This is a genomic window from Deinococcus alpinitundrae, assembly GCF_009982895.1.
Taxonomy (GTDB): domain Bacteria; phylum Deinococcota; class Deinococci; order Deinococcales; family Deinococcaceae; genus Deinococcus; species Deinococcus alpinitundrae.
Genome location: NZ_WXZL01000004.1, coordinates 54,042 through 109,545 on the forward strand (window position 1 = coordinate 54,042; position 55,504 = coordinate 109,545).

57 protein-coding genes and 2 tRNA genes (2 of these 59 only partly in view) are annotated in these 55,504 nt (G+C 65.2%); 33 read left to right on the plus strand and 26 right to left on the minus strand.

Annotated features, from left to right (window positions below; all coding sequences use genetic code 11):
- Both msrA and GUI70_RS04655 read right to left on the minus strand, forming a co-directional pair.
- On the minus strand, positions 1–34 hold the beginning of the coding sequence (gene msrA / locus GUI70_RS04650) for a peptide-methionine (S)-S-oxide reductase MsrA (RefSeq protein WP_161881143.1). It extends 515 nt beyond the left edge of the window; 34 of the gene's 549 nt are visible here — the first part of the coding sequence; its start codon is at positions 32–34; its stop codon lies off the left edge, out of view.
- 108 nt (positions 35–142) lie between these two features.
- On the minus strand, positions 143–892 hold the full coding sequence (locus GUI70_RS04655) for a TSUP family transporter (protein ID WP_161881144.1): 750 nt from the start codon (positions 890–892) through the stop codon (positions 143–145).
- 136 nt (positions 893–1,028) lie between these two features.
- Between GUI70_RS04655 and GUI70_RS04660 the strand changes: the two genes are divergently transcribed.
- Positions 1,029–1,574 (plus strand): YceI family protein, encoded by a 546-nt coding sequence (locus GUI70_RS04660; protein ID WP_161881145.1) that lies wholly within the window; start codon positions 1,029–1,031, stop codon positions 1,572–1,574.
- A gap of 161 nt (positions 1,575–1,735) precedes the next feature.
- Here GUI70_RS04660 and GUI70_RS04665 read toward each other — a convergent pair whose 3' ends face one another.
- The 6 genes from GUI70_RS04665 to GUI70_RS04690 all read right to left on the minus strand — a co-directional run bounded on the left by GUI70_RS04665 (position 1,736) and on the right by GUI70_RS04690 (position 9,076).
- Complete coding sequence (locus GUI70_RS04665) at positions 1,736–2,539, minus strand: amino acid ABC transporter permease (protein ID WP_237724700.1); 804 nt, start codon at positions 2,537–2,539, stop codon at positions 1,736–1,738.
- A gap of 156 nt (positions 2,540–2,695) precedes the next feature.
- Positions 2,696–3,451, minus strand: a complete 756-nt coding sequence (locus GUI70_RS04670; protein WP_161881146.1) for an ABC transporter substrate-binding protein — start codon at positions 3,449–3,451, stop codon at positions 2,696–2,698.
- A 217-nt stretch (positions 3,452–3,668) separates the two neighbouring features.
- On the minus strand, positions 3,669–4,874 hold the full coding sequence (locus GUI70_RS04675) for an ABC transporter ATP-binding protein (protein WP_161881147.1): 1,206 nt from the start codon (positions 4,872–4,874) through the stop codon (positions 3,669–3,671).
- Positions 4,875–5,116: 242 nt separating this feature from the next.
- The gene (secA, locus tag GUI70_RS04680; protein ID WP_161881148.1) at positions 5,117–7,717 is read right to left on the minus strand and encodes a preprotein translocase subunit SecA; all 2,601 of its coding nucleotides are present in this window, start codon (positions 7,715–7,717) and stop codon (positions 5,117–5,119) included.
- Positions 7,718–7,819: 102 nt separating this feature from the next.
- Positions 7,820–8,836, minus strand: a complete 1,017-nt coding sequence (tsaD, locus tag GUI70_RS04685) for a tRNA (adenosine(37)-N6)-threonylcarbamoyltransferase complex transferase subunit TsaD (RefSeq protein WP_161881149.1) — start codon at positions 8,834–8,836, stop codon at positions 7,820–7,822.
- 150 nt (positions 8,837–8,986) lie between these two features.
- Positions 8,987–9,076: transfer RNA gene (locus GUI70_RS04690), tRNA-Ser, on the minus strand.
- A 203-nt stretch (positions 9,077–9,279) separates the two neighbouring features.
- On the opposite strand from GUI70_RS04690, the gene murJ reads away from it, so the two are divergent.
- The 4 genes from murJ (at position 9,280) to tatA (ending at position 13,762) form a co-directional block, all read left to right on the plus strand.
- Positions 9,280–10,878, plus strand: coding sequence for a murein biosynthesis integral membrane protein MurJ (gene murJ / locus GUI70_RS04695; RefSeq protein ID WP_161881150.1), 1,599 nt, complete (start codon positions 9,280–9,282; stop codon positions 10,876–10,878).
- Positions 10,879–11,080: 202 nt separating this feature from the next.
- On the plus strand, positions 11,081–11,302 hold the full coding sequence (locus GUI70_RS04700; RefSeq protein WP_161881151.1) for a transcriptional regulator: 222 nt from the start codon (positions 11,081–11,083) through the stop codon (positions 11,300–11,302).
- A 72-nt stretch (positions 11,303–11,374) separates the two neighbouring features.
- Positions 11,375–13,291, plus strand: coding sequence for a protein kinase domain-containing protein (locus tag GUI70_RS04705; RefSeq protein ID WP_161881152.1), 1,917 nt, complete (start codon positions 11,375–11,377; stop codon positions 13,289–13,291).
- A gap of 153 nt (positions 13,292–13,444) precedes the next feature.
- Positions 13,445–13,762 carry a twin-arginine translocase TatA/TatE family subunit gene (tatA, locus tag GUI70_RS04710; RefSeq protein WP_161881153.1) on the plus strand — a complete coding sequence of 106 codons (318 nt, stop codon included), beginning with the start codon at positions 13,445–13,447 and terminating at the stop codon, positions 13,760–13,762.
- 76 nt (positions 13,763–13,838) lie between these two features.
- Here tatA and GUI70_RS04715 read toward each other — a convergent pair whose 3' ends face one another.
- On the minus strand, positions 13,839–16,106 hold the full coding sequence (locus GUI70_RS04715; RefSeq protein ID WP_161881154.1) for a VWA domain-containing protein: 2,268 nt from the start codon (positions 16,104–16,106) through the stop codon (positions 13,839–13,841).
- Between the two features lie 131 nt (positions 16,107–16,237).
- Here GUI70_RS04715 and GUI70_RS04720 point away from each other — a divergent pair, with 131 nt between their 5' ends.
- The 3 genes from GUI70_RS04720 to GUI70_RS04730 all read left to right on the plus strand — a co-directional run bounded on the left by GUI70_RS04720 (position 16,238) and on the right by GUI70_RS04730 (position 21,477).
- Entirely contained in the window at positions 16,238–19,330 is a 3,093-nt protein-coding gene (locus GUI70_RS04720) for a DEAD/DEAH box helicase (protein WP_161881155.1), read from the plus strand.
- Positions 19,331–19,411: 81 nt separating this feature from the next.
- Positions 19,412–20,188 (plus strand): nitroreductase family protein, encoded by a 777-nt coding sequence (locus GUI70_RS04725; RefSeq protein WP_161881156.1) that lies wholly within the window; start codon positions 19,412–19,414, stop codon positions 20,186–20,188.
- 116 nt (positions 20,189–20,304) lie between these two features.
- Positions 20,305–21,477 (plus strand): trans-sulfuration enzyme family protein, encoded by a 1,173-nt coding sequence (locus tag GUI70_RS04730; protein ID WP_161881157.1) that lies wholly within the window; start codon positions 20,305–20,307, stop codon positions 21,475–21,477.
- A gap of 31 nt (positions 21,478–21,508) precedes the next feature.
- Here the strand turns inward: GUI70_RS04730 and GUI70_RS04735 are convergent, their stop codons facing one another.
- The 3 genes from GUI70_RS04735 to GUI70_RS04745 all read right to left on the minus strand — a co-directional run bounded on the left by GUI70_RS04735 (position 21,509) and on the right by GUI70_RS04745 (position 24,013).
- Positions 21,509–22,795 (minus strand): sensor histidine kinase, encoded by a 1,287-nt coding sequence (locus GUI70_RS04735; RefSeq protein WP_161881158.1) that lies wholly within the window; start codon positions 22,793–22,795, stop codon positions 21,509–21,511.
- Positions 22,795–23,466 (minus strand): response regulator transcription factor, encoded by a 672-nt coding sequence (locus GUI70_RS04740; RefSeq protein WP_161881159.1) that lies wholly within the window; start codon positions 23,464–23,466, stop codon positions 22,795–22,797. Before GUI70_RS04740 ends, GUI70_RS04735 begins: the two co-directional genes overlap by 1 nt.
- A 76-nt stretch (positions 23,467–23,542) precedes the next feature.
- A complete protein-coding gene (locus GUI70_RS04745) occupies positions 23,543–24,013 on the minus strand; it encodes an SHOCT domain-containing protein (RefSeq protein ID WP_161881160.1) in 471 nt (156 codons plus the stop codon).
- A 442-nt stretch (positions 24,014–24,455) separates the two neighbouring features.
- On the opposite strand from GUI70_RS04745, the gene GUI70_RS04750 reads away from it, so the two are divergent.
- From GUI70_RS04750 to GUI70_RS04795, 10 genes are all read left to right on the plus strand, one after another.
- The gene (locus tag GUI70_RS04750; RefSeq protein ID WP_161881161.1) at positions 24,456–25,106 is read left to right on the plus strand and encodes a hypothetical protein; all 651 of its coding nucleotides are present in this window, start codon (positions 24,456–24,458) and stop codon (positions 25,104–25,106) included.
- Between the two features lie 433 nt (positions 25,107–25,539).
- Positions 25,540–26,496 carry a hypothetical protein gene (locus GUI70_RS04755; RefSeq protein WP_161881162.1) on the plus strand — a complete coding sequence of 319 codons (957 nt, stop codon included), beginning with the start codon at positions 25,540–25,542 and terminating at the stop codon, positions 26,494–26,496.
- Complete coding sequence (locus GUI70_RS04760) at positions 26,486–26,701, plus strand: helix-turn-helix domain-containing protein (protein WP_161881163.1); 216 nt, start codon at positions 26,486–26,488, stop codon at positions 26,699–26,701. Before GUI70_RS04755 ends, GUI70_RS04760 begins: the two co-directional genes overlap by 11 nt.
- 57 nt (positions 26,702–26,758) lie before the next feature.
- Positions 26,759–26,932 (plus strand): hypothetical protein, encoded by a 174-nt coding sequence (locus GUI70_RS04765; protein WP_161881164.1) that lies wholly within the window; start codon positions 26,759–26,761, stop codon positions 26,930–26,932.
- On the plus strand, positions 26,929–27,564 hold the full coding sequence (locus tag GUI70_RS04770; RefSeq protein ID WP_161881165.1) for a hypothetical protein: 636 nt from the start codon (positions 26,929–26,931) through the stop codon (positions 27,562–27,564). Before GUI70_RS04765 ends, GUI70_RS04770 begins: the two co-directional genes overlap by 4 nt.
- On the plus strand, positions 27,557–27,835 hold the full coding sequence (locus tag GUI70_RS04775; RefSeq protein WP_161881166.1) for a hypothetical protein: 279 nt from the start codon (positions 27,557–27,559) through the stop codon (positions 27,833–27,835). The genes GUI70_RS04770 and GUI70_RS04775 overlap by 8 nt, the downstream gene beginning before the upstream one ends.
- Complete coding sequence (locus GUI70_RS04780; RefSeq protein ID WP_161881167.1) at positions 27,832–28,032, plus strand: hypothetical protein; 201 nt, start codon at positions 27,832–27,834, stop codon at positions 28,030–28,032. The genes GUI70_RS04775 and GUI70_RS04780 overlap by 4 nt, the downstream gene beginning before the upstream one ends.
- Positions 28,029–28,472, plus strand: coding sequence for a hypothetical protein (locus tag GUI70_RS04785; protein WP_161881168.1), 444 nt, complete (start codon positions 28,029–28,031; stop codon positions 28,470–28,472). Before GUI70_RS04780 ends, GUI70_RS04785 begins: the two co-directional genes overlap by 4 nt.
- 61 nt (positions 28,473–28,533) lie before the next feature.
- Entirely contained in the window at positions 28,534–28,761 is a 228-nt protein-coding gene (locus GUI70_RS04790) for a helix-turn-helix domain-containing protein (RefSeq protein WP_161881169.1), read from the plus strand.
- Positions 28,762–28,763: 2 nt separating this feature from the next.
- Complete coding sequence (locus GUI70_RS04795) at positions 28,764–30,098, plus strand: tyrosine-type recombinase/integrase (RefSeq protein ID WP_237724701.1); 1,335 nt, start codon at positions 28,764–28,766, stop codon at positions 30,096–30,098.
- 75 nt (positions 30,099–30,173) lie between these two features.
- Here the strand turns inward: GUI70_RS04795 and GUI70_RS04800 are convergent.
- Together GUI70_RS04800 and GUI70_RS04805 are read right to left on the minus strand one after the other, a co-directional pair.
- Positions 30,174–30,250: transfer RNA gene (locus GUI70_RS04800), tRNA-Arg, on the minus strand.
- Between the two features lie 408 nt (positions 30,251–30,658).
- Positions 30,659–30,940: a hypothetical protein gene (locus GUI70_RS04805; protein ID WP_161881171.1), complete on the minus strand. Its 282-nt coding sequence runs from the start codon at positions 30,938–30,940 to the stop codon at positions 30,659–30,661.
- A 104-nt stretch (positions 30,941–31,044) separates the two neighbouring features.
- On the opposite strand from GUI70_RS04805, the gene GUI70_RS04810 reads away from it, so the two are divergent.
- Together GUI70_RS04810 and GUI70_RS04815 are read left to right on the plus strand one after the other, a co-directional pair.
- Complete coding sequence (locus tag GUI70_RS04810) at positions 31,045–31,788, plus strand: hypothetical protein (RefSeq protein WP_161881172.1); 744 nt, start codon at positions 31,045–31,047, stop codon at positions 31,786–31,788.
- A gap of 438 nt (positions 31,789–32,226) precedes the next feature.
- A complete protein-coding gene (locus tag GUI70_RS04815; RefSeq protein ID WP_161881173.1) occupies positions 32,227–32,958 on the plus strand; it encodes a tail fiber domain-containing protein in 732 nt (243 codons plus the stop codon).
- Between the two features lie 193 nt (positions 32,959–33,151).
- Here the strand turns inward: GUI70_RS04815 and GUI70_RS04820 are convergent, their stop codons facing one another.
- The 5 genes from GUI70_RS04820 to GUI70_RS04840 all read right to left on the minus strand — a co-directional run bounded on the left by GUI70_RS04820 (position 33,152) and on the right by GUI70_RS04840 (position 37,251).
- Positions 33,152–33,547, minus strand: a complete 396-nt coding sequence (locus tag GUI70_RS04820; protein ID WP_161881174.1) for a RidA family protein — start codon at positions 33,545–33,547, stop codon at positions 33,152–33,154.
- Positions 33,544–34,548 (minus strand): threo-3-hydroxy-L-aspartate ammonia-lyase, encoded by a 1,005-nt coding sequence (locus GUI70_RS04825; RefSeq protein WP_161881175.1) that lies wholly within the window; start codon positions 34,546–34,548, stop codon positions 33,544–33,546. Before GUI70_RS04825 ends, GUI70_RS04820 begins: the two co-directional genes overlap by 4 nt.
- Positions 34,549–34,842: 294 nt before the next feature.
- A complete protein-coding gene (gene typA / locus GUI70_RS04830; RefSeq protein ID WP_161881176.1) occupies positions 34,843–36,624 on the minus strand; it encodes a translational GTPase TypA in 1,782 nt (593 codons plus the stop codon).
- Between the two features lie 141 nt (positions 36,625–36,765).
- Positions 36,766–36,936, minus strand: coding sequence for a helix-turn-helix domain-containing protein (locus GUI70_RS25200; protein ID WP_161881177.1), 171 nt, complete (start codon positions 36,934–36,936; stop codon positions 36,766–36,768).
- A gap of 114 nt (positions 36,937–37,050) precedes the next feature.
- On the minus strand, positions 37,051–37,251 hold the full coding sequence (locus tag GUI70_RS04840) for a hypothetical protein (protein ID WP_161881178.1): 201 nt from the start codon (positions 37,249–37,251) through the stop codon (positions 37,051–37,053).
- A 90-nt stretch (positions 37,252–37,341) separates the two neighbouring features.
- Here GUI70_RS04840 and GUI70_RS04845 point away from each other — a divergent pair, with 90 nt between their 5' ends.
- The 7 genes from GUI70_RS04845 (at position 37,342) to GUI70_RS04870 (ending at position 42,461) form a co-directional block, all read left to right on the plus strand.
- The gene (locus GUI70_RS04845; protein WP_161881179.1) at positions 37,342–37,755 is read left to right on the plus strand and encodes a DUF2000 domain-containing protein; all 414 of its coding nucleotides are present in this window, start codon (positions 37,342–37,344) and stop codon (positions 37,753–37,755) included.
- Between the two features lie 169 nt (positions 37,756–37,924).
- Entirely contained in the window at positions 37,925–38,509 is a 585-nt protein-coding gene (locus GUI70_RS04850; protein ID WP_202630404.1) for an NAD(P)-dependent oxidoreductase, read from the plus strand.
- A complete protein-coding gene (locus GUI70_RS24930) occupies positions 38,506–38,637 on the plus strand; it encodes a hypothetical protein (RefSeq protein WP_272952816.1) in 132 nt (43 codons plus the stop codon). The genes GUI70_RS04850 and GUI70_RS24930 overlap by 4 nt, the downstream gene beginning before the upstream one ends.
- A 107-nt stretch (positions 38,638–38,744) precedes the next feature.
- Complete coding sequence (gene ruvA / locus GUI70_RS04855) at positions 38,745–39,338, plus strand: Holliday junction branch migration protein RuvA (protein ID WP_161881180.1); 594 nt, start codon at positions 38,745–38,747, stop codon at positions 39,336–39,338.
- A complete protein-coding gene (locus GUI70_RS04860) occupies positions 39,335–40,621 on the plus strand; it encodes a low temperature requirement protein A (protein WP_161881181.1) in 1,287 nt (428 codons plus the stop codon). Before ruvA ends, GUI70_RS04860 begins: the two co-directional genes overlap by 4 nt.
- Before the next feature lie 110 nt (positions 40,622–40,731).
- Positions 40,732–41,760, plus strand: coding sequence for an MDR family oxidoreductase (locus GUI70_RS04865; protein ID WP_161881182.1), 1,029 nt, complete (start codon positions 40,732–40,734; stop codon positions 41,758–41,760).
- A gap of 77 nt (positions 41,761–41,837) precedes the next feature.
- On the plus strand, positions 41,838–42,461 hold the full coding sequence (locus GUI70_RS04870; protein ID WP_161881183.1) for an SDR family NAD(P)-dependent oxidoreductase: 624 nt from the start codon (positions 41,838–41,840) through the stop codon (positions 42,459–42,461).
- 7 nt (positions 42,462–42,468) lie between these two features.
- Here the strand turns inward: GUI70_RS04870 and GUI70_RS04875 are convergent, their stop codons facing one another.
- Both GUI70_RS04875 and GUI70_RS04880 read right to left on the minus strand, forming a co-directional pair.
- Entirely contained in the window at positions 42,469–42,816 is a 348-nt protein-coding gene (locus tag GUI70_RS04875) for a DMT family transporter (protein ID WP_237724702.1), read from the minus strand.
- Positions 42,813–43,127, minus strand: a complete 315-nt coding sequence (locus GUI70_RS04880) for a DMT family transporter (protein WP_161881184.1) — start codon at positions 43,125–43,127, stop codon at positions 42,813–42,815. Before GUI70_RS04880 ends, GUI70_RS04875 begins: the two co-directional genes overlap by 4 nt.
- 72 nt (positions 43,128–43,199) lie before the next feature.
- Here GUI70_RS04880 and GUI70_RS04885 point away from each other — a divergent pair, with 72 nt between their 5' ends.
- Positions 43,200–43,793: a TetR/AcrR family transcriptional regulator gene (locus tag GUI70_RS04885; protein ID WP_161881185.1), complete on the plus strand. Its 594-nt coding sequence runs from the start codon at positions 43,200–43,202 to the stop codon at positions 43,791–43,793.
- A gap of 3 nt (positions 43,794–43,796) precedes the next feature.
- On the opposite strand, the gene GUI70_RS04890 is transcribed toward GUI70_RS04885, so the two are convergent.
- Both GUI70_RS04890 and purU read right to left on the minus strand, forming a co-directional pair.
- Positions 43,797–44,678, minus strand: a complete 882-nt coding sequence (locus tag GUI70_RS04890; protein WP_161881186.1) for a DMT family transporter — start codon at positions 44,676–44,678, stop codon at positions 43,797–43,799.
- A gap of 40 nt (positions 44,679–44,718) precedes the next feature.
- The gene (purU, locus tag GUI70_RS04895; RefSeq protein ID WP_161881187.1) at positions 44,719–45,594 is read right to left on the minus strand and encodes a formyltetrahydrofolate deformylase; all 876 of its coding nucleotides are present in this window, start codon (positions 45,592–45,594) and stop codon (positions 44,719–44,721) included.
- Positions 45,595–45,810: 216 nt separating this feature from the next.
- On the opposite strand from purU, the gene GUI70_RS04900 reads away from it, so the two are divergent.
- The 4 genes from GUI70_RS04900 to GUI70_RS04915 all read left to right on the plus strand — a co-directional run bounded on the left by GUI70_RS04900 (position 45,811) and on the right by GUI70_RS04915 (position 50,598).
- Complete coding sequence (locus tag GUI70_RS04900) at positions 45,811–47,241, plus strand: ROK family transcriptional regulator (protein WP_237724703.1); 1,431 nt, start codon at positions 45,811–45,813, stop codon at positions 47,239–47,241.
- Complete coding sequence (locus tag GUI70_RS04905) at positions 47,238–48,485, plus strand: ABC transporter substrate-binding protein (RefSeq protein WP_161881188.1); 1,248 nt, start codon at positions 47,238–47,240, stop codon at positions 48,483–48,485. Before GUI70_RS04900 ends, GUI70_RS04905 begins: the two co-directional genes overlap by 4 nt.
- Before the next feature lie 131 nt (positions 48,486–48,616).
- Positions 48,617–49,732, plus strand: a complete 1,116-nt coding sequence (locus tag GUI70_RS04910) for a carbohydrate ABC transporter permease (protein ID WP_237724704.1) — start codon at positions 48,617–48,619, stop codon at positions 49,730–49,732.
- 74 nt (positions 49,733–49,806) lie between these two features.
- Positions 49,807–50,598 carry a carbohydrate ABC transporter permease gene (locus tag GUI70_RS04915; protein WP_438503453.1) on the plus strand — a complete coding sequence of 264 codons (792 nt, stop codon included), beginning with the start codon at positions 49,807–49,809 and terminating at the stop codon, positions 50,596–50,598.
- A gap of 67 nt (positions 50,599–50,665) precedes the next feature.
- Here GUI70_RS04915 and GUI70_RS04920 read toward each other — a convergent pair whose 3' ends face one another.
- The 3 genes from GUI70_RS04920 to GUI70_RS04930 are packed head-to-tail and all read right to left on the minus strand — an operon-like array spanning position 50,666 to position 54,350.
- Positions 50,666–51,826 (minus strand): VWA domain-containing protein, encoded by a 1,161-nt coding sequence (locus tag GUI70_RS04920; protein WP_161881190.1) that lies wholly within the window; start codon positions 51,824–51,826, stop codon positions 50,666–50,668.
- A gap of 4 nt (positions 51,827–51,830) precedes the next feature.
- Positions 51,831–52,454, minus strand: coding sequence for a DsbA family oxidoreductase (locus GUI70_RS04925; protein ID WP_161881191.1), 624 nt, complete (start codon positions 52,452–52,454; stop codon positions 51,831–51,833).
- A 45-nt stretch (positions 52,455–52,499) separates the two neighbouring features.
- Positions 52,500–54,350: an ABC transporter ATP-binding protein gene (locus GUI70_RS04930; RefSeq protein WP_161881192.1), complete on the minus strand. Its 1,851-nt coding sequence runs from the start codon at positions 54,348–54,350 to the stop codon at positions 52,500–52,502.
- Between the two features lie 211 nt (positions 54,351–54,561).
- On the opposite strand from GUI70_RS04930, the gene GUI70_RS04935 reads away from it, so the two are divergent.
- A protein-coding gene (locus GUI70_RS04935; RefSeq protein ID WP_161881193.1) for a GGDEF domain-containing protein crosses the window boundary here: on the plus strand, positions 54,562–55,504 show its 5' portion. The gene runs 176 nt beyond the window's last position; only the first 943 of its 1,119 coding nucleotides appear in the window; it begins with the start codon at positions 54,562–54,564; its stop codon lies off the right edge, out of view.

Below are 55,504 nucleotides of genomic sequence, written 5' to 3' on the forward strand. Positions count from 1 at the left end.
GAATCGCGGTTTGAAGTTTGGGTGAATCCGTCATGGTCACAGTCTGCCGCGCCGCGCCGGACGACAAGGCAGGAGTCGGCACCTTTGAAGCTTGAGGAAACTTTGGTCAATCTGGCTGGGTGGGTGATCCCAGTGAACAGACTCAGTGAATCAGCAGCCGCGCCGAAACCAGCAGCACGATCAAAGCGTAAATGACCTTGATGAAGGCCGAGCCGCGCAGCATCGCCATGCGCGCGCCCACATACGCGCCCAGCGCATTGGCCGCGCCCATCGGCAATCCGATCCAGAAGACCATCTTGCCGCCCAGCAAAAAGAAGATGAACGCGCCCACGTTGGTGGCGAAGTTGATGGCCTTGGCGTTGCCTGACGACCGCACCAGATTGAAGCCCGCCAGGGTAAACAGGAACATCAGGAACGTGCCGGTGCCGGGGCCGATGAAGCCGTCGTAGAGGCCGACGATCAGCGTGCCGGGCAAGGTCAGGGCCAGCATCCTGCCGCTCAGACCGGGATAGCGGTCTTCCAGACCGAACTTCTTGTTGACGATGACCAGCACGCCCACGCCCAGAATGACCACCGCCACCAGATTCTTGAACACATTGGGATCGACGAAATGCACCAGATACGCGCCCAGGGCGCTGCCGATCAGGGCCAGCGGAATGAGCCGCGCCATCAGCAGCCACTCGATATGCCCGGCCCGTCCGTACTGCATAGTGGCGCTGCCGGAGCCGAAAATCGCCAGCAACTTGTTGGTCGCCACCGCCTGCGCAGGTGACAGGCCCATGAAAAATAGTGTGGGCAGCGTGATGGTGCCGCCGCCACCCGCCACCGCGTCGATAAAGCCCGCCAGGAAGGCCAGCGGTAGGCCGTAGAGAAGAACCGTCCACTCGGGCATCGCAGCAGAGTATAGGGACACAGCCTGCGGCGGGGCCAAGCCGGGGCACCTGCCGACTGCGCCGGGCAGTGTATGCAGGGACAGCATTGAGCATGCAGGGGCATCTTCCTCTCACGCCGGGCCGCGACACTGGGCCATGAACCGATTGCGCCGGAGCCTGCTGCTGGGTGTGGGAACGCTGAGCACCCTGGGATTCGCCGCGCCCTACCAGGCCAGCAGCGGCCAGGCGATTTTCGATTACCGGGTCGTTCTTTTGCCGGTGGAGGGCAAGACAGCCCAGGTCAGCGCAGCGCTCGACTTCAACCCCGACGACCTCGCCAGCGTCAGCGGGACGGTCAGGGTCAACGTGGCCTCGCTCAAGACCGGCAACAGCCTGCGCGACGATCACATGGCCGGGGCGCTGGGCGCGGCCCAGTTCAAGGACGCCGTATTCACGCTCTCAGGAGTGCAGGGGCTGGGGCGTTTGCCCGAGGGCCAAGCGGTGAGCACCACCGTCAACGGACAGCTGAGTCTCAAGGGGGTCAGCAAGCCGCTGAGCGCGCCGGTCAAGCTGATGCGCCAGGGCAGCAGCGTGGCGGTGGCAACCCAGTTCAAGTTCAACCCGCACGACTTCGGCGTCAATTATCCCGGCGGCGCGAGCAGCATCGCAGTGAATGTCAGTTTCAAGGTGCAAACACCTTGAGTAAGGGGGGGCGGCCAGCCGTCAGGGTGCTGTCAGAGGTAACCAGCTAGGCTTCCCCCACGCCAACCTCCGGTCGCGTCAGGCCCCCGCCCCGCCTGTGAAAGAGGGCGTTTTTTCTTGCTCGCTTCCAAAATGCACAGGCCACCACCCACGACCCTTGCTCACCGGCTGGCGATCTTGATGCGCCGCTCGAGCTGATCAGTAAACAGGGTCATGACGGTAGTCAGGGCCAGGTACACGGCGGCCACAGCGCTCAGCACCGGAATCGGCTGAAAGGTCTCGCTGCTGACCCGCTGCCCAGCCAGCGTCAGTTCGACCAGCGCGATGGCCGAGGCCAGCGAGGAGTCCTTGAGCAGCGCCACTAGGTTATTGACCAGCGGGGGCACGACCACCCGCAGCGCCTGCGGCAAGATGATGCTGGTCATGGTCTGCGCGCCGCTGAGGCCCAGGCTGCGCGACGCCTCGCTCTGGCCCCTGGGAATCGCCTGAATGCCCGCCCGGATCACCTCGGCGTTGTAGGCCCCCACATTGAGCGAGAGCGCCACCACGGCCGACCAGAACTCGTTGAGCTGCACGTTGATCCCGATCTTTTGCAGCAGCGGCGGCAGGGCGTTGTAGACGAACAGAATCTGGACCAGCAGCGGCGTGCCGCGCACCAGCCAGATGAAGATGCCCGCCGGAGCGCGGACCAGGGCACTGCCACTCGTACGCATCAGGCCTGCCAGCAGCCCCACCGCCAGCCCGATTAAGCCCGAGACCACCGTCAACAGCAGGGTGATGCGCGCGCCGTCCACGAACAGACTGGCCCGTGAGCCGATCGGTTCGGGCATGACGCGCAGCACCACGCTGATCAGCAAGAACAGCAGGTAAAAGGCGACGCCCGCACCGAGCAGCCACAGCAGCAGCGTCCAGCCGCCCAGCGGCCTCGCTCTCGGCACGGCGGGTTGGGGAGCCGGAGCGCTCAAGGCCGCCTCCAGCCGCTCGAATCCAATCTGGTCTGGTCCTGACGCCCGCAGTCGTTGTGCATTCGGGCTACTATCTCACAATTTGGTGCGTGCCATGAACGATGCCCGCCGTCCTGAAGCAGGCGGCGGGCATCGCAACAGGCCGGGAACTTCAGTTCAGCGGCAGCGGATGTCCTGGCTGAAGTACTGGTTACTCAGCTTGGCGTAGCTGCCATTGTTCTCGAGCTTGGCGAGGCTGGCATTGAGTTCCTTGAGCAAGCTCTCGTTGCCCTTCTTGACAGCCATGGCGATTTTTTCCTGAAACAGCAGGTCGCCCTGCACCAGCTTGCCCGGCATCGACTTGATGGCGTCCAGACCCAGGAACTTGTCGCTGACCCAGGCGTCGGCGCGGCCCGCCATCAGTGCGGCCTCGGCGTCGGTGTCTTTGGGGAAGGTCTTGACATCCTTGACGCCCTTGACCTTCTTGACATTGTCGAGGTAGGTGGTGCCGACCTGCACCGCCACCGTCTTGCCCATCAGATCGGCCGCCGTCTTGGGGCCGCCGGGCTTGCTGACAATCGCTCCGCCGGTGCAGTAGTGCGGGTCGGAGAAGTCCACGGCCTTGGCGCGCTCAGGAGTGATGCCGTGCGAGGCGATCACAAAGTCGTAGCGGTCCTGGCCCAGCCCGATCAGCAGGTTGTCGAACGGCTGGGTGATCCACTCGACCTTGACACCGAGCTGCTTGGCGACGGCCGTGCCCAGATCGACCTCGAAGCCGGTCAGCTTCTTGCCCTCGAAGTAGTTGAACGGCTTGAACGCGCCCTCGGTGGCGATCTTGATGGTGCCTGCCGCCTTGATCTGGTCCCAGGTGCGCGCCTGGGCGGCGGAGGCAAGAAGCGTCAGGGCGGTCAGGGCGAGGATGGTTCGGTTCATAGTGGGCCTCCTGAACAAGACCCCAGCGGCTCGGCGGCGCGCCGGGTCAGACGTGGGAATGACGGCAATTTAGCGCATGGCGGTGAGGCGCGGGCACACCTGGGCGTCAGCGCTGCGTCAGGTGGAGGCCAGGGCAGGGGCCACGGCCGCAGCAGACCACAAAAAAGCCGACCCCGATGAAGGGGCCAGCTCTTCGGCACTCAACAGCTGTCAGGACTCAGTCGTCCGACGCGACAACGACGGTTGACTTGGCCATGTTGACCTGGTTCCCGGCGCGGCCCGCAACACCCTCGTTGCTGTCGGCCTGACCACGGGTGCCCATCGGCGTGCCCCGGTCAATCGCCAGTTCGGTGGCGGTATCGAAGGCGTGCAGGCGGGCGTTGTCCACCAGGATGTCCACCACATCGCCGGGCTTGATGTGGGCGTGTCCCTCGACCTTGGCGACCATCGTCTGGCCGTTGATCTCGAGCATGAAGTCGGTCTGCGCGCCCAGCGGCTCGACGACCAGCACCTTGCCCTGCAAGAAATTCTCGCCCTCGGGGATGTTGCTCATGCCGCGCACGCCGATGTGCTCGGGGCGAATGCCCATGAACACTTCCTTGCCCTCGTAGGCCTTGAGGCTGCTCGCCAGCGGGCCGCGCGGAGCCACCTTGGAGTTACCCACCACAAACTGGCCGCCCTGCACACGGGCCGTCAGGAAGTTCATCGAGGGGCTGCCGATAAAGCCCGCCACGAACTTGTTCTGGGGGTAGTCGTAGAGGTTGAGCGGCGTGTCGACCTGCTGCATCACGCCGTCTTTCATAACCACGATGCGGTTGCCGAGCGTCATGGCCTCGACCTGATCGTGCGTCACGTAGATGATGGTGGTGCCCAGGCGCTGGTGAATCTGCGAAATCTGCGAGCGCACTTCCACGCGCAGCTTGGCGTCGAGGTTGGAGAGCGGCTCGTCCATCAGGAAGACTTTCGGCTCGCGCACGATGGCGCGTCCCATCGCCACGCGCTGACGCTGACCGCCGGAGAGCTCCTTGGGCTTGCGGCCCAGCAGGTGCTCGATCTGCAGGATCTTGGCCGCGTCGCGCACGCGCTTGTCGATTTCTTCTTTGGGGGTCTTGCGCAGTTTCAGGCCGAAGGCCATGTTCTCGTAGACGTTCATGTGCGGGTAGAGCGCGTAGTTTTGAAACACCATGGCGATGTCGCGGTCTTTGGGCGGCACGTCATTGACCACCCGGTCGCCGATCTTCAAGACGCCGTCCGAGATGTCTTCCAGGCCCGCGATCATGCGCAGGGTGGTGGACTTGCCGCAGCCCGACGGCCCGACGAAGACCATGAACTCGCCGTCCGTGACGTGAAGGTTGAAGTCCGCCACCGCGATGTTCTTGGCGGTGTAGCGCTTGTAAACGTGTTCCAGAACGACTTCTGCCATGATTGCGCCTACCTTTCGCCCCGTCTCTTCGCCGTGAGCGTCCTCAGCGAATTGGGGTACATGAAGAGAATGCCTATTGCTTCTGCTTGGGCCAGCCGGACCTTGCGAGTATACGGCGGGGTCAAGCGTTGTGACAAGGGTGTGACAGACGACTTCGGGTTGCCGGACCTGTCCAAGGCAACGCCCCGACCCTGTTTGGGGGGTCGGGGCGCGTGGCCTGCCGAAGCAGTCGGGCGCTGGTCTCAGCCCGCCTGCATCCGGAAGATGAACTTGCTGACCTCGGCCTTGAGGGTATCGACCATCTCGTTGAACATGTTGGTGGCCTCGAACTTGTACTCGGTAAAGGGATCGCGCTGGCCGTAGCCGCGCAGGCCGATGCCCTGCCTGAGCACGTCCATGCCGTGTAGGTGCTCTTTCCAGTGCTGATCGACGACTTGCAGCAGCACGTAGCGCGAGAGCTGGTTGAGCGTGCCCGCACCCATCTCGGCCTTGCGGGCGTCGAAGGCGTCGGCGGTGGCTTCCAGCAAAGCGCGGTGGGCCTCTTCGGGTGGGCGCTGCTGCATGCTGGCAAAGTCGAAGCCCTCGAGCTGCGGAATGGCGTCGAGCAGGGCAGCCTGGAGGCCTTCCACATCCCAGTCATCGTGGTCGGATTCCAGCGGCGCGAACTCGGCCAGCTTCATTTCCACGAAGTCGGCGATCATGCCCTCGACGCTTTCCTCGACGTCCTCGTCCGGCCCCAGCAGCACTTCGCGGCGTTGCGAGTACACCGTCTCGCGCTGCTTACTCATCACGTTGTCGAATTCGAGCAGCTGCTTACGGGTGCTGAAGTTGCGGTCCTCGACCCGGGCCTGGGCCTTCTCGATGGCCCCAGTGACCATCTTGGCTTCAATCGGCTGGGTATCGTCCATGCCCAGGCGGTCCATCATGCCGACCACCCGGTCGTTGGCGAACAGCCGCATCAGTTCGTCCTCGAACGACACGAAGAAGCGGCTGGACCCGGGGTCACCCTGCCGCCCGGCACGCCCGCGCAACTGGTTGTCGATGCGGCGCGATTCGTGGCGCTCGGTGCCGATGATGTGCAGGCCGCCGAGCTGCTGCACCTTGGCGTGATCGGCCTCGATGTCGTCCTGAAGTTGCTGGGCCTGCTGCACGAAGGCGTCGGTCACGCCGGGAATGGCCCGGCCGAGCTCGAGCACCTGCGGGTCCTTGCGGACCACTGCCGTGATGAAGTTCTCGGCTTCCGGTGCGAAACGGCTCACCCCGAAGTTCTGCTCGAGCGCCTCGCCCAGCAGGAATTCGGCGTTGCCGCCCAGCTTGATGTCGGTGCCGCGCCCGGCCATGTTGGTGGCGATGGTGACCTGCTTGCTGCGCCCGGCCTGCGCCACGATGCTGGCTTCCTGCGCTTCGTATTTGGCATTGAGGACGTTGTGCGGAATCCCGGCTTCCGTGAGCATCCGGGACAGCAGTTCGGAGGTGTCGATGCTCACGGTGCCGATCAAAATGGGGCGCTCGGTCTGGTACAGCTCCTTGACCTCGTTGACCACGTTGACGAACTTGCCGTGCCGGGTGCGGTAGATCAGGTCGTCCGCATCGGTGCGGATAACCGGGCGGTTGGTCGGCACCACCAGCACGTCGGAGCCGTAGATGTCGAGAAATTCCTTTTCCTCGGTCTTGGCGGTGCCGGTCATACCCGCGAACTTGGTGTAGAGCCGGAAGAAGTTCTGGTAGGTGATGGTCGCCAGCGTCTGGTTCTCGTTTTCGATCTTGACGTTTTCCTTGGCCTCGATCGCCTGGTGCAGCCCCTCGCCGTAGCGGCGGCCCGCCATGCTGCGCCCGGTGAACTCGTCGATGATCACCACCTCACCCTCGGCGTTGACGATGTAGTCGGTGTCTTTCTGGTACATGTCCTTGGCCCGCAGCGCCTGGGTGATCATGTGAGCTTTGTCCATCTGCTCGGGGCTGTAGAGGTCATCGATCGACAGCAAGCGCTCCAGCTTGGAGATGCCGCCCTCGGTGAGGTGTACGCCCTTGCTCTTCTCGTCCACGGTGTAGTCGCCGGTCGGCTCAGTGCGCTTGCCGGGCTCGGCGGGTTCGCCCTTGACCAGGCGCTTGACCAGTTTGGCCATCACGTAGTACTGGTCGGTGGCCTTCTCGGCGGCTCCCGAGATGATCAGCGGGGTGCGCGCCTCGTCCACCAGAATGCTGTCGACCTCGTCGACGATGGCGTAGTGCAGCGGCGTGTCGGCGCGCAAGACCAGTTGCTCGCGGCTCTGCGACATGTTGTCGCGCAGGTAATCGAAGCCCAGTTCCGAGTTGGTGACGTAGGTGATGTCGCAGGCGTAGGCGGCCTGGCGTTGGGTAGGCGTCATGTCGCGCTGAATGACCCCCACGGTCAGGCCCAGGGCGCGGTACAGCAGGGCCATTTCCTCAGCCCCGACCCGCACCAGGTAATCGTTCACGGTGACCAGGTGCGCGCCCTTGCCGTCCAGAGCGTTGAAGGCCAGCGCCAGGGTCGCCACCAGGGTCTTGCCCTCGCCGGTGCGCATCTCGGCAATGCGGCCCTGGTGCAGCGCCGCGCCGCCGATAAGCTGCACGTCGTAGTGGCGCTTGCCGATGGCGCGGCGGCTGGCCTCGCGGATCAGGGCGAAGGCGGGCACCAGCACGTCGTCGAGGCTCTCGCCGCCCTCGATGACGCGGGTTCTGAGGGCCATGAAGGCCTCGGCCAGATTCTCGATCTTCTGGGTTTCTTCCTCCAGCGCATTGACCGGCTGCACCACCGTCTTGATGAGCCGCGCCACATCGCGCTGGTTGTTATCGAACATTTTGTTGAGGACACGAAACATGACCTCAGAGTATAGCCTGACGGCGCGGCGCGAGTGAAACGGATATTAGCGGCATGGGTATAGGCGATCTGAGCGCCTCAGACTCAAGAGACCTGGGCAGGGTCAGACGTTCGCCAGCGGTGCATACGCCGCCGCCCCGTCGTCCAGCCCACCCGGCTCTCTTCCCGATCTGATGGCCGCCGCACCCGCCAGCGCGATCATGGCCCCGTTGTCGGTGTTGAGGCCCTGGCCTGGAAAGACAGCCCGCAGACCGGACGCGCCGAAGGCTTCACGCAGCGCTCGGTTGGCCGCCACCCCCCCCGACACCACCACCGTCCGGCGGTCCAGATCGTGGGCCGCCCGCAGGGTCACTTTCAGTAGGTGCTTGACCGCTACCGCCTGAAAACTGGCCGCCAGGTCTTCCCCACTGGCCCCGGCCCGGTGCGCCAGCAGGGCCGCCGTCTTGAGGCCGCTGAACGAAAAGTCGTAGCTGCTCTGGCCGGTCATCGGCTCCTTGAAGGTGACGCCCCTGGGGTTGCCGCGCTGAGCCGCCTCGGCGATGGCCGGGCCGCCGGGATAGCCCAGGTCCGCCAGCCGGGCGATCTTGTCGAACGCCTCGCCCGCCGCGTCGTCGCGGGTCGCCCCGATCAAGCGGTACTCGCCCACCTGGGCCACGTCGAACAGATGGGTGTGGCCACCCGACACCACCAGCGCCAGATACGGCGCTTGCAACTCGGCCTCACTGGCCGCCGCGAAGATGTGACCCTCCAGGTGATGCGCGGCGTAGAACGGCACGCCGAGCCCCTGCGCCAGGCCCTTGCCGTACATCAGCCCCACCAGCAGCGCTCCCACCAGACCGGGGCCGGAAGTGGCCGTCACCGCGCCGAGATCAGCCACTTTGACACCCGCTTCCTTCAGGGCGTCTTCCATCACCGCGTCGATACGCTCCACGTGTTCGCGGCTGGCGAGTTCCGGCATCACCCCGCCGTAGGACGCGTGAACCGTCTGGCTCCAGATGCGGTTGGCCCGCACCTCCACCCGCCCGCCGGGGTACAGCGCCACCACGCCCACGCCAGTATCGTCGCAGGAGGTGTCGATGCCCAGAATGAGCAGGGGGTCGTTCAGCGGCTGGGGCGTCATGGACGGCAATCTAGCAGAGGTGCCCGCGCACCATGCTGCTCAGAAACCTTGTTGTTAAAGAGCCATGTTGCTCAGGAACCTTGTTGCCAAACAAACGGGGCCGCACCCTGAACACTGGTACGGCCCCGTTTGTTTATCTGACTCTTTTTGTGGCGGAGAGGGTGGGATTCGAACCCACGGTACAGTTGCCCATACTTCAGTTTTCGAGACTGACCCATTCAACCGCTCTGGCACCTCTCCAGCGCCATCTGAAACCCACTTTGCCCAGACGTGAGCGAGGCGAAGTGTAGCACGCGCCCACAGCGCCTTCAAGAGTCAGCTCCAGCGGCACTGCCCACCTGCTGCTCCCCCATTCATCGGGGTCAAAGTCGGCGGCGCTACAGTACACGGATGCTCCGCTTCCTTTCGCTGCTGGCCCGCTTCGCTGATTCTCAGCGGCGGCCATGACGACGCCCGAAACTGCCGACACGCCCGCTTCTGAGGCCACCCTACCGCCCGCCCCAGTGCCGCGCTCGGCCACCCGCAACACCTTAATTGTGATGGCCGGGACACTCGGCTCGCGCTTATCGGGGGTGGTGAGGCAGCAGCTCATCAACGGCTTTGGCAACGAACTGCTCGACGCCTTCACCATCGCCTCGCGGGTGCCCAATCTGTTTCGTGAGCTGCTGGCCGAGGGCGCACTGGTCAACTCGTTCATCCCGGTCTACAAATCGCTCTCTTCCGGCGAGAAGAGTCAGCTGGCCCGCGCTTTCTCTGGCGCCCTCATCGGCATCAACCTGATTCTGATGGTGCTGGGCATTCTGGCCGCGCCCTGGATCGTCAGCTTGCTGGTCGCCAGCAACGCCAACGTGGACACCGGACTGGCCGTTTACATGACCCGCCTGGTGATGCCGTTCCTGACCCTGATCAGCCTGGCCTCGATCGCCATGGGCCTTCTCAACGCCGACGAGCATTTCCGCGAGTCGAGCTTCGCGCCGATTGCCTTCAATGCCGTATCCATCGTCATCTTGCTGATCGCCACGGTGCTGTTTCCGCACTCGGCGACCTGGCTGGCGCTCAGCTGGCTGCTGGGCGGACTGGCGCAACTGCTCATTCAGCTTCCGGCGCTGCAACGCTACGGCCTGCTGCCCACCCCGCAGCTGATGACCCACCCGGCGCTGGGGCGGGTGCTGGTGCAGATGGCTCCCTTTACCCTGACCACCGGGGCGCGCCAGATTCTCAACATCTATGTGCAGCGGCTGCTGACCAACGCGGCCCACTTTCCGCCGGGCACCGCCTTCGCCTACAGCAACGCCGAGACGCTGTTCACGATGGTCAACGGGCTGTTCGTGGTGAGTCCGGCGCTGGCCCTCTTTCCGCGCTTCTCGCAGCTGGCCGCCGATGCCGACTGGAGCGCCTTCAAGGAACTGACCTACAGCACCCTCAGAACCGTGACCTTTCTGGCGGCCCCAGCAAGCGCCCTGCTGGTGGCGCTGGCGGGCTACGCCATCGGCATTTTCGACTTGCGCGGCAACATGCCGCTCGACCGCTTCACCTCCGGCACCCTGATCCTGACCGGGTGGGCTGTGGCCCTGGTCCCCTGGGCCATCAACACCGTGCTGCTGCGCACTTTCTATGCCCGGCAGCGCACCCGCGAGGCGGTGGTGGTCAGCGCGGTGGGATTCCTGCTGGAAGTGCTGCTCTACAACCTCGTGGTCCCCAGATGGGGATTGATCGGCTTCGGCATCTCCACGACCATCTCGGGCCTGGGGGTCGGCGTGGCGCTGATCTATCTCTACGGACGGCAGCTCAGCTTCTCGGTGCCGCCGCTGGCCACCTACCTCGCCCGTGTGGTGGGGCTGGCCGTCATCGCCGGGCTGATCGCCAGACTGGTGTCGCTGCCGTTTCCCGCGCCCGGCCCCGGACAGTTGCCGCTGAGCGTGCTGGTGCTGGCGCTGGCGGGCAGCGCAGGGCTGGCAAGTTACCTGGGACTGGCGGCCGCACTCAACGTGGGGCAGGCCAGGGACTTGATCGGCAGCGTCCGGCGGCGTATGGGGCGCTGAGGGCGCGGGCCGCTTCACTCAGCTGCACTCGGCAAGGGCCGACCTGCCACATCTGACTCAGGGTTGCCAACCCGAAACGTGCAACGGTACTCACCTGTAGGCTTTTGTGCATATTGAGCATCTGAGCAAGATCATGGTAGGCTCAACGCGACTGGTGTGGGCGACCCTGCCCCTGACGACCCGGCTCTGCCTCAGGAGAGAGATGCCCAAGAAGGAACGCAAGCGGCTGCAAGTGGTGATCAGCGAGGAGCAAGACGCGCTGCTGACCAAGACCGCCTATGAACTCTCCAGCCCCGAGCGCCTCATCTCGAAAAGCGAAGTGGTGCGCCTGGCCATCGAAAAGATCGCCAAGGAACTCGGCGACGGCGAGCAATTCGACGAGTACCGCGCCCTGCTCGACGCCGACGATCTGCGCGACGACTGATCGGCTGGGCTGAGTTGTTCAGCTGGGCAGGCAAGCTGACCCCTGCCGCCCGGCAAGCTACACTCAGCTTCTATGCCGCTGACCGGAGGCCGGACCCTGAGCGGGCGCTACCTGCTGCACGAACCCATCGGCGAGGGCGGCAGCGCACAGGTGTTCCGGGCCACCGATCTTCACCTGGGGCGCGACGTGGCCCTCAAGGCGCTGCACGAACACGTGCATTTCCTCGACCGCGAACGCTTTTTGCGCGAGGTCCGCATTCTGGCGCGGCTCTCACATCCCGGCGTGGTGGCGATTCACGACCTGGGCCAGGACGACGGGCGCGACTTTTTTACCATGCCGCTGCTGACCGGTGGGCCCATCAGTTCGCTGGGGCCGCTGGAAGACGCGCCGCAGAGCCTGGAGCGCTTTCTCGACGCCGCCGCCTTCGTGTCGGGGGCGCTGGGTCACATCCACAAGGAGGGGCTGATTCACCGTGATCTGACGCCCGGCAACGTGCTGCTGGGCGAGGACGGCCTGCCGCGCATCATGGATTTCGGGCTGGTGTCGATGAGTGAGCACACCCGCCATCTGACCCGCAGCGGGGTCACGCTCGGCACACCGCAGTACATGGCCCCCGAACAGGCACGCAGCAGCGGGGTGGGACCCAGCAGCGACCTTTACGCGCTGGGCGCGGTGCTCTACCGGGTGGCCTGCGGCTCGCCGCCGTTCGTCGGCGACAACGACCAGAGCGTCTTGTTTCAGCACGTCTACGAACAGGTCCCCGATCCGCGCGACCTCAATCCGGCGGTTCCTGACCACGTGGCCGAGATCCTGCTGCACCTGCTGGCCAAGAGGCCCGAGCAGCGCCCACCCACTGCCCAGGCGTTGGCTGATTTGTGGGTGCAGGCCAGAACCGACGCCCGCGCCGGGGCCGCCGCCCAGTACCGGGGTGGGCGCACCCGCAGCGGCGCGCAGGCCAGCGGCCCGGCCTGGCCCGCCCAGTTGCGCGCCCGCTGGACGGCGGCGCTCCCCGGCGAGGTCACCTGGCCCTCGGCGGTGGTGGCGCACGGGGGCCTGCTGGCCGTCGGCACCCGCAGCGGCCACCTGGCGCTCATCAGCAGCAGCGGCGACCTGCACGCGACCCTTCCGGCAGGCGACGAGGTGACGGCCCCAGCCACCTTGACCGGCGACAGCGTCATCTACGGCGCGTGGGACGGCGCGCTGCGGCGCTCGGGCGTGGACGGCGTGGCCCAGTGGACCCATCAGACCCGCGCCGAGCTGACCGGTGCGCCGACCCTGTGGGGCGAGCGGGTGCTGGTCACCTCGCGCGACGGGCACCTGCACGCCGTCAATGCCAAGAGCGGCGAACTGGCCTGGGCTTACCGCACCGACGGGCCGATTGCCGCCTCGCCGCTGATCTGGGGTGGGGCCGCCCTCATCGCCGACGAGAACGGCTGGCTGCATGCCCTGGACGCAGCCAGCGGCACCCAGCTCTGGAAAGTCGAGGTGGGGGTCACGCACGCCACCCCCGCGCTGATCCCGCTGGGCAACGGCATGAAGCGGCGCGGCGAGGCGGCCCTGATCATCGCCACCTGGAAAGGCGAGGTCCACGCCCTGCACCTTCACATCAAGTCCGGGCGGGCCAGCCTCGCGCCGGAAGCGGTGCTGTGGAGCTACGACCTGGAAGACGAGGTGTGGGCCGCGCCCGCCGTGCAGGGCAGTACGGTGGTGGTGGCCGGGTGGGGCGGACAGGTGCGGGCGCTAAGTCTGGAGGGCGGCGACGACGTGTGGGCGCACCGACTGGAGGGCCGGGTGACCGCCAGTCCCGTCATCAGCGGGGCGCACGTCTACCTGGCGTCCGAGGTGGGCGAACTGTGCGCGCTGAACCTGCACACGGGCCGGGTCGTCTGGCAGCAGCGTGAGAGCGGCGGCGTGCAGGCCACCCCGCTGGCCGACGGCGGCAGCCTTTACGTCGCCTTCATGGACGGCACCCTGCGGGCTTACCGCTGAGTGACTCACATCCAAGCGGCCCTGAAGCGCGTATATCTGAATGTAAGGTCGCGAAGAAGCCGCAAGCTGGCGCTGATCCATTCAGCCGCTCCATTCTTTCATCTGGAACCAAGCGGCCCCGCTTAGACTCTAACGAGACGGAGGAAACACCTGATGCCCAATTTAGGAATGCCCGAAATTCTATTGATCCTGGTGGCCGCCCTGCTGGTGTTCGGCCCCAAGAAACTCCCCGACCTGGGCCGCAGCCTCGGCAACGGCATCCGCGAGTTCCGTAAGGGCACCCAGGGCCTCAAGGACGAGCTGGAAGGCAGCTTCAAGGAAGAGAGCACCCCGGTGGTCGCAGCCGCCAACGCCCAGACCATTCTGGCCCCCGCCGCGCCCGCTGCCGTCGTGAACGCAGCAGCACCGGTCGCTGAGCCTGTGGCCGCGCCCGTCAACCTGCACAAGGAAGGCGAAGCGCACCAGGCGTAAGCGTTCAATTTTCATCCGAAACACCAAAGAAGGGGCCAGCCAGATCGGCACGGCCTCTTCTTTGACTGCCCGCCTCTTACTTCACCGTGAACGGCAAGCTGTAGAGCGTCGGATTGGGGCTGGCCTGCTCGCTGGAGTAACGCAGCTCGTACTCGCCCGGCTGATCCGGCAGGCTCAGGCTGCCGGGATTGCCGTCACGGGTATAGAAGTACTTGGTGTAGGTGCCCACCGGATCGCCCTTCTTGACGATGGTCACGTAGTCGCCGGGGTTGTTCGGGCCGGTCCATTTGATCTGCACACTGCCGCCGTGCGGGCCGCTGGCAGGCGCTTCGAGCTTGTAACTGCTGGCGGTCAGGGTCAGGGGCCGGGTAAACAGAGTCGGGTTGGGCGAGGTGCCTTCGGTCGAGTAGCGCAGCTCGTACTCGCCGGGCACAAGTGGCGTCTGGAGGCTGCCTGGGTTGGCGTCACGGGTGTAGAAGTACTGGGTATACGTTCCGACGGGCGCACCCTTGGGCACGATGGTCACGTAGTTGCCGGGATTGTTGGGCCCGGTCCAGATGACCCTGACTTTGCTTCCAGCAGCAGCGCTGGCTGGCGCGTCCAGACTGTATGTATCGTTGGTCTTCTGGGTGGTCAGGGTAATGGGCAAGCTGGCCAGGGTCGGATTGGGACTGATGTCCTCGGTGGAGTAACGCAGCTCGTATTGACCCGGTTCGGCAGGCAATTGAAGACTGCCAGGATTCCCGTCGCGGGTATAGAAGTAGGTGGTATACGTCCCCACTGGCGCACCACTCTTGACAATGGTGACGTACTCTCCAGCGTTGTTTGGCCCCGTCCACTTGACGGGAAGCGCAACGCCCACGCTCGCCGTTTTCGGAGCCTCCAGAGCGTAGCTCCCCGCCTTGACCGTGATGGAGCGGCTCGCCATCGTCCGGGCCGAGTTGTCGCTGGAGTATCTGAGTTCGTAGTCGCCCGGCGTGAGCGGCACGTCGAGTTTGCCGGGATTGGCGTCTTTGGTGTAGAAGTACGAGGTGTAGGTGCCCTCGGCGGCCCCCTTGGGCACGATGGTCACGTAGTCGCGGTCGTTGTTGGGGCCTGTCCAGCTCACCTGAATCTGGCCGCCGCCGACAGCGCTGGCCGGGCCGTCCAGGCTGACCGACGTCCGCCGGGGCGTAAACGGTGCGCTGCGACCCACCACCCGCGTGCTGCCGTCGGGGTTGGCGAGCAGGTAGCGGGCCTCATACTCAATTTCTTCGTCCGGCACCGTGAGTTGCAAGCTGCCCGACGCGCCCGTCACGTACTGGTAATCGAGGTAGGCATTGTCAGGGTCGGTCTTCTGAGCGATGGTGACCCAGTTGCGCGTGCCCGCCGGGGCCGCCGAGAAGTTGACCGTCACCTTGCCGCCCGCCACCGGGGGCACGGGAGAGACGTCGAGCCTGACGGCCCCCACCTTGCCGACCTCGAAGGTGAAGGTGTTGGGCGAGCCAACCGCCACGCTTAGGCCGCCGAACTGCTGCGTGCCCGACTCGGCGCTCTCGACCTGGGCCGAGTAGACACCCGGCATCAGCGATCCGCCGTAGCTGCCGCCGCTGGCCGCGAGCGCGGTGACCGGGCCGCCCAGGGCCGCCTGGAAGCTGACTTTGGCCCCCAGCGTGAGCGGTACACCACCGGACGTCAGCTTGACCGTCACCGGCAGCAGCGCCGACACCGGCTTGACAACCTGCTGGGTGGCGCGGCCCAAAGCTGAGGCGAGCTGCGCGCCCGACTGCACGTTCTCAAAGGTGCCGATGCCCGTGAAGCTCTTGCGGGCCGCGTCGCTCAGATCGATGCCGATAATCCGCAGATCGACCTCGATGCCGCGCTGCTTGAAGGCGTCGAGCACACTGCTGAGCTTGCCACTGCAGGACTCCTGGCCGTCGGTGACCAGCACGATCAGTTTCTTGCTGGCGTCGTTGGGAAAGTCGAGCGCCGCCTGCTGAAGCGAGTAGGCGATCGGGGTGGCTCCCCTGGGCCGGGTCTGGGCGACCTGGGCTTGCAGGGCCGCCCGGTTGACGCCCTGCATCGGCAGCACCAGCGCCGAGTCGGTGCAGGCCGCCGCGCCGGAGGCCACCTGCGCGCCGTAGATTCGCAGCCCCACATTCAGGCCGGGGTCGTCCGGCAGGCCAGCGATAAAGCTCTGCAACACGTCCTTGGCCACGTTGATGCGGCTCTGGCCGTCCGGCAGGCGACTGAACATGCTGCCCGAGGCGTCCAGAATGAGCTGAACCGAGGTGCTGGCCTGGGCCTGCGCCAACCCCAACGTGAGTGCGCCAAGGGCCAGAGAAACAAGGAAGCATGAGCGCATGGGCAAACCTCCGAAGACAGACAGGGTGAAAGCGGAGTGCGGCGGACAAAACAGCTTGGGAGCGAAGTTAATGACCACCTTAACACTTCCAGAGTTTGGTGAGGAGCCGTGCTGTACGCGATACTGGCCGGATGCTCTCCCGGTCCGCTTCTGCTCAAGCTCTCAGCCCTTCACGGCTCCCGGTCTCTGTGCAGGGCGCACTGCTGCCCAGCAGCTTGCTGCGCTGGCTGGAGCAGACCGGGCAGCGCCTGAACGACGCGGACAATGCTGAGCGTCAGACGCTGGTGTTCGTGCTGCGGCTGCACCCGCACCGTCGGGGCCGCTCGGTGCTGGCCGTGCAGGTGCGACGGGCGGTGCGCGAGGGTACGGACTACCGGCTGGGCAGCGTCTTCAAGTTGCCCTACGCCCTCAGGTACGACCTCTCCGGCAGCGCCCGTGATTTGCCGATCTATGCCCGGCGCGACCACGCCGCCCTGCGCCTACTGGCCAGCAGCGCCGTGAGCGGTTTGATCGGCAGCGAGGAAGCGCTGTTTCTGGACGATACGCCATTGGGCAGCGTCATTCTGGACACGTTGCTGGCCAGCGGGCGGCTCTTGTGGGAAGAGGGTCTGCACATCCTCACGCCTGGCCCGGCGCTGACCGACACGCTCGGCTGGCAATTCGACAGCGAAGGCGTGCAGCGGCCCGTGCAGCAGCTTCCGGCAGGCGCGCAGGTGCTGCCGCTGGAGCCGCCCTGGTACCGCCGCGAGCAGCAGTTGGGCCGCATCGTCACCTCGCTGCCCGCCGAGCTGGAAAGTGCCTTTCTGAGCAGTCCCCCGGTTGCCGCCCAGGAAGCCGGGGCGCTGGGAGCAGCCATCCGCGAGCGCCTCGGCAATCAGTGGCCCGCACCACGCCCGGTGGAGATCCGCCCGGCGGCGCAGCCTTACCGGGCCGTGCTGAGGCTGGGCTACCGTCCGCTCGCCGCCCAGCGCAAGCACGCCTACGGCCCGATGCCGAGCAAGCAGCCGCAGGGAGTGGCCGAACTGCTGCACCTCTACGGCGATGTGCCCTGGCAAGTGGCCCGGCCCCGTTTCGAGCTGCGCGAGGACGGCAGCGGCAGGCTGACCGTCTCGGCCCGCGACCTGGCAGCCGAGCGCCGCTCCGCCCTGGCCCTGACCCGCGCCGGGCTGAAGAAGCTGGGCAAGTTGCTGCCGCCCAACCAGAAGCTGCTGTTCAGCGCCGACGCGGGCGTGCTGGGCCTGGCCAGCGAAGCCGAGTGGCTCGGCTTCATGCGCGAACAGATGCCCCTGCTGGAAGAGAAGGGCATCCGGGTGGAGATCCTGCCCGGGTTTCCCTACCACCTGGCCGAGATCGAGGATTGGTACGGCGAGACCGAGCAAGACGGCGGCTGGTTCACGCTCGATCTGGGCGTCATCGTGGGCGGCGAGCGCTTGAGTCTGCTGCCGATTCTGGTGGATCTGATCGCCACCCGCAGCGACCTGCTCAGCAGCGAGGCCCTCTCGGCGCTCCCCGACGATGAACTGCTGTTCGCGGCCCTACCGGATGGCCGGAGGTTGCCGCTCCCAGCTGGCCGGGTCAAGGCCATTCTGGGGGTACTGGTCGAGCTGAATCTTCGCGAGTTGCCGCCGGGGCCGCTGCGGCTGCCGCTGCTCGACGCAGCAAGGCTCTCGCAGCTCGAAGAGGCGCTCAGAGGGCGCTGGGTCGGCGCGGAGCAGCTCCTGGCCCTCGGGCGGCGGCTGCGCGACTTCTCCGGCATCGCGCCGGTTGATGCACCTGCTGGCCTGCAAGCCGAGCTGCGACCTTACCAGCTCCAGGGCCTCGCCTGGCTGCAATTTCTGCGCGAGTACGACCTGGGCGGCATCCTGGCCGACGACATGGGGCTGGGCAAGACCATTCAAACGTTGGCCCACCTCCTCACCGAGAAGGCAGCGGGGCGCGCCGACCGCCCCAGCCTGGTCGTCGCGCCGACCTCGGTGCTGGGCAACTGGCGCAGCGAGGCCGCCCGCTTTGCGCCTCAGCTGAGGGTGCTGACCCTGCACGGCCCGCAGCGCAAGGCCGACTTTGAGCGCATTCCCGACTTCGATTTGGTGCTGAGCACTTACCCGCTGCTGCCGCGCGACGTGGACGCCCTGGGCCAGCACGAGTACCACCTGATCATTCTGGACGAGGCGCAAAACATCAAGAATGCCCGCACGGCGGCGACCAAGGCAGCGGGCAGTCTGAAGGCGCGTCACCGCCTGTGTCTGACCGGCACGCCGCTGGAAAACCACCTGGGCGAGCTGTGGTCGCAGTTCAACTTCCTGATGCCAGGCCTGCTCTACTCCGAGAAGGTCTTCGGGCAGCTCTACCGCACGCCCGTCGAGAAGCAAGGCGACCTTGCCCGCCGCGCCGCGCTGGCCGCCCGCGTCAGGCCCTTTCTCCTGAGGCGCGAGAAGAGCGAGGTGGCCCGCGAACTGCCGCCCAAAACCGAGATTCCGGTGCGCCTCTCGCTGGAAAACGACCAGCGCGACCTCTACGAGACCGTGCGGGTGACCATGCAGGAAAAGGTGCGCGAGGAACTCGCCGCGCGCGGCCTCTCGCGCAGCACCATCGCCGTGCTGGACGCGCTGCTCAAGCTGCGCCAAGCCGTCACCGACCCCAGGCTGGTCAAGCTCGACGCGGCGGGCAAGGTCAGGAGCAATGCCAAACTCGACTGGCTGCGGGCCAATTTGCCGCAGATGGTGGAGGAAGGCCGCCGGGTGCTGATCTTCAGCGCCTTTGCCAGCTTGCTGGGCCTGCTGGAAGACACCCTGACCGAGCTGAGCATCCCCTACGCCAAGCTGACCGGGCAGACCAAGAACCGCACCGCGCAGATCGAGTCGTTTCAGGGCGGCGAGAAAGCGGTGTTTTTGATCAGCCTCAAGGCGGGCGGGGTGGGCCTGAACCTGACGGCGGCCGACACAGTCATCCACTACGACCCCTGGTGGAACCCGGCGGCCGAAAACCAGGCCACCGACCGGGCCTACCGCATCGGGCAGGACAAGCCCGTGTTCGTGTACAAGCTGATTGCGGCGGGCAGCGTCGAGGAGCGCATCCTGGAGATGCAGTCGCGCAAGGCCGCGCTCTCGCAGGGCATCCTCGGCGCGGGCCTGAGCGACGCGGGGCAGCTCAGCACCAGGGACCTCGACAACCTGTTCGCCCCGCTGCAAGACGCGGATGGAGTCGAGGAGGATTCGCCGGAGTGAGCAGCGCCTCACCCGAGGTCCTGGCGACAGTGAAGTGGGGCCTACCCTGAATGGGGATCGACACCCCGTAGACTCCTCGGCATGACCCAGACCGCTCCCCCACCCACCCGCGCCCAGGCACCCGAGCAGGTCCGCGCGTTTTTCGACGCCCACCGCACCGTGCGCCAGTACCAGCCATTCGACATGCCCGCCGATCACCTGGACACCATTCTGTACGCCGCCCAGCGCGCACCCACCGACGCCACCGCCCAGCTCTACTCGTTCGTGCGGCTGACCGGCGACACCAAAGCAAAAGTGGCCGAACTGACCACCAATGTCCACATCGCCTCGGCTTCCGAGAGCTTCGTGATTTGCTCGGACACCCGGCGGGTACGCCAATTGATCGAGGTGGCCGGATACACGCCGGGGAAGTCGCCCGCCATCGACATTCACTTCGGCATCGGGGACGCGGTGCTGGCGGGCCAGAACATGCTGACCGCCGCCGAGATGCTGGGCTACCAGGGCTGCTGGATCGGCGGGGTGATGAACAACCTGGCCGAGATCGTGGCGCTGCTGAAGCTACCAGAAAGAGTCTTGCCGTTTGCCGCACTGACGATTGGCCTGAGCGCCGAGGACACCCCGCACCGCCCCCGACTGCCGCGCAAGCTGGTCATTCACGAAAATATCTACCACGACGGTACGGCGGGCGAACTCGAAGCCGCCACCGAGCAGATGAACCCGATCGCCGCAAGGCCCGGCAAAGAAGGCGACTGGGCCAGGCTGCTCAACGCCTACTTTGGCGAGGGCGGCAGCATGGAGAAACGCGAGGTGGCGCTGCGAGACGTATTGAAGGCGCAGAAGCTGTGGGCCAGGGAGTAAGCCAGACCTTCGCGATGAACTGAACTGGTGAGCATCTTTCCGCTCAGAGACGCGGCGGTGCACCGCCTTTCTCGGCAGCAACCCAACACTCAGGTCAGAGGCGCTAGCTTAAGCGAGTGACCCATTCCGACTACGACCTGATCACCCTGGCCGCCCGCTCCGGCGAGGAAGCCCGCCCCAACGCCTCCACGCCGCTGGCCGAACCGATCTACCAGTCGACGGTCTACGCTTATCCCGATCTGGACGCGCTGGAAGAGAGCATGAGCGGCCAGAAACCCAGCAGCTTCTACTACCGCAACGGCACACCCAACGCGGGCACGCTGGAGCGGGCGCTGGCCATTCTGGAGAACACCGAGGCCGCGCTGGTGGCAGGCAGCGGCATGGCGGCCATTTCGGCAGCGCTGCTGGGCGTGCTCAAAGCGGGCGACCACATCATCACCGACGCGCGCGTGTACGGGGTCAGCTACGCGCTGCTACAAGAGGAATTTCCGCGTCTGGGTATCGAAACCAGCTTCGTGGACGCCTGCAACCTTGACGAGGTGCAGGCCGCCATCAAGGCCAACACCAAGGTCATTCACGTGGAAAGCCTGACCAACCCGCTGCTGACGGTACCGGACGTGCCCGCGCTGGCTGAACTCGCCCACCGCCACGGCGCGGTGCTGAGCGTGGACAATACCTTCGCCAGCCCCGCCGTTTTTCGGCCCGCCGATCACGGCGCCGATCTGGTGACGCACTCGGTCAGCAAGTACCTCAGCGGCCACAGCACGGCTTTCGGCGGCGTCGCCTGCGGGCGGGCCGATCTGATTGCCCTGGCCCGCACCCGGCTGCTGCGGCTGGGCGGCACCATCAGCGCCTTCGACGCCTGGATGACCATGCAGGGCCTCAAAACCCTGGGCCTTCGGATGCGGGCGCACTCCGGCAACGCCCAGGCGGTGGCCGATGTGCTGGCCAACCACCCACGTGTCAGCCGGGTCTACCATCCGGGCCTGAGCAGCCACCCGCAGTTCGTGCGCGCTGCCGAACTCTTCCCACACGGCTTCGGCGGCATGCTCAGCGCCGACATCGACGACGCGCCGGGCTTCGTCAAGGCACTGGCCGGGAAAATTCCGCTGGCTCCCAGCCTGGCCGACGTGCAGAGCACCCTGTCGTGGCCCTGGGGCACCTCGCACCGGGCGCTGAGCGAGGCCGAGCGCCGCCGATTGGGCATCACGCCGGGCCTACTGCGCATCTCGATCGGCATCGAGGACGTGAACGACATTCTGAGCGACATCGAGGGCGCGCTGGGGTAGGCAGTTTTTGGAACCGGCGCGGCCAAGTCGCTTACCCGTCACTCTCCCTGCCCGGCAGCCGCACCGTAAACTCGGCCCCGCCCTGCGGATGGTTGCGCGCCTCGATCTGCCCGCCCTGCGCTTCGGTAAGGGCGCGGGCAATCGCCAGACCCAGGCCGCTGCTGCGCTGACCGGCAGGGTCACGGCTGCGGCTGGCGTCGGCACGGAAGAAGCGCTCGAAGGCGCGAGAGAGATCATCGGGACGGAACCCGGGGCCGTGATCGCGGACTTGCAGCACCGCCCACTGGCCTTCTTGCCGGGAGCTGAGCATGACCTCACCCGGCGCGGCGTAGCGCAGCGCGTTGCCAATCAGGTTGTGTAGCACCTGGGTCAGCCGGTCCGGGTCGGCGTGAACCGGCACCGGCTGGGGCGCGTCGAGCGCGAGCCGCACGCCGACCTCCCCGGCCTGGCGCGCAAACGAAACGATGACTGACCGCAGCAGTTCGGCGGCGTCGAGCGTGACCAAGTGAAAATCCATTGCGCCGCTCTCAGCCAGGCTAAGGGTGCGCAGATCGGTGACCAGCCGGGCCAGCAGCAGCACCTCACCGTGCAGCCGGGCGAGTCCGGCGTCGTCGGCCCGGTTCACGCCGTCTTGCATCGCCTCGATTTCGGATCTGAGCACCGCGAGCGGGGTGCGCAAATCGTGGGCGATGTCGGCCATCAGGCTTCTGCGCCAGGCTTCCTGACGGGCCAGGCCGACAGTCAGGGTGTTGAAGGTCAGGGTAAGGTCGCGCACCTCGTCCAAGCGGCGCGGCACCGGCAGTTGCACGCCCCGCTCGCCCGCTTCCAGCCGCAGCGCCGCGTCGGCCAGCCGTGAGAGGGGCCGGGTGATCTGGCGGGTAACGGTGGCCGCCGCGATAAAGGCGACCACGAAGCTGATCAGCGCTGCCGTCAGGGCGCTGCGGCGCAACTCGGCTCCCGCCGCCCGGCCTATCTCGCGCCAGCGCCGCGCATCGGTGGTTTCCTGCGGACTGAGCGGGGCCGGGTCGGTGTCGCCCTTCTGGAAATCGAAAGTGCGCGGTAAGGCGGGCAGACCGCTCAGCCCGAGTTCGGGCGCGACCTTGTTGATGGTCCGCACCGCCGCGCCCACCGTCAGCACCGAGGTCAGGATCACGGCGAACAGCGCCAGCAGGGCGAACACCCGGGTCAAACGCCCCCGCAGGCCTACATTCCGGCGTTTGCCCTGACGAAGTCGCTGCTGCCACCCGGCAGCCTGCTCGTCTCTGAACCACTGCTCCAGCCGCTGCCTGCGCCGGGCGGCATCCGGGCGGCGGGCCATCAGCTCTTCAGCCGGTAGCCGACGCCGCGCACCGTGTCCAGATGCTCGCCGCAAGGGCCGAGCTTGCGCCGCAGGTTCTTGACGTGGGCGTCCACAGTGCGTTCGTCGGTGCCGCGCTCCAGGCCCCCCAGCGCCGCCAGCAGTTCCGCGCGCGACCTGACCGCACCCGCCGCCTGGGCCAGCGCCGCGAGCAGACGCAACTCGGCCACCGTCAGGTCCAAGATCTGCTCGCCGCAGCGGGCCTCAAAGGCGGCGGTGTCGATGGTCAGCGCGCCGACGTGCAGGGTGCCGGAAGTGGGCGCGGCATGCTGGCTGCGGCGCAGCACCGCCCGCACGCGCGCCACCACCTCGCGCGGGCTGTAGGGCTTGACCACGTAGTCGTCGGCCCCGATCCCCAGGCCGACGAGCCGGTCCACCTCCTCGTCACGAGCCGTCAGCATGATGATCGGCAAGGCGGACTCGGCCCGCACCCGCCGCGCCACTTCCAGGCCGTCCAGCCCCGGCAGCATCAGATCGAGGAGCATCAGCGCCGGACGCGCCGCCCGCCACAGTTCCAGCGCGCGCGGCCCGGTCATGGCCCGCTCGACGTGGTAACCCTCGCGGCGCAGGTACTGCTCCAGGATGTCGCCGAGGCGAACCTCGTCTTCTACGATCAGAATAGTGACGGACATGCTCGCCTCAGTATGGGGGCCAGGGGTGGACCATGAACAAAAAACGCGCCCAAGCACGCCGGGCGCGTCTCACACATCAGATGATGTCCGGCGGAGTGTCTTTGCCGATGTTGACGCGGCCTGGCCCATGCTCGCCGGTCAGCGCTTTCACGAGGGCCTGGTACTCGTCGGCGTTGATCTCACCTCTGGCGTAGCGCTCACGGGCAATGCCCAGCGCACCGTCATTCATGAAGCGCTGCCGCCCGCGCCTGAAGTTCTCGCGGATGTCGTCCACGAAGTCGGGAGCCGCGTGGGGGTCCTGGGGCGTGGCCGGGCCGCCCGCCATCTGCCAGCGCTGCATCATCCGGCGGCGCTTGTTGCGGCCACGGAAGAAGAGAAACCCGCCGATCAGCAGTAGCGGCAGCAGGAAGCCGGGGCCGCCGTGGTGCCCCTGGTATTCGCCGTAACCGGGGCCGTAGCCGGAAGGCGTCTGGGTGAGGGGCGCGTACTGCACCTGGGGCTGAGCGAACTGGGGCTGGCTGGCTGGGTTGTTGATGATAACGTCCATGTTGGGTTCTCCTGTGGCGGCGGGAAAATCGGTCCCCGCCTTGCCTGAATACAAGCTAGTTCCAGGGGCATGAACGGCGCGGGGAGGGCGTGTGAACGGCGTGTGAACGCGGCGGGCACGAAGAGCAAAAAAACCCACCGCTACGGTAAGGGGTTTTCGCTGTGCTGGACGTGGTGCACTCGACTGGAATCGAACCAGTGGCCTGCCCCTTAGGAGGACGTATCAGCCCTTCTAAGCGCTTCTAAGACATTCTGCCCGGATTCTCTTCTCGGCGTCTAGCACAGCATCTTTTCTCTTTTAGCTTCCATGAGCTTCTGGTAGCTTCTGCCCACTTCTAAGGGAAATCCGCGCCCCGTTACGCCAAAGCTACGCCAAAACTAGCGGATGGTTTTTGCCGACGTAGACGGTAGAAACTGGCAGAAGTAAACTGATAAACTCAGTTGTGCCGGACTCGTGGAAAGAAGCTGAAGACCTAGACCGCAAAGCGGGCCATATCCCCACTAACACGGGAAAAGCTTTTGAACTGCGCTCACCGGGCCAAGTAAGGGCTAGCTTTGAGTTTCAATTCATGCGGGCTATTTCTGAAGCTATGCCGGAAGTGTGGCGCGATCTTCAAGTGGAAACAAACGGACTACCCCTTCCCGCCGCTGTTCGTGCATGGCAAGAGCGCTGGAACCTGACCGCGCCATTTTGCGAACGTTACGCCCTCGCCACTCTAAACTTTTGGCACAAGCACGGCCAAGAGCTAGAAGCTCAAAGCCACAGCATGAGGCCAGTAATGAGCCTGGGCAGCGTTTACACAGACCCTAGACCCTATCTAGAACGCTATCCCACTGACAGAAAGAAGCTGAAACGGACTGCTGAGCTTCGCAGGTTTCACGGCTGGCAAGAGCCTAAAGCTCTGAATCCGAACGCGCTTCGCTGGCTGGTGCTGTACCAGTGCGGCAGCTTGACGGCTAAGGCCATTTCAGAGCAAGACGAAGGGTACCTAAGCAGTTATGACACTGTGAAAAAGGCGCTAGAGCGTGCCGCCTCAGTGCTGGGCTTGCCCTTACGAAGTGGCAAACGAGGATATGCACCCCGGAAAACTTAATTTACCGCTCACAGTGAACTGTCCTCTTTTTTCGTGCTGCGTTCGTCCAAGATCACGGCATGACACAAAATCAGATTCTGATAGGCGTTCAAAACATTAGGCGGGAGTTTTCTTTAGGGCGGGACTTGGCTACCCGGCTGGCTGAACTGTTGCCGCATGTGATAGCGGGTCGGGTCGGTACAGGCCCAAAGCGGTTAGTTCACCGGGCTGACTTTGAAAGGGTTATGGCCCACGCTGCATCTGAAAATGTGAACCTCTGGGAACTGGCAAGACGTGAGGACGCCCGCGAAGTGCTTCTATCATGGCTTGAGCCTCGGACGGTGAACTAAAGTGCCGCGCCTGACAAGGGGCGCGGCTGCTAACGACACCGCCACTTTAGCCTTAGCTCTTACAACCCTTCAAGCCCTGCCCGCCTGCTGGGTGAAGCCGTGAGATGGGCGCTTTACAACTTAAGAAGCGGCTGCCCTATCAATCACTCTCGCCCAAGTATCGCCGCGCCGACATTTACCGCCGTGAGCTTCTGGCTACCCTGCCAGCCAGTCGCTACCCGCTGCTTAGAGCTTACATCGCACTTCACGGCTTCCTGCCCGACATTGCAGCAGATACTCCAAAGAAGCGTCTCAGAGCAGCCAAAGCGACCATTCAGCGTATTCGCTGGCTTGCTAGCCAGTATGGAAGCCTGAGCATGTGGACGCTGGATTTATCGGAGCTGGATAACCTAGACCTCTACTCAGTCGTTCTAGCGGCTGAAGCACATGCGACTGTGCGCGGCTGGCTGGCTACGGCTTGCCTTATGGGAACCTGGACAGTCGAAAGGGGGAGGGACGGGCGAACACACGCTCACGTGGTCACGTCCTCAGCCGCTATAAAAGGCGCTGGCATCAGGCGAACAGATGTTTACGACCTTGACGATTTTGATTATTTGGCCAAACCAGGAGATGCCCGCCTGACCCGCTTCCTGCCCGAAGATTTAGCCCTTTGGGGGCTTGACGCTTTGCAAAGAATGAAGCTTGACGGCCTCGAAACTTACCTCACTGCCCGCGCTGGTATCGGCTTGGGCAGGCGTCTCCCTCGCCTCCGTAGTGACTACGTGTTACGCAGCCCTAAAACTCTGCCAGTAAACGAGTCAGTTAAAGAGTCAGGAACCGACAAGGCCAGGTCAGCCGTTCACTCGTTTTTGACCTCACGTCGGGGTGTGACCATCACCCACTCACAGCTAGTCCAACTGGCAGCGGAAAGCGGCAACATCAAAGACAGGGCAGCGCTTCAAGCCGTGAGGGGCGTGCTTAAAGTGCTGGAAAGCGATATTCAGGAGGCGCGGCAACTAGGCAGGGGGAAACCCCGCACTTATACCTATCTTCCAGAGCAAGGCGGGCAGCGTGCTTCCTGACGGCGTTCCTTCCTTGCTGAAGCTGAATCAAGCCGCGCAAGTGCTGAACCTTGCAGAACGGACGGTGAAGGGCTGGCTAGAGCGCGGCGTGCTGCCCTACGTTCAGCCGTCAGGACGAAAAGGCGCTCGACTTATCCCGTCCGCTGATCTGGCGGACTTCGCGGCCCGCTTTGGCCTTGCGCTGGATTGGGAACGCGCTCTGTAATCGGCTCAAGCGGCTCGAAACGCGGCAACACGTCGCCAGTGAAGGCAGGGTAACGACATGGACACATCAGAGACAGACCAGAAGCTAGAGAAGAGCTTTGCCGCCTTGCTGGAGGAAGAGGAGCAGCACCAGTTCACCCGCCCAGAAATCCAGTATCAGCGCCGCGCCGTGCAAGGTGTGTCTGAGACGTGGGGGGAAGCCGAAAAAGCAGACGCGAAGGGGAAGAAATGATGACAATTCCAGAACAGCTTGAGCGTGCGCTTGCTGACCTAGCCGCACTCGAATCAGACAACGCCACTCTAGAAGCGAACGCCGCCGCTCAGGACTCAGCCCTCATAGCCACGCGCCGCGAGTCTCGCAGTGGTACGGCAACCTTTGAGGCAGTAGTCAAGGCACAGACCCGCACTCAAGCCGCACGGGGGCTACTCGACCAACATAGGCAAGACGTAGCCGATGCCCGCGCTTTACTGGAAGAGTTGGAAGCCGCCGCGCTTTCTCTTGACCTCTTAGCAGAAGGCCGCGCCGCCTTCCAGATGATGCGAGAGGTAAAAGAGGCTCACAACGTCATTGCCGTACAGACTGATGCGGCAGTAAGGAGAGGCGTTAGAGAACTTGCCGCGCTGGAAGACAGTTATGCACAAGCCCACTCAAGGCTCAGGGCTGCCCTTATCCTCAACGTAGAGAGCCTTCACGGGGTCAATCCCTATATCTCCACCCGCCTAACCTACGTACCCTCTCCTGAGCGTTTGAGCGGGCAAGCGTTCCTGCGAGAAATCGACCCGGAACTGAGCGAACCGTCCGCCCTGAGTCTCAAGCCGCTGAACCGTCCGGCAAACCTCGCCCACGTCTCGGAGAATGCCTAAGCAGAGTGACCGGGGGGGGGCAGCGAGCGGCGCGGCGCTCTCCCCCGCTGACAGACGGGGCGCAGCTTCAGAACTGGGAAGCCTGGAAGATGCCCGGCGCGTGCTGTGGGCCGCACTGAAACGCGCTGAGCGCAGCTTGAAAGCACGGGATCACGCTACAGCCCTCAGAGGTGTTCACGCCGTCAGCCAGTGCGCCGCCGCTTATACCCGGCTTGTGGAAGTCTCCGAGCTGGAAGCCCGCATCACAGCGCTGGAAGAGGGTAAACCATGAAGCTGCTCACTCGTGAGGAACGCAAGGCGGTGGGAGCCAAGATGAAGCGAGACGCCGCGCTAGCACAGCGTCTTAACTCGCTCGAACTTGAATCCGGTCAGCCCGCCCCGGCTGAACTTGTCCTAGCCGTGCTGGACAGCTTAAAGCAATCACTAGACCTGCAAGCGCGGGTGATGCGTAGGCTTGACCGCTCATGAGTGGACGACTGGCTAGGGTGCGTGACTTGGAAGGGGCAGCACAGGCTAAGAGAGAAATCAGGGCTGAACACAATCGCCTAAAGGAAGATCGAATAGGCCAGATGTGGAATGCACAGGACATAGCCACCATGCGCGAGATGTTCAAAACCTTGAGGGAAGATAAGGCGCTCACTGATCGAATTGAGTCAACGTTTCCAGACGTTGCAGAGCTTGCTGGCGAGATTGAAGTGATGGGCTGGTTTGAGCGCTGGAATTGGGAGTTAAAACAAGATGATGTATGGCCGCCCGCGCCGCCAGAGACAGCAGGCTACCTTGCAGCGGGATTTGCCGTCTGGGATGAACTAGCGGCCCGCCCTGACCTGACAGCGCACGAGACGACTAGCACCCGCTGGGAACTAGCCATCTTGCGTTATTTGGAGATCGTCGCCCATGTCCTCTAGCGTGTAAACCACGGTTGACACTATCCGCATTCCGGCGAGCGACAGCGCATAGAATACCCGCATGGGAGAAATAGAGATACGGCTAAGCGAAATAATGGGGCGGCACAGACTGAAGCAGAGGCAACTTGCAGAAGCTTCAGGCGTGCGCCCCGCTGCCATTCATGCCCTCTATCACGGGCAACGTAACCGAGTGGAGCTAGAACACCTTGCCGCCATTCTGGACGCGCTGTACACCCTCACAGGCCAGCGCTACAGCGTCGCTGACATTCTGGCTTACACGGAGGACTGACCATGCCACGCAAAGCAGTTTTGAAAGACACACCCACGCCGCGCAAGGCGAAACGCGGCAACGGTGAGGGAACAGTGCGGCAGGTCGGCAAGAAATGGCGTTGGGAAATCAATCTGGGCTACCGCTCAAGCGGCTCACGTATCTCGCGTTCAGGCTATGCCGAGACGAAAGGGAAAGCGGAAGCCGCCAAAAGTGCCGCCCTGACGGACTATTCACGCGGCTTGATCGGAGAGCCTGACCGGGTGACAGTGGCAGACTTCGCGGCCCGCTGGCTACGCCGTCAGCATGACGTGACCACACGCACTGCTAAGAAGTACGGGCAAGAATTGGGCTACGCCCTGGAACACATCGGCTCTACGCGCCTTCAAGACGTGCGCCCGCATCATCTCAAGGACACCGTGACCCTTCTTGCTGCCCGTGAGATGCGAAACGGCACGCGCATGTCCAGAAGCACGTTAGGCCGCACCCTGACTCGCCTTCGTTCACTGTTTAGGGAAGCGGTAGCCGATCAGATCATTTACGTGAATCCGATGGACGGCGTAAAGCTGCCTAAGATCAGCGTGAATGAAACGGCGTCGGTCAAGGCGCTCAACCCCGATCAAGCGGCGCGACTGCACACCATCGGCTCAGTGCTGTATGACGCGGGCCTGTGCCGCCTTTGGCCCGCCCTGTTCGTTTCACTGGGCATGGGCCTACGGCGCGGCGAAGTGATGGGCCTGAAGTGGGCAGACATTGACCTAGAGCGGGGAACACTGCGTATCCGGCAGACCCGCGTGATGGACGTTCAAGGCATCGTGACCGGAAATCCCAAAACCACAAACTCAAGGCGAGAGCTGCACCTGCCCGCAAGCGTGACAGCCCTTCTCAGGCGACACAGAACCGCTCAGAACGCTGAACGGGCAATGGCTGGCCTAGCGTGGCAGGAAGGCGGTGTGGTGTTCGCTACAGCGCTGGGAGAGTGGACACACCCCGACAACTTGAACCGCGCTCTGAACGCCGTGCTGAGCTGGACAGAGCCGACACGGGCCACTCAGGACGGAAGGGGCAGTGTTTGGACTCGCGTACCCCGTGACTTGTGGGCCAGCCTCAAAGCAGCGGTGCTGGCAGGTGAACGTCTACCCGACATTTCCCCCCATGATCTGCGGCACACTTACGCAACCCTGGCACTTCGTCAGCGTGTACCTGTAGAAGTGGTGTCGAAAAATCTTGGACACGGTAGCCCTGGAATCACGCTCACCGTTTACCGGCATGTTCTGGATGATGAGCTGAGGGCAACAGTGGTGGACCTGTTCCCAGTGCTACCCGTGCTGCCTAGCGCTGTAGCGATACTGAATTAAACCCAGTTACGCCAAAGCTACGCCAAATGCACAAAACCCCTACCGGTCAAGTAGGGGTTTTCACTGTGCTGGACGTGGTGCACTCGACTGGAATCGAACCAGTGGCCTGCCCCTTAGGAGGGGGCCGCTCTATCCGACTGAGCTACGAGTGCCGAAGACAGGGTTAGGCTGATGCAAAATCCTGCGCGGCGCAGTATAGAGCATTTTCTCACCGCCTCCACTTGGCGGAGAGCGGATGGGCCTTCAGATTTCAGCGCAGGGCTGAAACGCAATCCGGAGGAAAAGCAGGGCCACACCAGTATTCTCGGGAGGTCGGCGAACCTTGCGTTGGGGGCGTCGCGACGCAGCCAGCTACTCCAACATGAGGAAGTTTCCCGTTCCCGACGCCAGCAGATCGACATCTTCTCTGGGACTAGGAGCGCCTCTGCGGCCTTTCGTCCACGGTTCAGTGCATGGTTCTTGACTCCGGCTGTATACCGCGCTATACTTTTCCTATAAGTCAAACGACAAAAGCCGCCCGCGAGGCGGATTTTTTTATGCCTCTTCGCACTCGAACTCCTTTACCAGCCGAGCTGGCGCATGGCGTCGAGTTCTTCCAGATCACGCAGGGTCGATAAGGTGTCGCCGCCTTTGCCGTGCAGGCCGCAGCCGCCCACATTGGCACGCGGAATGCACATCACGTCCAGACTGCGGCTGAGGCCGCCGCTGAGCAGCTTGACATTCTTCAGCACGATGACCTCACCGAGCTGTGGCAGGGCGTCCACCACCCGCCCGGCCTCCTCCCCGCTGAGCAGTTCGCCCTCAACCAGTACACCTTGAACGAGCAGCACGACTTTGGACATGTAAGAAGCTTACGCGGCAGGTGGGCGCATCCGAAGCCCAGACAGGCCAGACCTTCGATGTTCTGTAACGCCCATTTGACGCCTGATTTTTTATGGTGTGATCCATGACTAGAACCCGAACTCTCCTGGCAGCAGCGCTCACCCTCGGCCTCCTCGCGCCCGCCTCGGCCCAGACCCTGATTCTCAACGGCAATGTCTCCGCCGACAAGACCGTGGTCGTGGGCGGCAAGACCTACGTGCCGCTGAGCGCCCTTTCCAGCCTGGGCATTCAGGTCAGCACCGGCAGCGGCGTGACCAGTCTGACGGGTGGCAAGGCGGTGGCCACCGCGCCCAGCACGACCACAGCAGCCACGCCCAACAACGGCGCGGGCGGTGCCAATCAGAAGGCCAGCGTGTCAGGCTGCCTGAACGAATGGCTCTTTGACGGCGTGTGGCGTATGCGGGTGACCAAGGTTCAGCCGACGGTCAATTCGGGCCGGGGCGACCGTCCGGCCTGGGGCGTGACGGTGGAAGTCAAGAACGGCACCACCCAGACCCTGAAGATGTCCGAAAACGGCATCGATTACAACAACGCCATCAACCTGTCGTTCCCCGACGGCAGCAGCATGGGCAGCGCTGCTCGCTCGGCCTGGCAGGACAAGGTCTATACCAAGTTGCCGCAGGGCGTCGGCACAGTGCATCAGTTCATCATCGACCCGGACGATTCCATGACCCTGGCCCAGTTGCAGGCCAACCCGCCCAGCAAATTCCTGTTCGAAGTCGTGAAGAAAGTCGATTCGTCGGCCAAAGGAGTGGGCTTCACCGTCCCCGACCCCAGCTTCCGGGTGGATTTGAGCTGCAAGAAATAGCCTGAGTGGCAGGAAGGACAACGAGCAGACGCAGCCGAAACCCACCCAAGCGCCTGAACAAAGGCCAAGCCACTCCACAGCCAACCCACTCAGCGGCCAGCGGTACTTACCAGTCCGTGGCCGCTTTGTCTATTCACCGGGAACCCTGTCCCAGTTCCCAGGACAAGAGCAGCCTCAAGACATCGGGACAGGCCCAGACTTACTTTGGCGGTGTCGTTAACCTCTTCGCTTCTCCCTCAAGTCCAGGCTTGAGCGCCCCCTTCAGGAGGACATAACCCGAAACGTCTTTTGGCCGCCCCCACCCGCCCCGGCTGCCCTCAACTCGCCTCAGTTGGCAGCAGCGTCCGGAGAATCCGGTCGGTGGGCACGGGCCCTCCTCGTCTCCGGCCCCTTGCCTGCAGCATCCGAGAATTTCGTGATTCTCAAAGGAGCATCCGCATGAACAAGCAGCCTTCCCCCAGCGTCGAGCGCAGCAAGTCTTTTTTCAAGGGCGTGGCCCTGACCACTGCGCTGGGTGTCACGCTCGGCCTGGCCCAGAACGCCGACGCTCCATTCGTGCTGACCAGTTCGGGGACCCGGATTCCCAATGCCACCCTGCAGGCCTACAACGACGCGGGCGGCATCGCGGCGGTACTCGGCAACACCAAGGCCGGAAGTTCAGACGCGGCCATGATCGTCACCCAGGCCGGAAATGGACCGTTCATCAAGATGTTTGGCCCCAACGGCGGTGAACACGAATTCGAGGTGGCCAGCAACGGCACCGTCAGCTTGATCACGCCCAATCTCCAGACCAATATCCAGCTCAACAACAGCAACGGCATCGTGAGCGCCAAGGGTTTTAACAACCGCAGTGACCGCGCAGCCAAAACCAACTTCCACGCCATCAACCCGGCCAGGGTCTTGCAACTGGTCTCGAAGCTGCCGATCAGCCGCTGGAATTACAAAGACGACACCAGTGCTGTGCAGCATATCGGTCCGATGGCCCAGGACTTCGAGGCGGCCTTCGGCCTCAATGGAGGCGACGACAAATCCATCAACTCGGTGGACGCCCAGGGTGTGGCGCTGGCGGCGGTGCAGGGCCTCAACCAGAAGCTCGAAGCCGAGAACGCGGCGCTGCGATCCCGGCTTGATGCCCTCGAAGCGCGCCTGGACGCCCTGACGAACGACTAGCGCATTTGAGCCAAAGATTTTCCCTTTGACGTGCGAGCAAAGCGAGCAGGAGCGGGCAGGGCCCACACGGGACTTGCAGAGCTCCGCAGAAGAGGAGTGGCCCGACACAGGTGCTGCTCACCATGGGGGCCACCGTGCCCAAGACAGTGGCGTTGGCTGGGAAAGCACCCAGCCAACGCCACTTCTATCCGCTTTACGCCTCTCTTCTGGCGTGAGCCACCGCTTCGATTTCCAGGGCCAGACCGTAATGAAGCGCCGGCACCGGCACCACGCAGCGGGCCGGGCGGTGCTCGCCGATCCACTCGGCATAGAGCGTATTGAAGCGCGGCCAGTCCTCAACGCTGAGCAGGTACACCCGCACCTGCACCAGATCGGTGCGCCCGCACCCGCAGGCGGCGAGGACTTCATCCAGATTGCTCAGCACCTGGGCCGCCTGCACCTCGAAGCGTTCGCCGCTGAGTTTGTGGCCCTGTGCGGTGATCGGCAACTGGCCGGAGATGAACACCAATCCGCCCGCACTGGCCGCGTGGCTGTAGTGACCGCCGGGCTTGCCCAGCGCTTCAGCCTGAATGAGCTGCACCTCGCTCACGGCTGCGTCTCCTGAAGAGCCGACTCCTGGACAAGCGCGGCGAAGCGGGCCAGATCCACGTTCCCGCCGGACAGCAGCACACCCACCCGCTGACCGCTGAGGTCGAGCTGACCCCTGAAGGCCAGCGCGGCGGCCAGGCAACCGGTCGGCTCCACGATCATCTTCATACGGCCGGCGAAGAACTTCATCGCCTCGACGAGTTCGGCGTCGCTGACTGTCAAAATGTCGTCGACCGAGCGCTGAATCACCGGAAAGGTGTGCTGGCCCAAGTGCTGGGTCTGTGCGCCGTCGGCAATGGTTTTGGGCGTGTCGATATGTACGATCTGGCCGCTGCGAAAACTGCGCTGGCCGTCGTTGCCGGTCTCAGGTTCGACCCCGATGACGCGGCACGCCGGGTGCATGGCGCGGGCCACCGTCGCGCAGCCGGAGAGCAGGCCGCCGCCGCCCAGTGGCACCAGCAGCGTGTCGAGGGCACCCACGTCCTCGAAGAGTTCCTTGGCGGCGGTGCCTTGCCCGGCCATGACGTGCGGGTGGTCGTACGGCGGAATCAGGGTCAGGCCGCGCTCCTCGGCCAGCTGCCGCCCGATCGCCTCGCGGTCCTCGGTGTAGCGGTCGTAGCAGACAACTTCCGCGCCGTACCCACGCGTGGCGGCCACCTTGATGGCGGGCGCGTCGGTGGGCATCACGATCACAGCGGGCATGCCGAGCAACTGGGCCGACAGCGCGATGCCCTGGGCGTGGTTGCCCGAAGAAAAGGTCACCACGCCCCGGCGGCGCTGCTGAGGCGTGAACTGCGCCAGAGCGTTGTAAGCGCCACGAAATTTGAAGGCCCCCATACGCTGAAAGTTCTCGCACTTGAAAAAGAGCTGCGCGCCGACGCGTCGGTCGGCGGTGGCAGAGGTCAGCACCGGGGTGCGGTGCACCGCGTCGGCGAGCCGGGCGTGCGCCTGCACGATCTCGTCGAAGGAAAACGTCCTGGGAACGGAAGAAGGCTGGCTCATGTCAAAGCTCCTTGAACGCGCCGCGGCTGTTCGCAGCGTGGGGCGGAGGGTGGGTTTTGCTCCCGAGCATGCTAGAGCATCGGGAGAATTCACCACCCCAGCCAGCGCAGGTGCTCAAAGGAGCTGGGGTGTGCTCCGCTGATGCTGCTGAGCCGTTCAGCCGTTCGCCCGCCGCGCGACGCCTACAACCGACAAGACGACTTCGGTCATGCGGCAAGTCCAGCTCCCCCTGCAAGCTGGGCGGCAGCACAACGCCGGAGCATCAGAGCCCCGGCGTTTGGTGTGGGTGGCCGCTTACTTGCGGAAGCTGGGGTCGAGAATCTTCTTGCGCAGGCGAATGCTCTGCGGGGTGATCTCGACGAGTTCGTCGTCGCCGATGTACTCCAGAGCGTCTTCCAGGGTCAGCTTCTTGATCGGCGTGAGCGACAGGGCATCGTCCGCGCCGCTGCTTCGGACGTTGGTCAACTTCTTGTTCTTGGTCACGTTGACGTTCATGTCGTTCTCGCGGGCGTTCTCACCCACGATCATGCCCACGTAGACCTCGGTGGCCGGCACGATGAAGAAGCTGCCCCGGTCCTGGAGCTTCCAGATCGAGTAGGCAAACGAGCTGCCCGCTTCCATCGCCACCAGGGAGCCGTTCTGGCGGGTCTTGAGTTCCCCGGCCCAGGGCGCGTAGCCGTCGAAGATGTGGCTCATGATGCCCTCGCCCTGGGTCATCGAAAGAAACTGGGTGCGGAAGCCGAACAGGGCGCGGCTGGGAATCTTGAACTCCACGCGGGTACGCGTGCCCTGCGGCTCCATGTTCACGAGCTGGCCCTTGCGGCTGGTGATCGCGCCGATGACGGTGCTGGAGTGGTACTCGGGCACGTCCACGACCAGATGCTCAATCGGCTCGGATTTCTCACCGTCGACCATCCGGGTAATCACCTGCGGCGCGCCGACCTGAAGCTCGTAGCCCTCGCGGCGCATGGTTTCGAGCAGAATCGAGAGATGAAGCTCGCCGCGTCCGCTGACCACGAACTCGTCGGGGCGCAGCTCCTCGACCTTGAGCGACACGTTGGTCATGACCTCGCGCTTGAGGCGGTCGTTGAGGTGGCGTGACGTGACGTACTTGCCCTCGCGCCCGGCAAAGGGGCCGTTGTTGGGCTGGAAGGTCATGCTGACCGTCGGCTCGTCCACCGTGATGATGGGCAGGGCCTCGGGATCGGCCAGATCGGCCACCGTCTCGCCGATCTGGGCGTCCTCGATTCCAGCCAGCGCCACGATGTCGCCCGCGCCCACCACGTCGGCCTCGATGCGGTTAAGCCCCAGGTGGGTGAATGGCTGGACGATACGCGACTTGGTCATGGTGCCGTCTTTGTGCATCAGCTGCACATACTCACCCTTCTTGACCTGTCCACGCTGCACCCGGCCCAGCACGATGCGGCCCAGGTACTCGGAGTAGTCGAGGTTGGTCACCAGCATCTGGAACGGCTCGTCGAGCTTGACCGGCGGCGCGGGAATGTACTCCAGCACCATCTCGAACAGCTCGTGCATGTCGTCCTGGGGGCTGTCGAGGTCCTTATAGGCTTTGCCTTCACGGGCCACGGCGTACAGGATCGGGAAATCGAGCTGGTCGTCGTTCGCACCGAGTTCGGCCATCAGATCGAAGGTCAGGTTGACGACCTCCTCGATACGGGCGTCCTGGCGGTCGATCTTGTTGATGACAACCACGATCTTCAGGCCCAGCTCGATGGCCTTTCTCAGCACGAAGCGGGTCTGGGGCATCGGGCCTTCGGCCGCGTCCACCAGCACCAGTGCGCCGTCGACCATGCCCAGCACGCGCTCGACCTCACCGCCGAAATCGGCGTGGCCGGGGGTGTCCACGATATTGATCTTGACGCCCTTGTACTCGACCGCCGTGTTCTTGGCCAGAATGGTGATGCCACGCTCTTTTTCGAGATCGTTGGAGTCCATCGCCCGCTCGGCGATTTCCTCACCGTGCTTGAGCTTGAGTGTCTGCTTGAGAAGGCCGTCCACCAGGGTGGTCTTGCCGTGATCGACGTGCGCGATAATCGCGATGTTGCGGTATTCCATGTGCGTTCTCTCCTTGCTGGGGCCGCTCCCCCACTCGGGAAGGAGGCCACAAAAACGCCCGCACACTTGCTACTACTCGCCGTGGCGGGCCGTCCAAACGTGGATTCTAACAGATCATGAGCCAGGAAAGTCAGGGAGGTGTCACGGTTCGGGGGGCAGCTCCCGTCGGTACCTCCCAGGTGTCACACCCAAGTGCCGTTTGAACTGGTTGGAGAAGGCACTCTGGCCACTGAAGCCCGTCGCCAGGGCGACCTGTGCGGGGAGATGCCCAGCGCCGAGTTGCTGACCTGCCCGTTGAAGACGCGCCTGCACTCCCCGTGATGTCCTCAGCCACCCGGCGCAGTTGCTCGGTGCTGGGAGACAGCACCAGCTGGACGTAGCCGCCTTCGGCAAACGACTGGCCAGTGTCGACCTCGTCGGGGTTGATCAGTACGACGCTTCCGTCCGGCGCGCCCCGATTCCAGAAGACCGCCGCACCACCCCGACGGTGAAGCCCTCGTGGGTATGGTGTGCGAACGCTTGCTTGACGAAGCGGGCCGGCAACACCTCCAGGCCACCCAGAAACGGCACTCGCCCTAACCCATCATGGGCGAGTGGGGTCCGGGCAGGCGGCGGGACTTCGTTCACGGCCCGAGCATAGAAACGGCGAGCAGAGCAAGATTTTGCAAGATGGGCGAGCGTACAGGCGTTAGGGTCGTGGGCGGAGGAGGAATGGCCATGAAATGCGTGCTGGTGCGGGCAAACGATTTGTCGACGGGGCTGGCCGTCAATGCGGCGGGCGTGCTGGCCGTGACCCTGGGCCACAAGGAGCCCGGCCTGATACCCGAAGACGCCCGTGACGCTTCCGGTGGCCTGCACGCCGGGCTGATCAATGTGCCGCTGCCGATTCTGGTGGCGGGCCGGACCAAACTCAAAGCGCTCAGGGAACGCGCCGGGCAAGCGAAGCTGACGGTGGTGGGGTTGAGCGACGTGGCCCAGCACGCCCGAACCTACGGGGCCTACATAACCACGCTGGCCACCACCCCGCCGGAAGCGCTGGATTATCTGGGGCTGGCCCTCTGCGGCCCTCAAAAGAGCATCAACAAACTCGTCGGCAATCTGGCGCTGTATGGCCGGGTCACGGACAGATGACACCCCAGCACATTCCCCGAATCGTCTTTCTGGATCGCCGCGCCATCAGCCTGCTGCTGCGCCCGCCTGCTTTTCCACACGAGTGGCAGGAATATCAGCACACGCTGCCGGAATTGACTGCCGAGGGCCTTCAGGGTGCCCGGATCGCCATCACTAACCGTGTGCCTATGTGGATGTGGCGGCCTGCCACGAGCGCGGCGTGGCGGTATGCAACATCTGCGACTGGTCGGTATCAGTGCCGGAACACGTCTTCGCGCTCCTGCTGGCGCTCCGGCGGCAGTTGCCGAGGTACCAGCGGGCGGTGGCCGCCGGGCAGGGGCAAGCGTCGCTGACGTACGGCTTCGTGCTGCCGCCGCTGCCGGTGACGCTCAGCGGATCGGTCATGGGCCTGATTGGATACGGAGCGCTCGGCGGGCAGGTCGCCGCGCTCGCCAGGGCCTTCGGGATGACCCCCCTGATCGCCGAGCGCAGGGAAGCCGCCAGCGTTCGGGCAGGCCGCACGCTGTTCGGTGAAGTGCTGGCCCGCAGCGATGTGCTGGTCATATTGTGCCCGCTGACCGCCGAAACCCGCGATCTCATCGGCGTGCCCGAAATGGCGCGGCTGCCTGCCGGAGCGCTCGTGATCAACTGTGCGCGGCGGCATCGTGAACGAGGCGGCGCTGGCCGGAGCGCTCCTGCGCGGCGAACTCGGCGGGGCCAGGGTCGATGTGCTGTCCTAGCAACCTCCTCCTTGAGCTGGACCCGCCCAATTTGATTCTGACACCGCATATGGCCTACGCCAGCGTGCAGTCGCTGGAAACGCTGGCAGAGCAGTTGATCGGCAACCTGGAAGCGTACATGGCCGGACAACCCCGCCATCTGATTGATCAGACCGGGCAGTGAAACGCGGCTCTGAACAGTCAAGCCAAACATCCCACCGACGCTCCGGATTGCTGACAAGCGCAACTTCGCTGCCTGTCTCGCCCGCATTCCTCCTCTAAACTGAGCGGGTGATTGCCTTTCTCTCCGGCGTGGTACGCGAGCTGCGCGAACACAGCGCCATTGTGCTGGTCGGCGGCGTGGGCTACGAGGTGCTGTGCCCGGCCTCGACCCTGGGCAAGCTGAGCGCGGGGTCGCCCGCCGAACTCCACACCCGGCTGGTGGTGCGCGAGGACGCCTGGACGCTGTTCGGCTTTGCCGACACCGACAGCCTCAAACTCTTCGAGCTGCTGACCAGTGTGACCGGCGTGGGACCGAAGCTGGGGCTGGCGCTGCTCTCGGGCATGTCGCCCTCGGCGCTGGCCCAGGGCCTGCTCAGCGGCGACAGCAAATTGCTCAGCAGCGTGTCGGGCGTGGGCAAGCGCACCGCCGAGCGCCTGGTGCTCGAACTCCAGGGCAAGGTACCGGAACACCTGGCCGCGCCCACGGTGGGCGGCGTGCGCCAGCGGGTCATCAGCACGGCGGGCCAGGACGCGGTGGACGCATTGCTGGCGCTGGGCTTCCGCGACGCCCAGGTGCGCGCCGCCGTGTCGGAACTGCTCTCACAGGACCCCGAGCAGAGCGCCGATCAGCTCATCCGCAAGAGCCTGGGCCGCCTGCGTTGAGCGGAGCCGACACGCCCGCAGCAGAGCCAAATTCAGAAACCAAGTTCCCCAAACAGGAGCAGCGCGCCACCTGGCTGGAACTGTTCTTCGATCTGGTGTTCGTCACGGCACTCGACCAGCTGGCGCAGCGCTTCGGCGATGATGCCAGCGGGCGCGGCTTCGGCATCTTCGCGCTGATGTTCGTCGCGGTGTGGTGGGCCTGGGTCGGCAATACCCTGTTCGCCGGGCGCTACGGCAACCAGGGACGGCCCTACCGCTGGGGCACGGCGCTGCAACTACTCAGTGTGGGCGGCTTGGCGCTGGGCGTGCTGGGCGATCTCAGTGACGTGGGCGGATTTTTCAGCGGGCTGTTCGCGGTCAACCGCTTTATTCTGGTGGGAATGTACGCCGCGCAGATCAAAGACGCGCCCAGTCCCGAATTGGCCCGCGCCCAGTTGCGCACCTTCGGGCTGAGTGCCCTGATCTGGCTGGCCTCGGCCTGGCTGCCGCCCGGCTGGCAGCAGGTCGCCTGGGGCTGCGCCGTGGGCGTGGACGCGGTGGCCTCGATTGTCTCGCGGCGGGTCCAGGGCCAGAACATGCCGCACCCCGAGCACCTGCCCGAGCGCGTTGGACTGCTGACCATCATCTCGCTGGGGGCCATCATCACCGAGATCGTGAGCGGCGCGGGCAGCCAGAAGCTGACCCTGACCTCGCAGCTGCCTGCCGGACTGTCACTGCTCACCACCCTGGCCCTTTTCAAGCTGTATTTCGACGAGGCCCGCGACCTGCCGGTGCTGCTGGCCCACCGCGACGGCCGGGTGGGCACGCTGCTGCTGTGGCTCTACACCCACCTGCCACTGACGCTGGCCCTCACCGCCCTGGGCGTGGGCATCGGGCACGGCATCGCGGGCCAGGGACCGGAAGCCGACCGGCATGAGCGGGTCACTGTGGCCCTGTCGCTGACGGCCATCTTCCTGAATCTGGCCGCGCTGCGCGCCGTGACCCAGCACGCGCTGGGCAAGCTCAAGATGGATTTGAGCATCTGGGCACTGCTGCTCGGCGGCGCGGCCATGCTGGGCTTGATGTTCGCGCCGCTGGCCACCCTCCCCTACCAGGCGGCCACCCTGGCGGTCTGCGGGCTGGCGCTGCTGGCCGTCTGGCGCGACCCGGCCCGGCAGTTTCTGGCGCGCACCGAGGAGGCCGTGGCCGAGGAAGCCCACGCCGACGACGATTCATCCGGCAATTCGGCTGGGCCGCCCGCCAAGCAGCAACGCTCCGCCCAGGCCACGACGCCCGAAGCCTGAGCACTGCTGAGGTGGTCGCGAAGGTGTGCCACCAAGCCGCACAGGGTCATGTCCGGGACCGCTCCCTGACTCGCCACACATGACCCGCCCGGACCCGCTACCGTAGACCCATGACCAATCCAGCCGATTCGGCTAGCCCTGCTGCCCTGCCCGAGACCTTCCGTGCCCTGCTGCTGACCAAGAACGGCGACGCCGTGAGCGCTGACCTGACCGACGTGCCCACCGCCGAGCTGCCCGCCGGTGAGGTGACGGTGCGGGTACAGGCGTCGGATCTCAATTACAAGGACGGGCTGGCGATTCTGGGCAAGCTGGGCATTCGCACGTATCCGATGGTGCCGGGCATCGACTTTGCTGGAACCGTGCTGGAGAGCTCGGACGCCCGCTACCAAACGGGCGACAACGTGACCCTGACTGGCTGGGGCGTGGGCGAGCGCTTCTGGGGCGGCTACGCCGAACTGGCCCGCGTGAAGGCCGACTGGCTGGTCAAGACGCCCGAGCGCTTCAGCGCCGCCGAGGCGATGGCTGTCGGCACGGCGGGCCTGACCGCCATGCTGTGCGTGATGGCGCTGGAAGACGCAGGCCTGACACCCGACCAGGGCGGCGACGTGCTGGTGACCGGCGCAGCGGGCGGGGTGGGTAGCGTCGCGGTGAGCCTGCTCTCGGCACGCGGCTACCGCGTCACGGCGGCCACCGGACGCGTGGAGAGCGAGGGCGACTACCTGCGGGGCCTGGGGGCCTCGGACGTCATTCACAGAGACGAGCTGAGCGCCCTCAAGAAGCCGCTGGAAAAGGAGCGCTGGACGGCAGCCATAGACGTGGCGGGCGGCGCGACCCTGGCGGGCGTGCTGTCCAGTACCCGATACGGCGGTCATGTCGCGGCCTGCGGGCTGGCCGACAGCGCTGGCCTGACAGCCTCGGTGCTGCCCTTCATTCTGCGCAACGTCACCCTGCACGGCGTGGACAGTGTGCAGTGCCCCGCACCCCAGCGCCAGCGCGCCTGGGACCGCCTGGCCGCCGAGCTGCCCGAGACACTGCTCAAAGACGGCGTGCAGACGGCCCGGCTGGAAGACCTGCCGCGCCTCGCCGGAGAGATTCTGGCTGGACAGGTGCGCGGGCGCACGGTCATCGACCTGAGCTGAGTCGAGCTGGATTGATCTGCAAGGCTTCAGGGCGAAGCCCTACGGTGACGCCGCGCCCGGCATGATGAATTGGGGGCATGACCACCCTGATTCTCGGCGCAACCGGCGGCATCGGCTCGGCCCTCACGCAGCTCTGGACCGCAGACGAGCTGTACCTCAGCGGGCGCGACGAGGCCAAGTTGCAGGCGCTGGCGGCCAAGCGCCAAGCCAACACCCTGCGGGCCGACCTGGGCTTCGAAAGCCAGGTCAGCCGCCTGTTCGGGCAGCTTCCCGAGTCGCTGGGCACCATCGTTTACGCAGCGGGGTCGGCCTACCCGGAGGCGCTGGCGCAACTGAAAGCCGAGAACGTGCGACAGGTCTGGAACGCCAATTACTTCGGGTTGATCTGGACGCTGAAGTACGGGCTGCCGAAGCTGGCGGCGGGCGGGCGGCTGTATGTCATCGGCGCGCGCGAGGACCTGACCACCGCACGCGGCTTCTCGCAGTACGCGGCCAGCAAAGCGGGCGTGGCGCGGCTACTGAGCATTGCCCGGCTGGAAGCACGCGGCAAGACACTGACGCTGGTGCTGCCGCCCGCCGTGGACACCGGACTGTGGGCGCAGGTGGGCAAGGTGCCCAAAGGGGCCGTGTCGCCGGACGTGGCGGCACAGGCCATCGTGGATGACCGCAGCGGTGCTGGACAAGAAGAGCTGCGGATCTGAAGCGGGCCTAACCCTGAGCGGCTTTGCGGCCAGATGACAGCTTGAGGCCGACCAAAGCCGCGACCAACATACCCAGTAACAAAAGGCGCAGCACACTGAGACCCTCGCCGAACACCACACTCCCCACCGCGACGGCGCCCACCGAGCCGATACCGGTCCAGACGGCGTAGGCGGTGCCCAGCGGGATGGTCTTGAGCGCGCGCGCGAGAAAGTCGAAGCTGAAGTAGGCGCACACCAGAAACACGTACAGAAACTGCGGGCGGGTCTGCTCCAGCTTCAAGGCGGTGGCGAAGCCGACTTCCAGCAGCCCGGCCAGCACCAGCCAGTGCCAGTCGGTCCAGCACAGGCGACTCACGGCACGACCCGCAGCCCGATGATCGCCAGCAAGACCAGGCCCAGGAGTCCCAGCCGCAGTGGCGTGGCCTCCTCGCGGAAAAACAGAAAACCGATCAAGGCGGTGCCCACTGCACCGATGCCGGTCCAGACGGTGTAGACCGTGCCGAGCGGCAGCGTCTTGAGCGCCTGACTCATCAGCCCGAAGCTGGCGATGGCGAACACCAGAAACAGCAAGCTGGGCCACAGCTTCTTGAAGCCGTCACTGAGCTTCAGGCAGGTGGTGAAGCCGATCTCGCACAGCCCCGCCAGCAACAACACGGTCCATCCCACGTCCGACCTCCCTTTTTAGCAAGTCCGTGCTAAATACAACTTTTAATAGCACGCTCGTGCTAAAAAGACAAGATGCCCCGCATTGTCGATCACGATCAGCGCCGCCGTGAACTGGCCGCAACTGTCTGGGCGCTGGTGCGAGAGCACGGCGTGGAGGGCGTCAACCTGCGGCTGATCACCGAGCATTCCGGCTGGTCGAGCGGCGCGATCCGCCATTACCTGCCGCACCGTGAAGCCATCCTGGCGTTTGCCGCGCAGCACATGGCCGAGCGGGTGGGGGCACGGCTGCTGAACCTTCCCCGAACCGGCGATCCGCTGAGCGACTTTCTGAAGCTGGTGCGGGAAGTCCTGCCGCTCGACGACGAGCGCCGTGCCGAGGCCCAGGTCTGGCTGGCCTTCGTCGCGCTGAGTCTGAGCGATCCGGGCCTGGCCGACACCCAGGGTGTGGCGTACCAAGCACTCAACGAGACCTTTCGGCAGATTTTCGAAGCCTTCTCAACGTTGGGCTGGCCCGCGCAACATCCTCCCGAAGCCGCCGCCCGCGAAGTGCAGGCCCTGATCGACGGCCTGACTATTCACCTGCTGCTGGAGCAGATCACGCCCGGCGACGCCTGGGCCACGCTGGAAACGCGGATTCGTCAACTGATCCAGGCTCCAGCAGTGTAGAAGTCACCCGGCGCGCAGCACTGCTGGTTTGCCCGGCCAGTTGGCGACCAGCACCCCCAGCAGTGTCAGCGCCGCCGCGCCGAGTTCGCCAGGCGTGAAGCGCTCGCCCAGGAGCCACACCGCCAGGGCAAAAGCCACCAGCGGCGCGAGATTCTGCCAGATGCTGGTGCGGGCCGCGCCCAGCACCTGGGTGCCGTTGGCCCAGGCCAGGTAAGCGAACACGTTGGCGAGCAGACCCGACAGCACGGCCAGTCCCCAGGCCCACAGCGGCGCGGACACCTGCCCCAGCGTCGGCAGCACCGGCACCACCAGCGGCAGCGCGCCGAACGAGGTGGCAAAGGCCACGAACGGCAGCAGGCCCAGCCGCGCCACCAGCGGGCGGTTGGTCAGGGTGTAGCAGGCCCAGGCCAGTGCCGAGAGGCCCAGCAGCCCCAGGCCGAGGGGACTGAGGGCGCTGCCGGGTTCCAGGGTCTGCCCGAACAGCCACAGCATGCCGCTGAGCGACACCAGCACCCCGAAGACCTGCGGACGGCTCGGGCGCTGCCCCACCAGACCGCCGAGCAGCACTACGATGATCGGCACCACCGCGTTGGCCAGCCCCGAAATCCCAGCGGGCGAGCGGGCGATCCCGGCCACCGACAGCAGCTGAAACAGGGTGGTGCTGAGCAGCCCCGCCACCGCGACCCACACCCAGTCTCGGGCGCTCCATCTCGGCCAGCCCCTGCGGGAAAGGACCAGCCCCAGCAACACGAGCGCCGCCGCTCCCAGCCGCACCCCGACCGTCTGGCCCTGGCTGAAAAAACCCAGCAGCACCTTGACGGCCACCACATTGCCGCCCCAGATCAGCACCGTGAGAATGACCCCGGTGTAGGCGCGGGCAATCACCGAGCGCGCGCAGGCCAGGCCAGCACATTCAACCGGCTGCTCAGAACACCACCGTCTTGTTGCCCGACACCAGCACCCTATCTTCCACGTGCGCCTTCACGGCGCGGGCCAGCACCTGGCGCTCCACGTCGCGGCCCAGCCGCATCAGGGTGTCGGGCGTCTCGCGGTGGGTCACGCGGGCCACGTCCTGCTCGATGATCGGTCCGGCGTCGAGTTCCTCGGTCACGTAGTGGGCGGTGGCCCCCACCAGTTTCACCCCGCGCTGAAAGGCCGCCCGGTAGGGATTGGCCCCGATGAAGGCCGGCAGAAACGAGTGGTGGATGTTGATGACCGGCACGCCCAGCCCGCGCAGCAGCTCGCCCGACAGAATCTGCATGTAGCGCGCCAGCACCACGAAGTCCACGCCTGCCTCATGAAAGAGCCGGATCTGCTCGGCCTCGGCCTCGGCCTTGGTGTCTTTGGTGACGCCGACCTGCACGAACGGCACACCGAACATCTCCGCGTCGCCGCGCAGGGTGTCGTGGTTACTGATGACCAGCGGAATCTCCACGTCGAGTTCGCCCCGGCGTTTGCGCACCAGCAGATCGAGAAAGCAGTGGTCGTACTTGCTGACCATGATGCCCATGCGTTTGGGCTGGGCGGTGTACCAGACCCGCCAGTTCATCTCGAACGGCTCGGCCACCACCCTGCCGAAGGCCCGCTCGAACTGCTCCTTGGCCAGATCCAGGCCGTCGAGGTGAAATTCCATGCGCATGAAAAACTGTCCGCCCTGCGGATCGGTGGAGTGCTGATCGGAGTGGATGATGTTCGCGCCGTGATTGTGCAGAAACTGAGATACCGCCGCCACGATACCCTTGCGGTCCGGGCAACTGATGGTCAGGCGAGCGGTGTTGCGGGGGTCGAGGTCCAGCGTCATGTCGAATGAGTGTAACTCAAAGGACATGCGCCCTGAACCGGCGAACCGAACGGCATCTCAGGCTGGCAACCTGTGACCGGTTACAACGGGGGGGGTTAGTTCGTCCGGTTGACAAACAAAAAGAGAGGGCGTAACTTCATGAACGTTAAACAACCCTCCACCTTGCTCTCATATCCTGCGTCTTCTCAAAAGCCGCTTTCAGGAGTACTGCCCACCATGCCGCAGCCCAGCGCCCCAACCAGTGCAATGCCCAGCGAGTATGTCGCCTTCGATCAGGCGGCCATTCGCAGCCGCCACTTGCTGCAACTGCTCTCGCGGTTGTGGGCGGGCGATCTGGCACGGGTCGATCTGGCACGCGAACTGCATCTGTCGCGCAGCGCAGTGTCGTCGCTGGTCAGCGAGCTGCTCGACGCCGGACTGGTTCAGGAAGGCGGCGTGCGGGCAGGGCAGGCCACTTCGCAGACGGGGCGGTCCCAGACCGGGCGGCGGGCCACCCTGCTCTCGCTCAACGCCCAGGCCGCCTACCTGCTGGCCATCGATCTGGGAGCCAGCCATTTGCGGGTCGATCTGCTCGATCTGCACTGTCGTCCGCTGGCCAGCCGCTCGCTGCCGCACGACGTGACTACCGGGCCGCAGGCGACCTACGCCCGCGTCGCCGAGCTGAGCCGGGCGGTGCTGCGGCAGGCGGGCATCAACAAGGCGCGGGTGGCGCTGGCAGGCATCAGCGTGCCGGGGCCGGTGGACGTGCGCAGCGGACAGGTCGTGGCCCAGCACATTCCCGGCTGGAACGGGGTGGCGGTGGCCAGCGAACTCGGCGCGGTGCTGAATCTGCCCACCCTGGTCGAGAACGACGCCAACCTGGGCGTGCTGGCCGAGCACCGCTTCGGAGGCCACAAAGGCCAGCCTGACCTGCTGTACGTCAAACTCGCCACCGGCATCGGCGCGGGCATCATCTGCGGCGGACAGCTCTACCGGGGGTCGCGCGGCGGCGCGGGCGAGATCGGGCACATCGCCATCAACGAGCAGGGACCGGTGGGCCGCAGCGGCAGCCCCGGCTCGCTGGAGAGCTACGCAGCGGCCCAGGTGCTGCTGCCGCTGGCCGCCGCGCGCCGCGCCGCCGGAGAAACGACCCAGTTGCCCGAGCGCTTCACCCTGAGCGATCTGTTCGCCGCGCCGGACGACGTGCTGGTGCGCGGCCTGTGGCGCGAGGTCGGTCATCACCTGGGGGTCGCGATTTCCACGGCGCTCAATCTGTTCAACCCCAGCGCGGTGGTGCTGGGCGGGCGGCTGACCCAGGCGGGCGAGGGGCTGCTGAGCGCCGTGCGCGAAAGCGCCGCGCCGCGCACCATGCAGATCAACCTCGCCCATGTCCGCATCGACTACTCGCAGCTCGGGGCCGACGTGGGTGTGCTGGGGGTGGGGGCCATGCTGCTGGGCGAACTGCTGACCCCGCGTGGCCTGCGGCATCTGGTGCATGTGGCGCGGCGCGAAACCGGGCCACCTGCACCTGGGCAGTTTGAAGCCGGGCAGCCTGAAACCGGGCCACCGGGCCAGGTCAGCCGCGCACCGCCGGACCTGCCGCGTCCCGTCCGTCCCAGTTCGCATCTTTCTGAAGCGCCCAGCGTTTCTTCCAAAGGAGTGGTATGAAAAAAAGCATCAAGAACGCCCTCGTGATCACCGCCGCCCTCGGCCTCACTGCCCAGGCCCTCGCCGCCAACAAGATCGAGATCTTCTCGTGGTGGGCCGGTGACGAGGGTCCTGCCCTGGCCGCTTTGATCAAGCTCTACGAGGCCAAGTACCCGGCCGTCAAGGTCGACAACGCCACCGTCACCGGCGGCGCGGGCACCAACGCCAAGGCCGTCCTGAAGACCCGCATGCTCGGCGGCGATCCGCCTGACAGCTTCCAGGCCCACGCCGGACAGGAACTCACCGGTACCTGGGTGGTCGCCAACCGCATGGAAGACCTCACGAGCCTGTACAAGTCCGAAGGCTGGAACAGCAAGTTCCCCAAGGCCGTCATCGACCTGATCTCCTACAAGGGCGGCATCTACAGCGTGCCGGTCGACGTTCACCGCTCCAACGTGATGTGGTATGTCCCGGCCAACCTGAAGAAGTGGGGCGTCAGCGTGCCCAAGACCTGGCACGAGATGCTCACGGCCTGCACCACCCTCAAGGCCAAGGGCGTGGCCACGCCGCTGGTGATGGGCGAGAACTGGACCCAGCAGATGATCTGGGAGTCGCTCGCCACCGGCATGCTCGGCGCGCAGGGCTGGAACAACCTGTGGAACGGCAAACTCAAGTTCACCGACCCCAAGGTCGTGGCCACCTTCTCGATGTACGGCAACCTGCTCGACTGCGCCAACAAGGACGCTTCGGGCTTGAGCTGGCAGCAGGCCACCGACCGCATGCTCGCGGGCCAGGCCGCCTTCAACATCATGGGTGACTGGGCCGCCGGTTACATGACCACCACCAAGAAGCTCAAGCCCGGCACCGATTTTGCCTGGAGCGCCAGCCCCAGCACCAGCGGCACCTTCATCATGCTGGCCGACAGCTTCGGACTGCCCAAGGGCGCCAAGGACCGCACCGAGGTCATCAACTGGCTCAAGGTGCTGGGCAGCAAGCAGGGTCAGGACGCCTTCAACCCCCTCAAGGGCAGCATCGCCGCGCGCACCGATTCGGACCTGGGCAAGTACGGCGCGTACTCGCAGTCGGCGGCCAACGACTGGAAGAAAAACACCATCGTCGGCAGCATGGTTCACGGCGCGGCGGCTCCGGAGAGCTTTACCAGCGGTTTTGGCAGCATCAACGACGCCTTCGTCAGCAACCGCGACGCCAAGGCAGCAGCCCAGGCCTCACAGGACCTGGCCGACAAGTCGCGCATCGGCATGTAAAGCTGGAGCCGCAGCGCTGCGCCCGGCGCGGCTCCTCCTGCGGCTCTATGACCGCCCGTTGACAACCCGCAGCACTTCTTCGAGAGACGGCGATCCCAGTGCCGTCTCTCGACTCTGAAAGGAGGGCGATATTGAAACGCCTGTCCACCGACCGCCTGTGGGCGATGGCGGTCCTCGCACCGTCAATCATCTTGCTGGCGGTTTTCGTCTACGGTTTTATCTTCCGCACCGCTTACACCAGCCTCACCGACTGGGGCAACGATCCGGCCCAGGCATTTAGCCTCACGCCGATCATCCGCTTCATCGGGTTGCAAAATTACCATGACCTGTTTACCAGCGGCCTCAACACCCGCTTCCGGCAGGATCTGGTCAGCACCCTCTTCTTCACCATCTTCTTCATTGCCGGCTGCCTGGGGTTGGGGCTGGCGATGGCCCTGCTGCTCGACCGCAATCCCAAGGCCGAGGGCCTGTGGCGCACCATCTTCCTGTTTCCGATGAGCCTGTCGTTTATCGTCACCGGCACCATCTGGCGCTGGATGCTGCAGCCCCAGGGCGGCCTCAACCAGCTGCTGCACCTCAACCCGGCCAGCAACGGCTGGCTGACCAGCCGCGACTCGGTGTGGAGCTTTGACTGGAACAAGTTGCCGCTGATCACGGCGGTACTCGTGGCCCTGGCGCTCTTGTGGGTCGGCTGGCAAGCGCTCCGCAGTGCCCAGCGCACCCGCATGGGCGTGGCCTTCGGCTGTGCGGCGCTGCTACTGCTCTGGGCACTCGTCATCGGGCCGAACGTCAAACTGCTGCCCGCGCCAGAGCTGCACGGCTTCAACATCGCTTTTATCGGCATCATCATCGCGGCCATCTGGCAGATGAGCGGTTACACCATGGCGCTCTACCTGGCCGGGCTGCGCGGCATTCCCGAAGAGCTGCGTGAAGCGGCGCGGGTCGACGGAGCCAACGAGTGGAACACCTACCGCCACGTGATCTTCCCGCTGCTCGCGCCGATCACCCTGTCGGCCATGATCATCCTGGGGCACATCAGCCTCAAGATCTTTGATCTGGTGTTCGCCATGACCGGCCCCGACAACGGCCCCACCGATGTGCCAGCCTTGCTGATGTACATCACGTCCTTCCGGCAAAACGCCCTGGCGGTGGGCGCGGCCATCGGCACGGTGCTGCTGCTCCTGGTGGCCATCATCATCGTTCCCTACCTCGCCAGCCAGTTTCGCAGCCAGGAGGGCCACGCATGACCAGCACACCGCTGAGTCCGACCAGCGTGTCCAGCGTTCACAAGTCGCCACGCTTCACGCTCACGCGCGGGCTGATGTACCTGGGCCTGATCGTGGCAGCGTTGTTTTTTCTGCTGCCGATCTACCTGCTGATCGTGACCGCCTTCAAGACGCCCGACGCCATCAACCTGGCCACCACCTGGCAACTGCCCAAGTTCCTCAACTGGGCCAGCTTCTCGGATGCCTGGGCCAAGGTCGGCGGCAACATGCTCAACAGCCTCTTTCTAGCTGTTGTCGCCACCGCCATCAGCGCCATGCTGGGCAGCTTGAACGGCTACGCGCTGAGCAAGTGGAAATTCCGGGGGGCCAACACCCTGTTCGCGCTCATGCTCTTCGGCATGTTCATTCCCTACCAGTCGGTGCTGATTCCGCTGTTTCAGTTCATCAAATCGCTGGGCCTCTACGGCAACATCTGGGGATTGATCCTGGCGCACGTCGTCTACGGCATCCCGATTACCACTTTGATCTTCCGCAACTTCTACGCCGACGTGCCCGACGCGCTGGTCGAAGCCGCCACCATCGACGGCGCGGGCTTCTGGGGCATCTACGCCAAGGTCATCTTCCCCATCAGCATTCCCGGCTTCGTGGTGGTCATCATCTGGCAGTTCACCCAGGTCTGGAACGAGTTTCTGTTCGCGGCCACGCTCACCTCGTCCGGCAGCCAGCCGGTGACGTACGCCCTCTCTCAACTGGCGGGCGGTCAGGCGGTCAGCTGGAACCTGCCGATGGCGGGCGCGATTCTGGCGGCCATCCCGACTTTGCTGGTCTACATCGTGCTGGGCCGCTACTTCGTGCGCGGTCTGCTGGCAGGCAGCGTCAAGGGCTGAACGCCTCTGCACGACCAGCGGCCCACTGTCTTCGGACGGCGGGCCGCTTTCGTATGGCTTCGGTCTTTCAGCGCAGCGCCCGCCGGACCTGCGCGGGCAGGGCCAGCAAACCCTCCACTCCGTCCACGCCCGCGAACACGTCGAGGTGGGGCAGCGCCGCCGCCATGCCGCGTGCCAGCGGCAGGTAGCCGATTTGGGCGGCCAGCGGGTTGAGCCACACCACCCCGCCGACGCGGGCGCGCAGCTTCTTGAGCGCCCCGGCGAGTTGCAGCGGCTCCCCGGTGTCGAGGCCGTCACTCAGGATGAGCAGCAGGGTGTCGGGGCGCAGGTGGGCGCGGCCCAGCCGCAGCAGCCGTGCCAGATTCTCACCGATACGGGTGCCGCCGCCCCAGCTCTCGCCGCCACTGGCCGCCAGCCCGGCGCGCAGCTGGGGCGTCAGGCGCTCCAGCGAGGTGCTGAACGAGTACACCTCGACCTTGCGGCTGCGCGCCGATAAGGCCGCCGCGTAGCGCAGCAGCAGCGCGGCGTAGGGAGCCATGCTGCGGCTGCCGTCGAGCAGCAGCACCACGCGCGGCGGACGCGGCGGGCGCGAGCGGTAGCGCAGGTTCAGCGGCTCTCCCCCGCTGCGGCGGGCGGCTTGCAGGGTGGCACGCACGTCCACCTGAGAGCCGCGCAGACCCACCCGCCGCCGCCGCGAACGGCCCAGCCGTACACCGCCCAGCAAAGCGCGGGCCGCCTCGGCGTAGCGGGCCGCCTCGTCCGGGGCCAGGCGCGGCGGCGTGCCCTGCCCAGCATGCGGACTCAGCCGGGTCTGGAGCAATTGGCCCGGTTCATCCGGTTCGTCTGGCGCGTCCTCGCCCGGTGTGGGGCGCTCGCTGCCCGCCACAGATGTTGCGGTCAGACTCTCGGTGTCCTCGCCCTCATCTTCGGCACTCTCAGTGGGCGGTTCCGTCGGCTCAGTTTCGTTGCTGGCCGGGTCGGGGGCGGGTTGGGGCGCATCGGGGGGCGTCAGAAAATGCGCCCGGAACAGCAGTGGAAAGACGCACGCCTGCGCCTGCGTCCGGGCAAAGATGACGCCCCAGGCCGCTTCCAGCACACCGAAGTCCAGCAACCCCAGCCCCTCGGCGGCCCGCAGCGCGTCTGAGAGGTCGCCGGGACCGGCACTGAACCCAGCGCGGCGCAACCTCACCGCAAAGCGGGTCAGATCAGGCAGCAGGGCGGCCCTCACGACTTCAGGCGCGCTTGGCCCGCTTGATAGTTTCGATGCGGGCATCACTTTCCAGCACCGATACGTAGAGCTGGTAGGTTTCGAGCGCTTTCTCCGACGGCACCAGATTGGCGAAGCGGAAATAAGCAGCGTGGCCCTGCGGCAGCACGAAGGTCGGTGTGCCGAAAACGCCCAGTTCGGCGGCGGCGGCCAGATCGGCCCGCAGGTCGGTGCGCACCGGGTCAATCTGCCGGTCGGTACCGAACTGAGCCAGGTCCAGCCCCGCCGTGCGGGCGGCGGCCTCCACGGTGGCCTCATTCAGCTCGGCCTTGTCCTGGTGAACGGCGCGGAAGAGGGTCAGCACGAAGCGCCAGCGGGCATCCTCGCTCTGACGGGCCGCCGCCTGATCGGCCAGAAACGCCAGCAGGCTGCTGGACTGCGCGGCGCTGCCCTCGCCGTTGGTCTGATCGGTCAGCCACCACACCGGCACGTGGCGGCTGGCGGCGTTCTCCGGGTGGTTGCCCTGCACCAAGCTGAAGTGACGCAACTCAAAGGTGTGGGCGTGCTCGCGCCGCAGCACGTCGGCCAGTTCCAGGCCGCGCCAGGCGTAGGGGCACAGGAAATCGAAGTAGATCTGCGTGGGCGTCATGCCGGGAGGCTAACACGCCCACCCGCCCACCAATTGCAAGCCGGGTCAGGCCCCCGGCAACGCCGTCTGCCTGCGCGCCGGGCGGTCCTCGGCGCGAAACTGCAATTCGTAGAGGTCTTTGTAGAGGCCGCCCTCGGCGATCAGTTCGGCGTGGGTACCGCGCTGCACGATGCGTCCGGCGTCCATCACCACGATCAGGTCTGCGCCGCGAATGGTGCTGAGGCGGTGGGCGATCACGAAGGTCGTGCGGCCCACCATCAGCTTTTCCAGGGCGTCTTGCACCAGCGCTTCCGATTCGTTGTCTAAGGCGCTGGTGGCCTCGTCCAGAATCAGAATGCGGGGATTTTTCAAGATGGCCCGGGCAATGGCGACTCGCTGGCGCTGCCCACCCGACAGCTTGACGCCGCGCTCACCCACCGCCGTCTCGAAACCCTGCGGCAACTTCAGAATGAACTCCTCGGCATTGGCCGCCCGCGCCGCCGCCTCGACTTCCTCGGCGCTGGCGTCCTGGCGTCCGTAGAGGATGTTCTCGGCCACGCTGCCGGAAAACAGCAGGGTTTCCTGCGGCACCAGGCCGACCTGACGGCGCAACTCCTCCAAATCAGCCGAGCGCACGTCCACGCCGTCCACCTTCAGCGCCCCGCCGCTCACGTCGTAGAAGCGCGGCAGCAAGCTGACCAGGGTGGTCTTTCCGGCCCCACTCGGCCCGACCAGCGCCACCGTCTGCCCCGGCGACACCTCCAGATTGAGCTCCTCAAGGGTGGGCGAGGCCACCTCGTCACCGTACCCGAACGACACGCCCTCGAAGCTGACGCGCCCACTGAGACGGCCCAGCGCTGCGGGCGCCGCCACCAGCGGCAGATCGCTGCGGGTGTCGAGCAGCTCAAAGAGGCGTGAGGACGCGCCCAGTGCTTCTTGCACCTGCGAGAAAATGCCGGTCAGGCCGCCCACGTTGATGCCGACCTGCAAGGCGTAGAACAGAAAGCTGACCAGCTTGCCGGGGGTGAGGTCGCCGCCCAGCACCTGCCGCCCGCCGTACCACAGCACCCCCGCCAAGCTGCCGAAGGCCAGGAAGGTCATGATGCCCGCCAGCGACGACGAGAGCCGGATGCGCCGCAGCGACGCCTGAAACGATGCCTCGACGCCCTGGCCGTAGCGCGCCCGCTCCAGGGTCTCAGCGGTGAAGCTCTGCACCACCCGCACCCCGCTGATGGCCTCCTCGGCGCTGGCGTTGGCGGCGGCCACCTTGTCCTGCACGTCGCGGGCGGCCCTGCGGATTTGCAGGCCCACCACCACCGCCGTACCGATGATCAGCGGAATGACCGCCAGGGTAAACAGACTCAGCCGGAAGCTGGTCAGCACCATCAGGGTCACGCCGCCGATCAGGGTAATCACCTGACTGAGCAGTTGGGCCAGGGCGCTGCTGACCACCGTCTGCACGGTGGACACGTCGCTGGTGAGGCGGCTGGTGAGTTCGCCGGTGCGGCGCACGGCGAAGAAGCGCGGGCTGAGGGTCAGCAGATGCGAGAACACCGCCCGGCGCAGATCGGCCACCACCCGCACACCCACCCGCGAGATCAGAAAGGTTTGCAGCGCCGTGAAGAGGGCCACCACCGCGAAGACGCCCAGCAGCAGCAGCACGATTCGGTCGAGCGGCCCGGTGTCGGCCAAGCCGCCCGGCGCGCGCTTGAGAAAGGAAGCGTCGATCAGGTTGCCGAACAGCTTGGGAAACACCAGGCTCAGGCCCGCCGAGAACAGGGTGGCGACAATGCCCAGCATCAGCCAGCCCAGGTAGGGCCGGACGTAGCGCAGCAGCCGCCACAAATTGGCCGGATCACGGCGGGAAGTTTCCGTACCACCTGGAGCGGAGGAGCGGGCAGTGGGGCGCGAGAACATGCTCCAGGGTAGCGCCAAGCGGTGTCCGGCGTTGACCTGCCCGAGCAGTACCGTTCAAGCCCGTGAAAATAGATACCCGTCTCCGCCGATCTTTGAAAAGAATCTCCTCTTTGAAGACGCATAGGTATGGACCGCTTCACTCTGTGCAGTTTCAAAAAAGGTGGCAGAATTCGTTTCATATGAAACCAATCGCCTAGAATGACCCTCAGCTATGTTCCGTCTCCAGAAGCAAAAGCCGGACGTGCCGCTTGAGACCCTCCACCTGTTGCGGCGACAGGGGTTCGGCCTGCTGGCTCCACTCAGTGCACTGGCGGCGCTGCTGGCCCTGGTGTTTCAGCGCGACAACGTTGATCCGCTCGACAAACTGGCCCTCCCGCTGATCGCGGCGATGATGCTGGGCCTGGAACTGGGGCTGCGGCGGCACTGGCTCAAGCTCGAAGGAGCGCTCAACCTGACCTACGGGGTGTGCGGCGCGTACCTGCTGGCGCTCTTTTATCACCAATTTTCCTCGTTCGTCCCCAGGTACGGGATGCTCAGCGAGGGCGTGCTGTGGTTTCCGGTGCTCTACATGATGGCGTTTATTCTCTGGACACCCCGGCGGGCAGCGCAGGTGGTCGGCACCCTGATCGGCCTGACACTGCTGATCACCTTTGCCCAGACGCTCCCGCTGTGGCAAAGTGGGCGACTCAGTGACCGGCTGCTAGCCTCGCTCTCTCAGTTTTTCCTCTCGGGCATCTTGATCGCGCTGGTTCAGTATGTGGTGAGCAGCGCCCGGCGGCAGTACGAGGACATGCGCCGCCTGGCCTACTTGGACACCCTCACCGACCTGCCCAACCGCCGCGCGGCCCAGAGCCTGCTGGCCCGGCTGGACAGCGGGCAGCACCCCTACGCCCTGGTGCTGTTCGACCTCGACCACTTCAAGCAGGTCAATGACCGGTGCGGCCATGCCGAGGGCGATGTGGTGCTGATGCAGGCCGCGCAACTGTGCGGGCAGCACCTCAGCGCACCGAATCTGCTGGCGCGCTGGGGCGGCGAGGAATTTCTGATGGTGCTGCCGAATTTCAGTACCGAGGAGGCCCGCGCCGTGGCCGAGCGTGCCCGCAGCAACCTGGCCGCCTACGCCTTCGTGTCGGGGCCGGTGACGGCCTCCTTCG

Bases quoted from the DNA above. Each gene is read 5' to 3' on its own strand.
- murJ (WP_161881150.1), top strand. From the start codon at position 9,280: ATGACGACGCCCGAAACTGCCGACACGCCCGCTTCTGAGGCCACCCTA.
- GUI70_RS04735 (WP_161881158.1), bottom strand. From the start codon at position 22,795: ATGGCCCGCCGCCCGGATGCCGCCCGGCGCAGGCAGCGGCTGGAGCAG.
- GUI70_RS04745 (WP_161881160.1), bottom strand. From the start codon at position 24,013: ATGGACGTTATCATCAACAACCCAGCCAGCCAGCCCCAGTTCGCTCAG.
- GUI70_RS04805 (WP_161881171.1), bottom strand. From the start codon at position 30,940: ATGTCCAAAGTCGTGCTGCTCGTTCAAGGTGTACTGGTTGAGGGCGAA.
- GUI70_RS04825 (WP_161881175.1), bottom strand. From the start codon at position 34,548: ATGAGCCAGCCTTCTTCCGTTCCCAGGACGTTTTCCTTCGACGAGATC.
- GUI70_RS04700 (WP_161881151.1), top strand. From the start codon at position 11,081: ATGCCCAAGAAGGAACGCAAGCGGCTGCAAGTGGTGATCAGCGAGGAG.
- tsaD (WP_161881149.1), bottom strand. From the start codon at position 8,836: ATGACGCCCCAGCCGCTGAACGACCCCCTGCTCATTCTGGGCATCGAC.
- GUI70_RS04725 (WP_161881156.1), top strand. From the start codon at position 19,412: ATGACCCAGACCGCTCCCCCACCCACCCGCGCCCAGGCACCCGAGCAG.
- GUI70_RS04795 (WP_237724701.1), top strand. From the start codon at position 28,764: ATGCCACGCAAAGCAGTTTTGAAAGACACACCCACGCCGCGCAAGGCG.
- GUI70_RS04670 (WP_161881146.1), bottom strand. From the start codon at position 3,451: ATGAACCGAACCATCCTCGCCCTGACCGCCCTGACGCTTCTTGCCTCC.
- GUI70_RS04655 (WP_161881144.1), bottom strand. From the start codon at position 892: ATGCCCGAGTGGACGGTTCTTCTCTACGGCCTACCGCTGGCCTTCCTG.
- GUI70_RS04785 (WP_161881168.1), top strand. From the start codon at position 28,029: ATGAGTGGACGACTGGCTAGGGTGCGTGACTTGGAAGGGGCAGCACAG.
- purU (WP_161881187.1), bottom strand. From the start codon at position 45,594: ATGACGCTGGACCTCGACCCCCGCAACACCGCTCGCCTGACCATCAGT.
- GUI70_RS04780 (WP_161881167.1), top strand. From the start codon at position 27,832: ATGAAGCTGCTCACTCGTGAGGAACGCAAGGCGGTGGGAGCCAAGATG.
- typA (WP_161881176.1), bottom strand. From the start codon at position 36,624: ATGGAATACCGCAACATCGCGATTATCGCGCACGTCGATCACGGCAAG.
- GUI70_RS04905 (WP_161881188.1), top strand. From the start codon at position 47,238: ATGAAAAAAAGCATCAAGAACGCCCTCGTGATCACCGCCGCCCTCGGC.
- GUI70_RS04930 (WP_161881192.1), bottom strand. From the start codon at position 54,350: ATGTTCTCGCGCCCCACTGCCCGCTCCTCCGCTCCAGGTGGTACGGAA.
- GUI70_RS04720 (WP_161881155.1), top strand. From the start codon at position 16,238: ATGCTCTCCCGGTCCGCTTCTGCTCAAGCTCTCAGCCCTTCACGGCTC.
- GUI70_RS04915 (WP_438503453.1), top strand. From the start codon at position 49,807: ATGTACCTGGGCCTGATCGTGGCAGCGTTGTTTTTTCTGCTGCCGATC.
- GUI70_RS04815 (WP_161881173.1), top strand. From the start codon at position 32,227: ATGAACAAGCAGCCTTCCCCCAGCGTCGAGCGCAGCAAGTCTTTTTTC.
- GUI70_RS04765 (WP_161881164.1), top strand. From the start codon at position 26,759: ATGGACACATCAGAGACAGACCAGAAGCTAGAGAAGAGCTTTGCCGCC.
- GUI70_RS04810 (WP_161881172.1), top strand. From the start codon at position 31,045: ATGACTAGAACCCGAACTCTCCTGGCAGCAGCGCTCACCCTCGGCCTC.
- GUI70_RS04865 (WP_161881182.1), top strand. From the start codon at position 40,732: ATGACCAATCCAGCCGATTCGGCTAGCCCTGCTGCCCTGCCCGAGACC.
- GUI70_RS04775 (WP_161881166.1), top strand. From the start codon at position 27,557: ATGCCTAAGCAGAGTGACCGGGGGGGGGCAGCGAGCGGCGCGGCGCTC.
- secA (WP_161881148.1), bottom strand. From the start codon at position 7,717: ATGTTTCGTGTCCTCAACAAAATGTTCGATAACAACCAGCGCGATGTG.
- GUI70_RS04885 (WP_161881185.1), top strand. From the start codon at position 43,200: ATGCCCCGCATTGTCGATCACGATCAGCGCCGCCGTGAACTGGCCGCA.
- GUI70_RS04870 (WP_161881183.1), top strand. From the start codon at position 41,838: ATGACCACCCTGATTCTCGGCGCAACCGGCGGCATCGGCTCGGCCCTC.
- tatA (WP_161881153.1), top strand. From the start codon at position 13,445: ATGCCCAATTTAGGAATGCCCGAAATTCTATTGATCCTGGTGGCCGCC.
- GUI70_RS04660 (WP_161881145.1), top strand. From the start codon at position 1,029: ATGAACCGATTGCGCCGGAGCCTGCTGCTGGGTGTGGGAACGCTGAGC.
- GUI70_RS04925 (WP_161881191.1), bottom strand. From the start codon at position 52,454: ATGACGCCCACGCAGATCTACTTCGATTTCCTGTGCCCCTACGCCTGG.
- GUI70_RS04675 (WP_161881147.1), bottom strand. From the start codon at position 4,874: ATGGCAGAAGTCGTTCTGGAACACGTTTACAAGCGCTACACCGCCAAG.
- GUI70_RS04755 (WP_161881162.1), top strand. From the start codon at position 25,540: ATGGGCGCTTTACAACTTAAGAAGCGGCTGCCCTATCAATCACTCTCG.
- GUI70_RS04900 (WP_237724703.1), top strand. From the start codon at position 45,811: ATGCCGCAGCCCAGCGCCCCAACCAGTGCAATGCCCAGCGAGTATGTC.
- GUI70_RS04845 (WP_161881179.1), top strand. From the start codon at position 37,342: ATGAAATGCGTGCTGGTGCGGGCAAACGATTTGTCGACGGGGCTGGCC.
- GUI70_RS04770 (WP_161881165.1), top strand. From the start codon at position 26,929: ATGATGACAATTCCAGAACAGCTTGAGCGTGCGCTTGCTGACCTAGCC.
- GUI70_RS04740 (WP_161881159.1), bottom strand. From the start codon at position 23,466: ATGTCCGTCACTATTCTGATCGTAGAAGACGAGGTTCGCCTCGGCGAC.
- GUI70_RS04715 (WP_161881154.1), bottom strand. From the start codon at position 16,106: ATGCGCTCATGCTTCCTTGTTTCTCTGGCCCTTGGCGCACTCACGTTG.
- GUI70_RS04705 (WP_161881152.1), top strand. From the start codon at position 11,375: ATGCCGCTGACCGGAGGCCGGACCCTGAGCGGGCGCTACCTGCTGCAC.
- GUI70_RS04790 (WP_161881169.1), top strand. From the start codon at position 28,534: ATGGGAGAAATAGAGATACGGCTAAGCGAAATAATGGGGCGGCACAGA.